Here is a 44379-nt window from a genome sequence, read left to right as displayed (position 1 = left end):
CGGGGGAGGCAGGCTTGCCGGGTTCCGCCATCGGTAAAATTGATCTGTTTGATTTTCAGTGCTTTGTCGCCGTTGAAGCCGGGGTGGCCGGAAAGGCTCTGGCGCGGTTGGAAAAAGGCCGGATCAAAGGCCGAAAATTCCGTGTGCGCATGGTGTGAGTGGATATCGATATTCGGTTTTTATCTATAGACTTGCGCAAACAATCGTTTCGATTAGGTTGCTCCATAAATCAGAAACCGGTAAATTACGCAGGATTTTGCCTCCCCGAAATGTGTGGCTGCGCCTTGCTGCCGGTCGTATTCGGGATAAACAAACGATTAATAACAGGTAGCTGTTCGGTATGAATGAGCTAATGACACAGGCCGTAGATCTGATGATTGCCGGCATGGGCTTTGTGTTTGCCTTCCTGGTTATTCTGGTGATTGCAACCACGCTCATGTCCAAGGTAATCGTCCGGTTTGCGCCGCCAGAACCGGCCACCCCGGTACGTACACCCCGTGCAAAATCCTCAGCGCCAGAATCAGTTGACCCTGATACCGTTGAAGCCATCAAAAAGGCGATTGCACAATTCCGGGCGCGCCACAAGAAGTGATCCGGTAACCGAATTAGAACCTTTAAACAGAAGGCTTACACGATGACAGACATAAAAAAGCCACTAGGGATCACTGACGTCGTCTTGCGCGACGCGCACCAATCTCTATTCGCAACCCGCATGCGTCTTGATGACATGCTGCCAATCGCAGAAAAGCTCGATAAAGTGGGTTTTTGGTCGCTCGAATCCTGGGGCGGTGCGACGTTCGATTCCTGCATCCGCTACCTGGGCGAGGATCCCTGGGAGCGAATCCGCGAGCTCAAGAAAGCCATGCCCAATACGCCCCAGCAGATGTTGCTGCGCGGGCAGAATCTGCTGGGCTACCGCCATTATGCGGACGACGTGGTCGAACGGTTTGTTGATCGGGCCGCTGCCAACGGGGTGGACGTATTCCGTATTTTTGATGCGATGAACGATCCGCGCAATCTGGAAACGGCGATCAAAGCCGTGCGTAAATCCGGCAAGCACGCGCAGGGCACGATTTCCTACACCGTGAGCCCGGTGCACACCATTGACATGTGGGTTGAACTGGCGAAAGAAATCGAAGCCATGGGTGCGGAATCCATCTGTATCAAAGACATGGCCGGGTTGCTGAAGCCCTATGTGGCATTTGATCTTGTCAGTCGTCTGAAGCAAGAGCTGGCGGTGCCCATCCATATGCAGTGTCACGCGACGACCGGGCTGTCCACCGCCACGGCCGTGAAGGCAGCCGAAGCGGGTATCGATAACGTTGACACGGCTATTTCCTCAATGAGCATGACCTACGGTCACTCGCCCACCGAGGCGGTCGTTGCGATTCTGGAAGGCACGGACCGGGACACCGGGCTGGATCTGAACCTGCTGGAAGAAATCGCCGGTTACTTCCGGGAAGTCCGCAAGAAGTATGCGAAGTTCGAAGGCAGCCTCAAGGGGGTTGATTCTCGCATCCTGATTGCCCAGGTACCGGGTGGCATGTTGACCAACATGGAAAGCCAGCTGCGCGAGCAGAACGCCGCCGACAAGTTCGACGACGTGTTGGCCGAAATTCCCCGGGTCCGCGAAGACCTGGGTTTTATTCCCCTGGTTACCCCCACGTCCCAGATCGTGGGTACCCAGGCGGTGCTCAATATCCTGACCGGTGAGCGGTACAAATCCATCTCCAAGGAAACCGCCGCCGTGTTGAAAGGCGAGTACGGTGCAGCGCCCGCGCCCTTTAACAAGGAATTGCAGGAGCGAGTACTGGATGGCAAAGAGGCGATTACCTGTCGTCCCGCAGATTTGCTTGAGCCGGAAATGGACAAACTGACCGCGGAGCTCAAGGAGCTGGCGGCCGAGAAAAACATCAAACTGGCCGGTCAGGAAGTGGATGATGTGCTGACTTACGCACTCTTCCCGCAAATCGGTCTCAAGTTTCTTGAGAATCGCGGCAATCCCGATGCGTTTGAGCCGGTCCCTACCGCTGAAGACGCGCTGCCCGCCAAGAAACCCAGCGGTCCCGAGACCTATACCGTGGATGTGAACGGTAAACAGTACGTGGTCGCGGTATCGGAAGGTGGCGAAATCACCCAGATTCAGGGGGATGGCAGTGCTGCAGCTGCAGCACCGGCGGCCTCTGCGGCGCCGGCTCCGGCTGCCGGTGGCGGCGAGCCGGTCATTGCCCCGCTGGGGGGCAACATCTTCAAGGTGTTGGTGACCCCGGGCGACACCGTCGAAGAAGGCGAAGTGCTGATTATTCTCGAGGCCATGAAAATGGAAACCGAGATTCGCGCACCCAAGGCCGGTACCGTCGGCGAAGTCTTCATCAAGGTCGGTGATGCCGTCTCTCCTGATGATGAAATGCTGACAATCGCATAAAGGGCCAGCATTCCATGGAAAAATTACTGACGTTATGGACAGGCAGTGGCCTGTTCAACATCGAACTCGGGCAGGCGGTGATGATTGTCGTCTGTCTGGGACTGCTGTTCCTTGCCATCCGCAAGGGGTTCGAGCCATTGCTGCTGGTGCCGATCGGCTTCGGCGGTATTCTGGCGAATATTCCGGAGGCAGGGCTGGCCCTGTCGGCGGCGGAAAACGCCATGCATGTGGCCAAACCGGAAGTGCTGGCGGCGCTGGCCGGCGTGCTGGATGTGGCCTACCAGGCCGGGCAGGCGGTCACGCCCGACGTGTTGGCGGCACTCAAATCCGCCTATAACACCGGCAGCTCGGCGGAAGTGGCCATGGCCAACAGCGTGGCTTCCGATTACGGCTACGGCAACGGCATGCTGCACAACTTCTATCTGGTCATTATCGGCAGCACCATCGGGCCGCTGTTGATCTTTATGGGGGTGGGGGCCATGACGGATTTCGGTCCGCTGCTGGCCAACCCAAGAACCCTGCTGCTGGGGGCTGCGGCGCAATTCGGTATCTTCGGTACCGTGCTGGGTGCGGCGTTGCTGGACTGGCTGGGCATTCTGGAATTTACCATCCTGGAAGCCGCAGCCATTGGTATCATCGGCGGTGCGGACGGTCCCACGTCGATCTACGTGTCCAGTGTGCTGGCTCCCCATCTGCTCGGTGCCATTGCGGTCTCGGCCTACGCGTACATGGCGCTGGTGCCGATGATTCAGCCGCCCATCATGAAGGTGCTGACCACTCAGAAAGAGCGGGCCATCAAGATGTCCCAGTTACGGCCGGTGAGCCGGCGCGAGAAGATCATCTTCCCGCTGGTGGTGCTGATCGCTGTGGTGCTGTTCCTGCCGGATGCTGCGCCGCTGCTGGGGATGTTCTGCTTCGGTAATCTGATGCGCGAGTGTGGGGTGGTGGAGCGTCTGAGCGATACCGCCCAGAATGCACTGATCAACATCGTCACCATTTTCCTGGGCCTGTCGGTGGGCTCCAAACTGATGGCGGACAAATTTCTGGACGGTCAGACCCTGGGGATTCTGGCGCTGGGCATCGTGGCGTTCGGAGTGGGCACCGCGGCTGGAGTGTTGATGGCCAAGTTGATGAATAAATTCATCAAAGATCCGATCAACCCGTTGATCGGGTCTGCGGGCGTTTCGGCCGTACCAATGGCCGCGCGCGTCTCCAACAAGGTCGGGCTTGAGGCCAACCCTCACAACTTCCTGTTGATGCACGCCATGGGGCCGAACGTTGCCGGGGTTATTGGCTCCGCCGTGGCGGCCGGTGTGATGATCAAACTGCTGGGGTAATCAGTCTGGCAGCAGGCACCCCGTCCGGCGGCAACGCCTGGCGGGGTTTTTTGTTGATATCAGTCCGGGTTATCGCCATCCTCAGTAAAAGTCCCAGGCACGGCACCAAGCGGTGCCGTGGGTGAACGGAGGAAACTGCTATGACCAAGTTGGCCGAACAAGCGTGTGAGGCATGCAGCAGCGATGCGCCTAAAGTCACTGCCGACGAACAACAGGCGCTGCTGGCGCAGCTGCCGGAATGGAGCCTGATCGAGCGCGAGGGTGAGCAGCAGCTGCAACGGGTTTATAAGCTGAAAACTTTCGCTGAGGCTCAGGCGTTTACCAACCAGGTGGGCGATCTGGCGGAATCAGAGAATCATCACCCGGCCATTTTACTGGAGTATGGCAAGGTCACCGTGCGCTGGTGGACCCACAAGATTGGGGGCTTGCACCGCAATGATTTCATCATGGCGAGTCGTACCGAGGAGCTTTTCCAACAGCGGTAGCCCGTTGAGCAGCTGGTCACAGGGGAGCGACACCCGGGTCCCCGGCAGACGGCCCCGGCTCGAGGATATGGTTGTGGGACTTTTCGAAATCCCGGAACTGGTAGCCGTGCTGCTCTGACCACTGTTTCAGGTAGGCGTCGCTGTTTTCCACCATCAGTACCGGGCGGTGTTTCCTGATGAGCTCATCCATCGAGTCGATGATGGTCGGCTCATGACCCTCCACGTCTAGCTTGATGAACGCGATGCGGGCGTTAAAGCCAAGCGCGGAGGGGCTCACGGTGGCGACCTTTTCTGAGGATTGAAGGTCGATGGCCGCCTGGTAGGGGTTGCCGTCCGGTATGCTGAACCCGACTTCGTCGAAGGTGTCGGAAAGGGCTGCGTTGATAAGGGTGACATTGTGCAAATCAGCCACGTTTGAGGCCAGCAAGGCAAACGTTTGCGGGTGGGGCTCGAGTGCGATCACGCGACCGTGTTTGACCAGCGCAGAGAAGCGCCGGGTGTAGTGGCCAACATTGGCGCCAACGTCAATCACCCAGTCTCCCGGCTTGATAAAGGCATCAAGCTCGCGGAACTCGATTTCCGGGGAAACGAATGTGCCTTGCTTAATCTGGCGCCGATAGTACAACCGTTTCAGATCATTCCTGGCCCAGTTGGGCAGTTTTTTGGTCAGGTTTCTGAGCATGTTGGTCTCCTTTATGGAGCAATAGTAGTTTACAAATCAGAAACCTTGTACTGCAATCCTGAAAATGTTCTACCAAAAACAGGTGTCTCCTCCGGGGACCTTGGCGGGCACCAAGGGGCCGGCGTTAACGCTCGCTGCGGGCATTTTCACGAATGTATTGAATGCCATTCAAAAGGTGCTTGAACTCTCCGGACAGAGGCGCCTTCTTGTCAGCTTTGGGAGTTTTTAAATCAATACTGTTGGGGGCCTCCACCCGGATCTTCGTGGCGTCCTCCCCGCAGGGCTCATCCGCAAAGACAGTCTGCCCGTCAATCCTGCATTGATACACCGCGCCGCAGGCCAACGCGGGAGTGGCGATAGCCATCAAAAACATTGTCTTTTTGAGCATGTTGCCTCCTGAAACCTCAACCATAGCCGATAGTTTTCTGCGGGTGTGTAAAACACTGTCAAACCAGGGTCGCCGGATGCACATCCCGTGGGTGTGCAGGCGCTTCGGAAGTCGCAGGGCGTCGGGGAGGCGGTAGGTCACCGCGCCCGTTTCCGGGCGCGTGAGTGGACGGTTGTTGCTGGGGTGGTGCGTTATTGCGGGCCAACAGGATTCAGATCCCGGCGCCTTTGCGGGCGAATCATATTGCTGGGTTTGAGCACCTCGTTCAGGGCTTCTTCGCTCATCAGATTCTCTTCGCGGATCAGCTCGAGCACGCCACGGCCATTCTCCAGCGCCGCCTTGGCAATGCGGGTCGCGTTATCGTAGCCGATGTAGGGAACGACGGCGGTGATGATGCCAATGCTGTGATTGATGAGCTCCTGGCAACGGTCCACGTTGGCGGTGATACCGTGCACACAACGGTTGGTCAGCATGTCCATGGCCCGGGTCAGCATGCGCATGGATTCCAGAATGTTGAACGCGATCAGCGGCTCCATGGCGTTCAGTTGGAGCTGGCCCGCCTCGGCGCCCATGGTAAGCGCCAGATCGTATCCGATCACCTGGTAGGCTACCTGGCTGACCGCTTCGGGGATCACCGGGTTGACCTTGCCCGGCATGATGGAGCTGCCCGGTTGTTGCGCGGGCAGATTGATTTCGGCCAGTCCGCAGCGCGGTCCCATGCTGAGCACCCGTAAGTCGTTAGAGATCTTCGAGAGTTTGACCGCCAGACGTTTGAGCTTGCCGGAGAAAGACACGAAGGCCCCCATGTCGGAGCTGGCTTCCACCAGATCAGGTGCCGTGTTGAATTCGAAGCCACTGAGCTCGGACAGATAGCGGGCCGCAAGTTGCGCGTATTCCGGGTCGGTGTTGATGCCGGTGCCAATGGCCGTGCCGCCAAGATTGATTTCTTTCAGCAGCTCAGAACCATCGGCGATGCGCTCAATGTCATCCCCCAGCGTGGTGGCGAACGATTGAAACTCCTGCCCGAGGGTCATGGGTACCGCGTCCTGCAATTGGGTGCGGCCCATCTTGATGATGTCGGAAAACTCTTCGCCCTTTGCAGCGAAGGCATCACGTAACCCGGCGAGGGCTTCGACCAGACCGCTTTGCTTCAACAGGATCGACAAGCGTACCGCGGTGGGATAGGCGTCGTTGGTCGACTGGGACATATTAACGTCGTTGTTCGGGTGCAGGTTGCTGTACTCGCCTTTGGCGTATCCCAGCTGCTCCAGGCCGATGTTGGCGATCACCTCGTTGGCGTTCATGTTGGTGGAGGTGCCGGCGCCGCCCTGGATCATATCGACCACGAATTGGTCATGGTACTGCCCGTCGACAATCTTCTGGACCGCACTTTCAATGGCCCCGGTCTTGGTGTCGTCCAGAAACCCCAGGCGGTGGTTGGCCTTGGCGCACGCCAGCTTGACCAGCGCCAGCGCCTGCACCAGTTCAGGGAAGTGATTCAACGGGATGCCGCTCAGGTCGAAATTGTCCCGCGCACGCTGGGTCTGAATGCCGTAATACGCATCCGCGGGGACCCAGGCTTCACCCAGTAGGTCTTTTTCACGGCGACCGTTGTCGTGTTGAAGTATCCGTGCGGTATCACCCATGTTGATTTCCTTGCTGTTCCGTTGTCTGGGGAGCGTCTGTTACCGCTGATTCCCGCCGGGCACCGTGTGGCTCGGCCGATAGCGGGGTGGTGCGACACTAACTTCCCGTCATGTAAATCTTTTTACCAGTTTCCCGACTTTTTGGCGGAAAATAGCCGCATTGTACGTCAGAACATACGTATTACCCAGTAAATCTGCCGTCGAAAAGCCATCAAACCGCTTTTTTTCAGAAACTTCCGGGAGCCACGAAGGTCACCCGCTCCACTGTCTTCCCGTAAAGGGAGCGCGTTTGGTGGCCGGTGGCGGAATAGATCGGAGGGGTGGTGACCAAAGCCGGTGTGCTTCCCGTGGGTGGCCGTGGCGGTGGGGGAGGGACGCTATGCCGGGAAACAAAAAAAGCCAGTTCTCACGATCTCCGTAAGTAACTGACTTTCTTTGCAGAATTGGTAGGACCACCCAGATTCGAACTGGGGACCTCTACCATGTCAAGGTAGCGCTCTAACCAACTGAGCTATGGTCCTGTGTTCTGCAACGGGGACGAAATATACTGATCCCTCCGGGGTTAGTCAACCACTTTTTCAGCTTTATGCGTTTTAATCAGGCGTTTAACAAAATTTCGAAAAATTGCCCAGCGGTTGACCATTAACGCCGCGAAGATCAGTCCGCACCCGATAACCTGAAGTGTCGTCATGGCCTCAAAGAACCATACCGCAGCAAACAGGGCGACCCAGACCGGCTCGAGTGTCAAAATGACCACGCCGTTCGAATTCGCCGCAAGACTCTGGGCATAGGTCTGCAATAAAAACCGTCCGGCGGTGGCGACGACGGCGCTGGCCAGAATCCACACGGGCAGCATGGGATTCAGGTCGATAAACACGGGGCGCCAGTCTTCGAGCAACACCGATTCCAACAGGGTGATCAGACCCACCGATAGCAGCGCCAGGGCGGTCAGCGGCAGAGCCGGGATTTTGGCGGTCTGGACGGTCTGGCCGGAAGGCAGCACCAGGTCACGCTGGTTGGCCGCGCGGGTGTTGAGGATGAAATACAGGGCAAAGGTGAGTGCTGAGCCGATAAAAAACAACTGCCCCGGGTCCGGGCGGAAGCCGTTTTCGAGGGACAGCAGGGCCAGGCCGGAAATGGCGATGGGTAACGCCACCCAGGTACTGGTCGGTTGCGGTTCAGCAAAGAAGCATCGGGCAATGATCGGTACGAACACCACCCCGAGGCTGGTGAGGAACGCGCCTTCCCCGAGACTTTCGTTGTGGAACAGGCCCATGACCCACAAACTCATGCCGACGCTGAAAACCGCACCCACGGTGACTCCCCGGCGCAGTTGTTCACGGGTCAGAGCGAGCAACTGACGGTGGGCGATGAGGGCCAGCAGAAGACCAGCCGCCAGGAAGCGGGCGGCCATAAACAACAGGGGCGGCATCAAAAGGACCGCCTCCTTGGAAAACATCCAGCCAATGGCCGCCATCAAGGTGACAGCGATCATCAGCAGGTCAGACTTGCGGGCGGCGGTCATTCCTCTTTCTTATAGATGTTCTCGTAGACATAGTTGGTTGCTTCCACGAATCCATCGATACTGCCGCAATCAAACCGGCGTCCCTTGAACTGATAGGCCAGCACGCAGCCGTTTTGAGCTTGTTCCAACAGCGCGTCGGTGATCTGAACTTCGCCATTTTTTCCGGGAGGGGTGCGTTCAATGATGTCGAAGATGTCCGGCGTGAGAATGTAGCGACCAATGATGGCCAGGTTGCTGGGGGCATCTTCGGGGTTGGGCTTTTCAACCATGTCGGTGACCCGGTAGAGCCCGTCTTTCATCGCTTCGCCTGCGATCACCCCGTATTTGTGGGTTTCGTCGGCGGGCACTTCTTCAATGGCAACAATCGAGCAGCGGAACTGGGTGTAGAGTTTGACCATCTGTGCCAGCACACCGTCACCGTTTTCTGAGCCGAGGCAGAAGTCATCCGCCAGAATCACCGCAAAAGGGTTGTCGCCTATGAGGTTGCGGCCACTGAGAATGGCGTGCCCCAAGCCCTTCATTTCATTCTGGCGGGTGAACGCAAAGGTGTTGTGATCGATCAGGTCGCGGATGGAGGTTAACAGGTCTTCTTTGCCAGTACCGGCAATCTGGTGCTCCAGCTCATAGCTGATGTCAAAGTGGTCTTCAATGGCGCGCTTGCCGCGACCGGTCACAAAGCCGAATTCGTTAATGCCCGCTTCGGACGCTTCTTCTACCCCGTATTGCACCAAAGGTTTGTTAACAATCGGCAAAATTTCCTTGGGCATGGCCTTGGTAGCGGGTAGAAAGCGGGTGCCGTAACCGGCTACGGGGAACAGGCATTTCCTGATCATGGGGTCGTCCTTAAGTCCTGAGAATATCGGGGTTGGTACGAAAAGTGTGCCAAGTGTAACCAAGTTAATCTGGAAATGGAGTACAACGGCTTCAAAAATTACCGAACAGAGGGCCTACATGCCGACTTTTATTACAGAAACAGTCTTTGGAAACAAGTGTAACTGAATGTATTCAATAAAAATTAAAACTTGCTTTTCGCCAATTTTAACTGGCAACCCGCAGCGGTATTTCATATAGTCAGCGCCTAAATTTTAAGCAATGTTTTAAGGTGGCGCGGCATCTAAATCGCGCCGCCGGGGATGGAATGGGTGCGATTTGGATCCTGGCTGGTGCTGCTGTTTGGCGTAACCAGTTGCAGTCTGTGGGCAGAACCGGGCGCTGACGAGATGGTGATGCAGTGTGCACCAGCGCACCCCGAACAGGACGCCGGGGCCGGCGATGGTGCGCCCGCGCTGGAAGACCGGTGGTCCGCCCCGTCCCTCCTGCTGGCGGACATAGGGCGCTGGGTCGCGCGGATCAACCCGAAAATCCCGCCGCCGGCGGACAGCTTCAGCCCTGAGATGCCTGGGCGCCCTGACGCCCCGGGGTGGCTGAAAGGCAGCGAATTACACCGCCATTGGCGCAACCCCCGATTTGAGTTGCTGGGTGACAGCCAGCACACCAGTGAACGTGGCCGTGAACATATCGGCCTCGCCGCCAACAATCTCCTTCATGCCAGGCACTCTTTAAACCTGGAATACCGCGCAGTTGATGCGTTACGGGTGCAGGACCATTCCAAGGCCTATGGTTTCAACTACGCGTTCCCGGTAGCCAGCAACTGGTTTGAGCTGGGGCTGCAACGGACGGAGTACCAGAACACCGCCGTCAGCTCGGCAGGCAAGCACGATGTCAGTGGTGATTCCAGGGTGGTGAGCTTTTCTGGTCGCCGCGCCATGCACCGGTGGCGTTACCTGCGCCTCGATGGCCGGTTTGCATTTTCGGAAAGGGAAACCCGGGTGTTTGAGGCAGGGCGTTGGGTGAAGGATTCGTTACATCAGATTTCGCGTGTTCAGTTTGACGGTTATGCCACGCATGAGCTGGGTTTTGAGGTGCAGGCAAGCACCCGGTTCTCGGTCATCGGTGGTGTGGATGTGAATGGTGCCGAGTACCGGGACGAGGAAGGCTATCGTGTGGACAACCCCTTTCACAAATACGTGATCGCGGGGAGCTTGCGCCGCCAGTTGTGGTTGTGGAGTCTGGGCGTCAGTGGCCGCTATCAGTTTTCGCCCGATGACATGCCCGCCTCCGAATACATGAAGGTAGCGGGCCCCGGGCTTATCTCAGGGTTTGCTGGCCGGTCCCTGCGGTCACCGGTGGGAGGCTGGTTACGGGTGGACGCTGCCAGCCCGCCGTTCCTGGTGCCGTTTACGTCACACCTGCTTTCGGGGGTTCGCTTGTCGGTGCTGCAAGGGTGGATGCCCGACAATCCTGCTGCGCGTGACCACTATCAAAGTGCCAGTGCTGCAGAGCTCTCTGTGGGGCTGCAAACCCGGGGGCTCCACGCCGACATCAGTGTCGGGAGCATGCTTGAGGAGTCGCCGCTTACCTCGTTATCGCCGCACCGTCCGGATGTTTCTGTGTCTCTGTTCCTTGAGATCTGACTTTTCCGGCAGTCTTTCCAAATACTCCGCTTTCACAATTCTTGCCGTAGGCACCCAGGTTCCGCGGTCTGCGGCAGCCTTTGCCCTGTGGCTGTAAACAATATTCAAGGATTCTTGTCGTGGATTGTTGACAATGTGGGGTGTGATGCGTAGTTTTGCACACATTACACCATGGATTGTTAACAAAGACATGAGCCAAGCATCCGTACAGAGTCAAACCCGCGCCGATGAGGCGTTCGATTGTCTACAAACTGCTATTGTAAAGGGTGAGCTTGCACCGGGCGAAAGAATTGGTGAAGTGGAATTGTGCGCACGGTTTGACCTGACCCGCGGGCCCTTGCGTGAGGCGTTGGGCCGCCTTGAATCCCGAGGTCTGCTGGTGCGCAGGCCCCATGCGGGCGTGAAGGTTGTTTCGGTGAGTGCGGATGAGTTGGTGGAGTTGTACCGGATCCGGGAGCTTATGGAAGGTCTGGCGGCGCGCCAGGCGGCGGAACGAATGACGGACGAGGAAATTGCCGATCTGCAGGCCACACTCGACAGCCATGAGGCGATGATTAACCAGGCGCACGGCCAGGCCTATTATCAGGAGGAGGGTGATTACGATTTCCACCACCGTATTGCCACCGGCAGCCGTAACGCCAAACTTGCACAAATGCTGCTCGGTGATCTGTATTACATGGTGCGTATGTACCGCTACCGCCTGAGTACGTCGGTGGGTCGCCCCCACAAAGCATTGAATGAGCATCGCCGCATCGTGGAAGCCATCGCCCAGCGGGATGGCGAGCTCGCAGAGTTTTTAATGAAACGTCATATCAGCGCGGCCCGCAGGAATGTGGAAAAAAACATTGCCGACGGGCTTATGTCCTTTTGAGTCTTTTGATACCCCAATAGCCAGCCGCAAGGCCAAGGAGTCAGATCATGGTTAACGCACAATCCCCTGGTGCCCGCTTTCGCAAGGCGCTGAAAGACAACAACCCACTCCAGATTGTAGGCACCATCAACGCCTATGCGGCCATGATGGCTGAACGGGTCGGCCACCAGGCTATTTACCTCTCTGGCGGGGGCGTGGCGAATGCCTCGTACGGATTGCCCGATCTTGGCATGACCAGCCTGAACGACGTGATTGAAGACGTCCGTCGCATCACCTCGGCGTCCGCGCTGCCGTTGCTGGTGGATATCGATACGGGGTGGGGCGGGGCGTTCAACATCAACCGCACCATCAAGCAAATGGAGCGTGCCGGTGCTGCGGCTGTCCACATTGAAGATCAGGTCGCCCAGAAACGCTGTGGTCATCGCCCCAACAAAGAGATTGTTTCCAAGCAGGAAATGGTCGATCGCATCAAGGCTTGTGTGGACGCCCGTGAAGACGACGATTTTTTCATCATGGCGCGCACCGATGCGTTCCAGCAGGAAGGTCTGGAAGCCGCCATTGATCGGGCTCAGGCCTGTATCGAAGCCGGGGCCGATGGCATTTTTGCGGAAGCCGTGACCGAACTGGAACACTACCGGGCCTTCTCTTCTGCGATCGATGCGCCTTTGCTGGCAAACATCACCGAATTTGGTGCCACCCCCCTGTATAACCGCAGCGAGCTTGCCGAAGCCGGTGCCGATATGGTGTTGTACCCGTTGAGCGCCTTCCGTGCGATGAATAAAGCCGCGGTGGCGGTGTACCAGAATATTCTGGAAAAAGGCGATCAGAAAGACGTCGTCGATATGATGCAAACGCGCATGGAGCTTTATGATTTTCTGAATTACCACGACTTTGAGCAGAAGCTGGATCAGTTGTTCCAGCAGCAAAAAGGGTAATCGCAGAGTACCTTCTGAAATCAAGACAGAACTGAAAGTCGGGCGGGGTTCACCCCTGGCTCCGACAGCTCAACAACAAGAGGGAGTGTAGCAATGGCTGAAGCAAAAAAACTGGGAGGCGCTGGTCTCCGTGGTCAGGTGGCGGGTGAGACGGCTCTGTGCACCGTGGGTAAAACCGGTACCGGTCTGGCGTATCGGGGCTACGACGTCAGCGATCTGGCCAAACATGCGCAGTTTGAAGAGGTGGCCTATTTGCTGTTGCGCGGCAAACTGCCCAATCAGCAAGAACTGGATGCGTACAAGAAAAAACTGATCAGCCTGCGCGCCTTACCGGATGCGCTGAAAACCGTACTTGAGCAAATCCCCAAGGACGCCCACCCGATGGACGTCATGCGCACCGGTTGCTCCATGTTGGGTAATCTGGAAACCGAAGCCGACTTCTCCGAGCAGGACGATAAGATCGACCGGATGCTTGCAGTTTTCCCGTCCATCATTACCTACTGGTACCGGTTTGCCCACGAAGGCGTGCGCATCGACACCGCCGGCGAAAGCGATACCATCGGTGGCCATTTCCTCGAGCTGCTCCACGGCAAGAAGCCCAGCGAGCTGCACGAACGGGTCATGAATGTGTCATTGATCCTCTATGCGGAACACGAGTTCAACGCGTCAACCTTCACCGCGCGGGTGTGTGCGTCGACCTTGTCGGACATTCACAGTTGCGTGACCGGCGCGATTGGGACCCTGCGGGGGCCGCTGCATGGCGGTGCCAACGAAGCCGCGATGGAACTGATCCAGAAGTTCAGCAGCCCCGACGAGGCCGAAGCGGGCCTGCTGGGTATGCTGGAGCGCAAAGAAAAAATCATGGGCTTCGGCCACGCGATTTACCGCGAGTCCGATCCGCGTAACGTGATCATCAAAGAGTGGTCGAAGAAACTGGCGGATGAAGCGGGCGACACCGTGCTCTACCCCGTATCGGTCCGGTGCGAGGAAGTCATGTGGCGTGAGAAGAAGCTGTTCTGTAACGCTGACTTTTTCCACGCGTCCACCTATCACTTCATGGGCATCCCGACCGAACTGTTCACCCCGATTTTTGTCATGTCGCGGGTTTCCGGCTGGACCGCCCACGTAAAAGAACAGCGCGCCAACAACCGCATCATCCGTCCAAGTGCGGAATACACGGGGCCCGATCAGAACGAGTTTGTGCCCATTGAAGAGCGGGCCTGACGGGCTTGAGTGCCAGTTGATTTGCCCCTCACCCCCCCAGCCCCTGTCCCTTCGCGGGAGAGGGGTGGGGAGAGGGCGCAAATGAACCAACCAACACACGCCAGAACGGTCAACTCCGGTCTGGCCTGACCGTAAAATAAGGGTAGCGCCCATGAACACCGATTATCGCAAGCCGCTTCCGGGCACCGACCTGGAATACTTTGATACCCGCCAGGCGGTCGAAGACATTCAGCCCGGCGCCTACGACACACTGCCATACACCTCCCGCATTCTGGCCGAAAACCTGGTGCGTCGGTGTGAGCCGGAAGTGCTGACGGACGCACTGCAACAAATCATCGGGCGCAAGCGGGAGCTGGACTTCCCCTGGTACCCGGCGCGAGTGGTGTGCCACGACATTCTTGGTCAGACCGCACTGGTGGATCTGGCCGGCCTGAGGGACGCCATCGCGGAAAAAGGCGGAGATCCCTCCAAGGTCAACCCGGTCGTGCCGACTCAGTTGATCGTGGACCACTCCCTCGCCGTGGAGCACGCGGGTTTCGAAAAGGATGCGTTCGAGAAGAACCGCGCCATTGAAGACCGTCGCAACGACGACCGCTTCCACTTCATCAACTGGACCAAAAAGGCGTTTAAAAACGTCGATGTGATCCCGCCGGGCAATGGCATCATGCACCAGATCAACCTGGAAAAAATGTCGCCGGTGGTGCAGGTGTACGACCGGGTGGCTTTTCCGGACACCTGTGTGGGTACCGACAGCCACACCCCCATGGTGGACGCGCTGGGCGTTATCTCCATTGGCGTGGGTGGCCTGGAAGCCGAAACCGTGATGCTGGGCCGACCGTCATACATGCGGCTGCCGGATATCGTAGGTGTTGAGTTGACCGGCAAGCTGCAGCCGGGCATTACCAGTACCGATATGGTGCTGGCGCTGACCAAGTTCCTGCGCACCGAGCGGGTAGTGGGCGCCTACCTGGAGTTCTTTGGCGAGGGCGCCGATGCCCTGACCATTGGCGACCGGGCCACAATCTCCAACATGACCCCGGAGTATGGGGCCACCGCAGCCATGTTCTACATTGATGGTCAGACCATTGATTACCTCAAGCTGACCGGCCGTGAAGACGACCAGATCGCGTTGGTGGAGCAGTACGCCAAGGTGTCGGGGCTGTGGGCCGACAGCCTGAAAACGGCCGAATACGAGCGGGTGCTGACCTTTGATCTGTCCTCGGTGACCCGCACCCTGGCGGGCCCCTCCAATCCGCACGCCCATCTGCCGACCTCCGAGCTGGCCGCGCGTGGCATCGCCGGAGTCTGGGAAAAGGAAGAGGGCAAAATGCCGGATGGCGCGGTGATCATCGCGGCCATCACCAGCTGTACCAACACCAGTAACCCCCGCAACATGATTGCGGCGGGGCTGATTGCACGTAACGCCAATAAGTTGGGGCTGACCCGCAAACCCTGGGTCAAAAGCTCGCTGGCACCGGGTTCCAAAACGGTTGAGATGTATCTGGACGATGCCCAGCTGTTGCCGGAGCTTGAGACTCTGGGTTTCGGGGTGGTGGGTTTCGCCTGTACCACCTGTAACGGCATGAGTGGCGCTCTGGATCCGGAGATTCAGCAAGAAGTGGTTGAGCGTGATTTGTACGCCACCGCGGTGTTGTCGGGCAACCGCAACTTTGATGGCCGGATTCACCCGTTTGCGAAACAGGCCTTTCTGGCGTCGCCGCCGTTGGTGGTCGCCTACGCCATCGCCGGCACCATCCGCTTTGACATCGAAAAAGACCCCTTGGGTCACGACCAGAACGGCAATCCGGTCACCCTGAGCGACATCTGGCCAGCGGATGAAGAAATCGATGCAATCGTGGCGGCGAGCGTCAAACCGGAACAATTCCGCGAAGTCTACATCCCGATGTTTGACGTCACCCGGGAATCCCAGGCTCAGGTCAACCCGCTGTATGACTGGCGCCCGCAAAGCACCTACATCCGCCGCCCGCCGTATTGGGAAGGGGCTCTGGCCGGTGAGCGTACCTTGAAGGGCATGCGTCCGCTGGCGGTGCTGCCCGATAACATCACCACCGACCACCTCTCGCCGTCGAATGCCATCATGCGGGATTCGGCGGCTGGTGAATACCTGCACAAGATGGGCGTGCCCGAGGAAGACTTCAACTCCTACGCCACTCACCGTGGGGATCACCTGACGGCCCAGCGCGCTACCTTCGCCAACCCGAAACTGTTCAACGAAATGGTGTTGGATGAGAACGGCAAGGTGAAACAGGGCTCGCTGGCGCGTATTGAGCCCGAGGGTAAGGTCACGCGTATGTGGGAAGCCATTGAAACCTACATGGAGCGCAAACAGCCGCTGATCATCATCGCCGGGGCGGATTATGGACAGGGTTCGTCCCGTGACTGGGCTGCCAAAGGCGTGCGCCTGGCCGGGGTGGAGGCGATTGTGGCAGAAGGCTTCGAACGCATTCACCGCACCAACCTGATTGGCATGGGCGTGTTGCCGCTGGAGTTCCAGCCGGGTACCACCCGTAAGACCCTGGAAATTGACGGTACCGAGACCTACGACGTGGTGGGCGACTTCACGCCGGGAGCCATTCTTACCCTGATCATCCATCGCAACAATGGCGATCGGGTGGAGGTGCCGGTGCGCTGCCGCCTGGACACCCAGGAAGAAGTGTCTATCTACGAAGCTGGCGGTGTACTGCAACGCTTTGCTCAGGATTTCCTGGAAGCGGAAGGAGCGGTTTAAGCCCTGCCCCCTCTCCCCACCCCCTCGCCCCTGGCGGGAGAGGGGGTGGGAGAGAGGAAATCACCAACCGCCATCAGCCCATCCACCGCCGGATTGATGCAGTTGCAATCCGGCGCCTGCACTTAAGGGGTAACCCATGCCTAGCAACCCACAAATCAAAATCCCCGCCACTTACATGCGTGGTGGCACCAGCAAGGGGGTGTTTTTCAGCCTGAAGGATTTGCCCTATGAGGCGCAGGTTCCGGGCGCGGCCCGGGACAAGCTGTTGCTGCGGGTAATCGGCAGCCCCGATCCGTATGGCAAACAAACCGACGGTATGGGCGGCGCCACTTCGAGCACCAGCAAGACGGTGATTCTGTCGAAAAGCGAACAGCCCGACCATGATGTGGATTACCTGTTCGGCCAGGTGTCGATTGACAAGCCGTTTGTCGACTGGAGTGGCAACTGCGGTAATCTGACGGCCGCGGTGGGCTCCTTCGCCATCAGCAACGGTCTGATTGCCGCCGACCGCATTCCCGAAAACGGGGTGGCAGTGGTGCGTATCTGGCAGGTGAACATCAGTAAAACCATCATCGCCCATGTCCCGATCACCAACGGGGAGGTGCAGGAAACCGGTGATTTCGAACTGGATGGGGTCACCTTTCCGGCGGCCGAAGTGCAGGTGGACTTCATGGACCCGGCCGACGGCGACGGCGCCATGTTCCCCACCGGCAATCTGGTGGACGAGCTGGAGGTGCCCGGCGTCGGTAAACTCGAGGCGACCCTGATCAACGCGGGCATACCCACCATTTTCGTTAACGCTGACAGCATCGGGTATACCGGCACGGAGTTGCAGGAGGCAATTAACGGGGATGACAAGGCCCTGGCGATGTTTGAAACCATCCGCGCCCATGGGGCGGTGCGCATGGGGCTGATTCAATCGGTCGAAGAAGCCGCGGCGCGTCAGCACACCCCCAAGGTCGCGTTTGTGGCCAGGCCGGCGGATTATGTCGCCTCCAGTGGCAAGCCGATCACCACGGGCGACATTGATTTGCTGGTACGGGCCCTGTCCATGGGCAAATTGCACCACGCCATGATGGGCACCGCGGCGGTGGCTATTGGCACGGCCGCAGCGATTCCCGGCACTCTGGTGAATCTGGCCGCCGGTGGTGGCGAGCGCACCGCGGTGCGTTTCGGTCACCCCTCCGGCACCTTGCGGGTGGGCGCTGAAGCCCGCCAGGTGGACGGAGAGTGGACGGCGATCAAAGCGTCCATGAGTCGCAGCGCACGAGTGCTGATGGAAGGCTGGGTGCGTATCCCCGGCGACTCGTTTTAAGCGTCCCCCCTGCCAGTGAACGTGCCGAGGGGCCTGTTCACTGGTTTCTCCGGCGCACCTGAACGATACTGACGGTTCACATCAGGGTGTGCCGGTGCTCCTGCACCGCCACGGGTAAAGGCCATCCGGCACCCAGCGCGAAGAAGGAGACACCGCATGTCTGCTACTTACGACCTCAACGAACGCCCCGATTACGACGACGTCCTCCAATCCATCGCCGACTACGTTTTAACATTCTCCCCCGGCAGCGCGGAGGCGCTCGACACCGCCCGCTATTGTCTGATGGATACCCTGGGGTGCGGGTTGCTGGCGTTACGCTTTCCTGAATGCACCAAACACCTTGGTCCGCTGGTTGAGGGTACCACCGTTCCCCACGGGGCGCGGGTCCCCGGTACGTCGTTTCGCCTGGATCCGGTTAAAGCCGCCTGGGACATTGGCTGCATCATCCGCTGGCTGGACTACAACGACACCTGGCTGGCGGCAGAATGGGGCCATCCATCCGATAATCTGGGGGGCATACTCGCCGTCGCCGATCACCTGTCCCAACAGCGCGTCGCGCGGGGGCAAGCCCCCATCACCATGCGTACCCTGCTGGAAGCCATGATCATGGCCCATGAAATCCAGGGGGTTCTGGCCCTCGAGAATTCGTTTAACCGGGTCGGTCTGGATCACGTGGTGCTCGTTAAGGTGGCGTCAACCGCCGTTACCGCCAAACTGATGGGCGCCAATCGTGATCAGCTGCTGTCCGCGTTGTCCCACGCCTGGGTCGACGGACAGGCGTTGCGCACCTATCGGCATGCTCCGAATGCGGGTTCACGCAAATCCTGGGCGGCCGGCGACGCCACCTCGCGGGGGGTGAGGCTGGCGGATATTGCCATGCGCGGTGAAATGGGGATTCCCGGTGTGTTGACAGCCACCCAATGGGGTTTTTATGAGGTGTCATTCAGCAAAACCAATCAGGATCAAACGGTAAAACCAGTGGCGCAGCGCCGGTTTTCTCTGCCGCAACCGTTTGGCACCTACGTGATGGAAAACGTGTTGTTCAAAATCTCGTTCCCGGCGGAGTTCCACGCCCAGACCGCCGCCGAAGCTGCGGTTACGCTGCACCCGCAGGTCAAAGACCGTCTGCAGGAAATCGACAAAATCGTCATCAGCACCCACGAATCGGCCATTCGCATCATCTCCAAGGTCGGCAAACTCGCCAACGCTGCTGACCGGGACCATTGCCTGCAATACATGACCGCAGTGCCGCTGATTTTCGGTGACCTGGTGGCCGAGCACTATGAAGATGACTTTCACCAGGCGAATCCGCTGATCGATAACCTCCGTGACAAAATGGAAGTTATCGAGGACAAAGCTTTCACCCGCCAATACCTGGAGGCGGACAAGCGCTCGATCGCCAATGCGCTGCAGGTATTTTTCCAGGACGGCAGTCACACGGAAAAAATCACCGTGGAGTACCCCATCGGTCACCGTCGCCGCCGCAAAGAAGGCATGCCGCTGCTGGTTGAGAAGTTCCGGAATAATCTGGCCACCCGTTTTCCACCAGCCCGGTGCGCGCGTATTCTCCAGTTGTGTGAGTCTCCGGACGAACTGGAAGGTACTTCCGTGCACGAGTTCGTAGAGTTGTTCGTTATATAGTGGGGGGTAGGCGGCGTCCAGACCTGTTAACCTGTGTAACTGAGCGGTTACACTTGATTGCAGTTTGAGGAAAATAACGTACACTTTTAAACAGGTTAATGGTGTCAGTATCCGTTGCAGTGGACGCGCGGATGAAGCTCTGTACGCACAGACAAGGAGTTGACGTGGGCCACGTCAGAGTGTTCAAGCATTACATTCATTTGCCCTATCTCATACTCGGGTTGGTTGACTTCGTGGTTTTGAAGGCAGCCTTCTGTGTCACGGTGTTCTTCAAATACTTCGGCGACCCTGATTTTTTTATCGCCAACCTGGGTTTTGTGCTTCCTTCCGGGATCGTGTTTGCAGCTCTGGCGCTGCTGGTGATGATTGCCATCGGTGTTTATCCGTCCCGGTTGCACGAGGGCATGTCGGGCATGATGCTGCGGTCGATCCTGGCGTTGTTCATCAGCCTGCCATTGTCAGGCATGGCGTATTTGTTGGCGGACGAATGGCTTTGGTATCTGGGCGGCGGCGGGGTACTGACGACGTCGTCCGTGTTGGGGGTGTTTTTTCTCGGGATCGCCCGGGTGTTGTTTTATGCCCTGGTGAATAAAGACAACTTCAAACGTAATGTGCTGATTCTTGGGGCGGGGTTACGTGCCCGGCAATTGTTTGAAGATTTTCAGACACCGTTCAACCGCAAAGGGTTCGTACTCGCCGGCTTTGTACCTCTGGTCGGTGAACCTCCACAGATCGCGACTGAAAAACTGATTTCCCCTCACACCAGTTTGCAACACTACACCCTGACGAATGACATCAGCGAGATTGTCGTTGCGGTAGATGACCGTCGTAAGGGGTTGCCCATGGAAGATCTGCTCGAATGCAAGATGGACGGGGTCCGGGTCGTCGAAGGCACCACGTTTTATGAGCGCGAGTCCCGCAAGGTGGCGCTCGAAATGGTCAGCCACAGTTGGCTGGTGTTTTCGGATGGATTTGCTGTCTCCACGGTCTCAGGCGCTGGCAAGCGGGCACTGGATATTGTTGCCTCGGGCGTACTCTTGCTCGTCGGTTTCCCGTTGATGCTGTTAACCGCAGTGGCCATCAAAATCGAAGACGGCTGGCGTGCCCCGGTGTTCTACAGTCAGGAACGGGTCGGCCTCAACGGTAAAATATTCAAGGTGTACAAATTCCGCTCTATGGACATCAACGCCGAAAAAAACGGTGCGGTCTGGGCGCAAAAAAATGACACTCGGGTAACCAAAGTAGGGGCGTTTATCCGCAAGATGCGGATCGATGAATTACCGCAGATATTCAACGTATTCAACGGTTCCATGGCCTTCGTCGGGCCCCGGCCTGAGCGTCCCGTTTTTGTTGAGCAGCTCGCCAAAAGCATTCCGTTTTACAACGAACGCCATCGGGTCAAACCGGGAATCACTGGTTGGGCGCAACTGTGTTTTGCCTATGCCGATAACGAAGAGGACACTCGCGAGAAACTACGCTACGACTTGTACTATATTAAAAATCACAGTCTGCTTCTGGACTTGCTAATCATAATTCAAACCGTGGAAGTGGTGCTGTTCAAAAAAGGATCGCGGTAAATCCGCTGATTGAACCCGGAAGAGGAATAAAAATGTCACGGATAGTTACTCTCAAATCGTTGGTTCTGGCACTGGTTTCGGTGGTGCTGTTAAGCGCTTGCGCGATAGGCTCTTCTCCGTCATCCCCGGAGAAAATCCAGAACGCCTTGAATTATGACAGCACCAACAGTGTTGACGATTATGTGATCGGGGTCACCGATGTGCTCGCCATATCGGTATGGCGCAATAACGATCTGAGTATCACCGTACCTGTGCGCCCGGATGGAAAAATTTCAGTGCCATTGATTGGCGATGTAGCTGCCAGTGGCCAAACCCCCGAAGACCTGTCCGCCGACCTCGAGCGCAAGCTGGCGCGGTACGTGCGTGAGCCAAAGGTCAGTGTAGTGGTCACCTCCATGGGCAGTCATGAGTTCAGCGACCGGGTGCGGGTTACGGGTGCGGTACGCCAGCCCATGTCTGTACCCCACCGGGCCGGTATGACCGTGCTCGATATTTTTCTGAGTGCCGGGGGCGCGAATCCCTTTGCCGCCTTGAACAACACCATGCTGTATCGCTCGGTGGACGGTGAAGTCGTTGCCATTCCCGTCAGGCTGGATGACATTCTCAACAAAGGCAGAGTACAGACCAATTACGCAATCCGTCCGGGGGATATCCTCGCAGTGCCCGAACGCAGTTTCTGAGACTCACCGGTTTCGATCACCAGAGCAAATGCACAGCATCAGGCGGGACAGTTATGGCACTTCCGTTAACACAGTTACCAGCAGAAATCGTTCGCGAGCTCCGTGCGCGGAAGTGGCTCGTGTTTGTTGTATTTGCGCTCATCAGTTTTGCGGTTCTTATCACAGGGCTGATGTGGCCATACAAATACCGGTCGGAAGTTATCATTTACATCGATGACAGCAACATTATCCAGCCGCTGATGGAAGGCAGCGCGGTTGCCACCAAAATCAGTGAGCGGACATCTGAGGCCCGGCAAACCCTGTGGACCCGCGCGTTGCTGGAGCAGGCGGCGACCGATACCTCCCTGTTTCCTGCCGGGAGCGGCGGCGATTCCTCTGAGAACCTGGAGCGGCTGATTGCCAAGTTGCGCGCGGGGGTGCAGGTGCAACCGCGCGGTAAAAACTACTTCAGCATCGGGTTCCAGTCGACGTCGCAAGTGGAAGCACTGCGCGTGGCTCAGAAACTGGCCCAGTTATTCATCGAAAACAGCAATAAACGCAAACGCACAGAGAGTCGCAGTGCCTACGAGTTCATCGACAAGCAGGTGAAGAGCTACGAGGTGCAACTCGCCAGCGTGGAGCAAAATTTGCAGGAATTCCTATCGGAAAACGTCGACGGAACCGAAGAAGAGGCGACCGCCCGCATGGCGAACCTGCGGCGAGAGCTGGAGGTGGCGCAACTGTTTCGGGAGCAGTTTATTACCAAAGCAAAATCGTTGGAACTTCAGCTGAGTGGCATTCAGCCAAACATCTATAACGAGCGCACGGAAGACAGTTACCGGGCCCGTATCAATGCCATGCAGGAACAACTGGACTCGCTCCGGCTACGTTACCTGGACAGCTACCCCGACATCATCATCGTTCAGGAGCAACTGGCGCAGTTAAAAAGACAACGCCAGCGTGCGCTGGAACGTGGCGACACCTCGGCCCAAACGGTTATCGGTGAGAGCGTGGCCAACCCCTTGTATCAGGAACTCAGAGCACAACTGGTGACCGCCAATACCGAAATTGAAACGATTGAAACGCGCATCCGCTCGCTGAACCAGTTGCTGGACCAACAAAAAGAACGGATGGAACGCATTCAGGAAAACAAGGCCCAATACGCCGAACTGACCCGAGACATGCAGGTGAACAAGCAGATCTACGATGACCTGCTGAAGCGACGGGAACGCGCCCGGGTGTCCATGCGCCTGGATGTGGAGGGGCAGGGATTGAATTTCCGCATCGTGGAGGCCGCCCGTTACCCGTTGGCTCCGACCGGTATGCAATTCAACATGTTTGCCCTTGGGGGGTTGCTCCTCGGGGCCCTGGCGCCGATTGGGGCGATCGCCGGGTATCTGCAAATTGACCCCCGGGTGCGCTCCCGGCGCCAACTGGAAGACGAAGTTGGGTTGCCGGTATTGGTTGAACTGCCGCAGGTCAGAACGCCCTTCGAAAGACGGCGAAACCGCCGCCTCACTATTGCCGTGATTGCTTGTGCCGCGATCACCGCAATCGCATACATTGCCATTGTAGCCGCATCATTAGCAGGGGTGTTGTGATGGGAGATTCCAAGAACCATCTTACGGACGGAGACGTCAGTGAGGCCGAAGCCAAGCAGCGTAACGCGCGTAATGACGAACACACGAGCGCGGCCAAGTGGGCCGGGACACCTCCTCCGGGGGCGTCTGACAAGGAAGTCAGTTCGGATTGGGAAGATTCCAAACTGCTGGTGCCCAGTTCGTTTGAACTGGGTCAGGGCGCGGTGGACAAGCACGTCATCAGCCGGCAAATCCCGCGAATGCAGGAACCCCGCCGCCTGACCAAAGACGACCTCGACGAGCGACGGATCATTTATCCGGATTCCCCGAATCGGGACCTGGTAAACCGGTTTCGCAGTTTGCGGACCAAACTGCTGGAGGCCTCGGGCGGCAACAACTTTACCCTGGTGGTGACCGGAGCAACCGCGGGGGCGGGGTCCTCCTTTGTGGCGTTGAACCTGGCGGCGGCGTTTGCGTTTGATCAGGCCAAGACGGCGCTGATTATTGACTGTAATCTGCGAGAACCGTCGCTGCATTCCGTATTGGACATAACGCCTGAAAATGGCCTGACGGACTTTCTGGAAGATTTTGATTACGACATCGCCCGGGTACTTTACCCCACCGGCATACCCAGACTGAGGCTGATTCCCGCCGGCAGCCAGCGGGAGAGTGCGGCCGAATTCTTCACCTCGTTTCGCATGAAGCAGTTTTTACAGGCGGTCAGACGCCGCTACCCCGACCGGTTTATTGTGCTGGATACGGTTTCCATCAGTGATTCGCCGGACGCCCGGATCCTGACCGATCTGGCGGATTACGCCCTGCTGGTGGTGCCCCACGGACGAATTACCGCAGGTGCCGCCGAGCAAGCGGCGTTGGCATTTGATCCGCAGAAATTTCTTGGAGCAGTAGTCAATGGCTAAACTGGGCCCGTTATGGACGACAATTCTGTTAGTAAGCGCGATTGGTACCGCGCAGGCAAGGCCGGTAGAGATCAGTGGCGGTCTGGAATCCCGTTTCAGTGATAACGTCAGGCAATCGCATCGCAGCCCCAAGAGTGATCTGGAAAACCGGGTCAATGTGCAGGTCAGTCACCAAGCGGATCCGGGCAGGTGCAACTCATCATTGGCGGCGCGACTGGGGTGGGGACACTGGCTTGACAGCTCCTACGATCCGGAACTCTATACCAACATCAGCTTCCTGGGTGATTGCCAGCTGACCCAACGGTTGTACTGGGACCTGTCCAACGACACCCGCGATGTGGTGCAGGACTCCCGGGGTGGCGATAACCCGGATAATTCCACCCGCAAAAACGTGTTCCGGACGGGGCCGCGTTACCAGGTGCAATTGAGTCCCATCGATTTGCTCACCTTGTCCGCCCAATTCGAAAATACCGAGTTTGATGATCCCGCGGAACGGGACAGCAACAGGGTTATTGGCAGTGCCGGTTGGAATCATTTGTTTACCGAAAGCTTCAGTGGCGGCATAAGACTGTCAATGAGCAAGGCCGAACTGGATAGCGGCGAAGAAATTGATAAAAGCACCGCCAGCTTGACGTTCAACAAACAGTGGGCGGCCACGAGCTTGAGTGGCTCAGTCGGCGCAAGCAAGATCGAAACCGAATTTCGAAGCAATACCTCGTCCAGCGATGCGCTGGTTGGCGATCTCATGTTGAACCGGGATATCAATGCCTCCACCAGCATTTATTTACAGGCGAGCCGTCAATTAACCGACCGGTCCTCGGATTTTGACATTATCTTTCAGGGCTTCGTATTCAGTTTTCGGCAATCAAACGCTGTAGAAGTCACCAGCATCCGCAGCGGTTTAAACAAAATCTTCAGTAACGGCAGTGTACTGACCGTCTCGCCATTCGCAGACCGGTCGGATTACCTGGGTACCAACGAGCAGGACGATGCCGTCGGTATCAGCGCACGCTATTCACGCCCTGTCAATCAATGGCTTACCGCCTATCTGAGCGGGCAGTATGTGGCCCGCTCCTATGCCAGCGATGACACTGACGACCGGATCGCGTCCATCAATGCGGGCCTGGGCTATGAACTGACCCGAAAAGCCAGCCTGCGGGCGAGCATCGGGCGCACCCAAAAGTCCAGCGACGTCGCCAGCCGTGAGTACAACGAAAACACAGTTGTTGTGGGCATCAGTTACAAGTTCCGTTAAGCCACCCATCCGGTAAGTGTCATGACCGATCTTTTAAATGCATTGACGGTGGATGTTGAAGACTATTTTCAGGTAGCGGCACTGGCCGAAGCCGTTGATCGTAACGACTGGGACGCCATGGAATACCGGGTGGAAGCCAACACCGATCGGTTGCTGGCGTTGTTTGACCGCCATCGGATCAAAGCAACCTTTTTTACTCTGGGGTGGGTGGCGGAACGATCGAAAGCGCTGGTTCGCCGTATCGACAGCGCCGGTCACGAGCTTGCCAGTCATGGGTACAGCCATCAACTGATCTATAAGCAGACGCCGGCTGTTTTTCGCGAAGAAACCCGTCGGGCAAAGCACATCCTGGAAGATATCACCGGCAAAGCCATCACCGGCTACCGGGCGGCCAGCTACTCCATCACGCAACAGTCGCGCTGGGCCCTGGATATCTTGTGTGAAGAGGGGTTTACCTGGGATTCGTCGATCTTTCCGGTCCATCACGATCGTTACGGCATGCCGGGCACGCCGCGCTGGCCCCACCGGCTCCGCACCGACAAAGGCTATGAGCTGGCGGAGTTTCCACTCAGCACCTTGAAATTCCCGGGGTATACCCTGCCGATTGCGGGTGGCGGTTACTTTCGCCTGTACCCCTATTGGTTCAGTCAGTGGGGGCTGGCGAGCCTCAATCGGCAGGGCCGGCCTTTTGTGTTTTACCTGCACCCCTGGGAAATCGATCCCCAGCAACCCCGGCTCAGGGTCAAGTGGCTTTCCCGGTTTCGTCACTACAACAATCTGGACGTCTGTGAGCAGCGTCTGGAGCGGCTATTAACCCGGTTTCAGTTCACTACGGTGACCCAGGTCTTGCGGGCGCAGGGGGTGTTGGACACGCCTCCGCTCCTGCCAGACGGAACAGAGGACATAAAGCCAGTGGTCAGCCACGGCTGAGCGGCCAAACGCACTCAAGGACGAGGAGCCCATGCTGTACATAATTTTCTGGTTATCACTGCTGGTCTTGCTCTACGTCTACATCGGCTATCCCTTGCTGGTGTGGGCCATCGCGCAGACTTCCCGAAAGCCCTTCCACAGTGGGGTGGAACCCGCAGCGACGCCGCCATTTGTGTCCATACTCATCGCCGCCCACAACGAAGCCCGTGATATAGAGGCAACGCTCACCAATAAAATGGCATTGGATTACCCCACGGACAGACTCGAGGTGTTGGTGATTTCCGACGACTCTGATGATGGCACCGATGATTTGATCGAGGGGCTGGCAAAAACCTCTCCTGTTCCCATCCGCCTCTACCGGCAAACCCCCCGGCAGGGCAAAACCGCCGGCCTTAACACCCTGGTGTCGGAAGCCGAGGGAGACATTCTGCTGTTCTCCGATGCCAACTCCCGGTGGGACGCGCAGGTCGTACGCCATTTGGTCAAGCGTTTTGCAGACCCTGCGGTCGGCTACGTCACCGGCACAATGGTTTACGTGAATAAAGACGGATCTCTGGTGGGTGACGGCTGCAGTGCCTACATGAAATACGAAAACTGGTTAAGGACCCAGGAGTCAGCGATCGGGTCCGTCGTTGGCGTGGACGGCGGCATCGATGCCATGCGCAAGAGCCTGTATCAACCCATGGGCGCCGATCAACTGCCCGATTTCGTGCAGCCCTTAAAAGTGGTCGAGCAGGGCGCCCGGGTAGTGTACGAGCCAGCGGCGCTGCTGAAAGAAGACACCCTTACCGACGGAGGCAGCGAGTTCAGCATGCGGGTGCGGGTCAGTCTGCGGGCGCTGTGGGCGTTGTGGGATATGAAACACCTGATGAATCCGCTGAGCTATAACCTGTTCGCGGTTCAGCTGATCTCTCACAAATTGCTGCGTTACTCCGCCTTTATTCCCTTGCTCGTTTTTTCGCTGGCGGCGTTGCTGCTGGCGGGGCGGGGGGGCATCTACACGCTGAGCTTTTTAGGGGTTGTTGCGCTGTACGCGCTGGGATGGATGGGCAAAGTTAAGCAACAGGAAGGCAAAAAGTCGTCTATATTTTTCTCGGTACCCTATTATTTTCTGCTGCTTAACCTGGCTTCACTCAAGGCGGCGGTAGCGTTCCTGAAAGGGGAGAAAAGAGTGGTGTGGAATCCAAGGAAAGGATGAAACCTGTGACCATCAAAGTGCTGCATTTGATTGATAGCGGCGGGCTTTATGGAGCCGAAAAAATGCTCTTGACGCTGGTGGCGGAACAGCGCAGGCAGGGGCTGGCACCGATGATACTCAGTGCCGGAAAGCCCGGTCAGGCGGACAAACCCATTGAAACCGAAGCGCGGCGCCTCGGATTACCCGTGACACCGTGGCGCATGAAGCCCGGCTTCAATCTGACCGGCGCGCGAAACATCATTCGCTGGGCCCAGGAGCACGGCTATCAACTGCTGCACTCTCACGGTTATAAGTTCAATGTTTTGATGGGCTTATGGCCGGAATTTGTCCGCACCATTCCACTGATCACCACGCTGCATGGTTACGTCAAAGCCCCCCGATTCAGCAAGTCGTGGCTGTACGAAAGTCTGGACCGATTGGGGCTCAGCCAGATGAGAACCGTGGTACTGGTGTCCGAAGCCATGAAGCAGCAAATACCGCGGACCATCGCCCATTCAGCCAGGGTTACGGTCATTCCGAACGGGCTGGATGTGGAGGTGGTACGTGCCAAGGCTCAACGACCCGTTAATGATGCCTGTAGGCGGTTTATAAACCACCATTCGCCTGTGCTCCTTGGAGTAGGGCGGCTGTCGCCTGAAAAAGGCTTTGCCTGCCTGATCCAGACACTGGCAGAAGTGCGACACACCTACCCGGACGCTGGCTTGATTATTGTGGGACAGGGTGGCCAGCGAGAGCGTTTGGCATTTCTGATCGGGCAGCATGGCTTGCAAGAGCACGTATTGCTGCCGGGTTATGTCGACAATGTACCCGCCCTTATGTCGAGGGCGAGTCTGTTGTGCATGCCGTCCACAACGGAAGGGTTGCCGATAACCCTGCTTGAAGCCATGGCCGTGGGTGTTCCAGTCGTGGCAACCGATGTCGGACAGATTGGCGAGGTATTGGGGGGCGGCCAGGGCGGGTGGATCGTCTCACCCGATAAGGTTTCTCAACTGGGCACCGACGTCGTAACAATACTGGCCCATCCGCCGCGCACCCAGGCGGCTGCCAGATGGGCCGGGATGCGGGTCGCCAGAGACTTTTCGGCGACAACCATGGCCAGGCGGTACGAGGAAGTCTATCGGCAGTGTTTGGCGTTGTGCAGAAGGGAGGCGGATAGCACTGTATGAGCACGGAAAGCACTTTGACACTAGGCCGGCATGACCAACCTTAGGGTACAGGGCCGTGCCGGAGGCTTCACTTCGGAGCTGTTGCATTGGTGCAGTGATAACGCATCCGCGATGGTCTCGCCCAGCGTATTCTGCACCGGAGCTTGGTTGGAATCTGCGTTTCTGCAGGAAAAACAAACTTACATTCTCACTGTGTTGAACACCCGCGACGAAATTGTCGCCGTGCTGCCGCTCGCGTTGAGCAGGAATCGGCTGGGCGGAACCGTCGGGCGATTTTTGGGCAGTCGCTTTAACCCGGATCCGCTGGGGTTGATCTGCAAAGCGGAGCACCTGACCGCGGCGGCGGCAGCTATCAGACGCTATTTCAAGGAAGAAGTGTCCTGGGACCAGATCCTGATCGACTGGGTCACCCGTGAGGAATGCGTTGCCTGGGAGGCAGGCAGAGTACAGCAGAGCGTTGCTCCCTATCTTCCCTTAAACGAAGGAATTGACGGGCTTGTTGGCGGCTTTAAACGGCAAAAAAAGATACAACCTGAAAGCCGACGTAAAACGGCTGATGGAAGAGCACAACGCGGAATTTGTGTGGTGTGAGACAGTCGGGGAAAAACTGACCTGTTTTGAAGAGTTTTTAATTCTCAATGAAAAAAGAGCCACCGAGCGCGGTATCCAAAGCAGCGTCGCGAGGGACAGTTTCCGGCAACACCACAGACGTGTAATCGAAAATTTACCCAATGCCAGAATCTACTGTTTACGACTCGATGGCGACACAATCGCGGTTGTATACGGATTTTTGTTTGCCGCCCGTTTTTTTTATTACCAGGTGGCCCATGACCCGGCGTATGGGCATTTGAGTCCCGGCAAGGTGTTGTTGTTTCGCGTCATGACCGTCTGCGCAGAGCAGGGGTGTAAAGAGTTCAATTTTCTGCAGGGCAACGAAGCCTACAAAAGTTTCTGGGCGGATCAGTCCCGTCCACTTTTTCAGCTAAAGTTAGAGAAGGACAACTGGAGGGTGTGGCTGCTGCGTCGCTTCAACAGAACAAAAAACTGGCTAAAAACTATCAGGGATCGATCACACCATGGGCATTAAGAGTCGTTTGAGTCGTGTGTACTTCCCCGAAGCCGGTGTCTCGGACCACGCCAAACGCTTGGGTGGTGACCGCGGCTTTATCCTGATGTACCACGAGGTGTTACCTGCTGAAAGTTCGACGGTTCCCGCGTGGACAGTAGTCAGGGCAGAGGAGTTCGAGCAGCAGATGCAGTTGCTGAAACGGCACTTCGACGTAGTAACACTGAATGAAGCCAGAGAGCGGCTGACGGGGACGGAAAAAGCGGAGCGGCCTTTCGTCGTGATTACCTTTGATGATGGCTATTCCGGCAATTTACACACTGTCCTGCCGATCATGCAGGCGTATAACTTGCCGTTTACCGTGTATGTCGCCACCAAGGCCATCAAAGACGGGTCGCTGTATTGGTACGACCAGCTGATTAACCTGATGACCCTTCCGACCGACACCGCCATTCCTCTGCGGGTTCAAAATCGGGAGCGAGTCGTTCGAATCAAATCCCGTGGGCCCGATAACCAGCGCTGGCGACACATGCAAGACCTCCTGGCGTCATTGAAAACACTGGGGGAAAAGGAACGTGATGAAGCCGTGGAGAAGATTTTGTCCGGCCATCGAGAGCTAACCTCCGAATTGCGCATGTTGACGCCCGGAGAACTGCGCGAGCTAGCCGCTGATCCCCTGGTGAGCATTGAATGCCATACTCACGCTCATGAATTACTGGACGAATTGAGCGACGAACGGATCCTGAGCAGCGTGTCGACGGCTAATGAACTGATCGAAGGATGGACCGGGCGTGCTCCCTCCCACTTTGCCTACCCAAATGGAAATACCGACCAACGGGTTGCCAGTTTGATAAGCGCCGCGGGCTTCGAGACCGCCGTAACCACCGTACACCGCCATTGTGCAAAGGGTGATGATTTGCTGGCCCTTCCTAGAATCGGGGTAGGCCGGTTTGACAACCACAATGTGTTCAAAGCGAAACTGGCGGGTTTTTTATGATGCCGGTAAAGCCTCTGCGCATTGCTTATGTGATCGACTACTTATACAGCGTGAATGGTGGCACCGAACGCCAACTTCACCAGTTGATCAAAGGTATGGCGGAACGGGGACACTGCGTGCGGCTTTATGTATACCGGGATACGGAGTTCACACGAAACCTGAAGGAATTTGACTGTCCGGTGGAATGTCTGGGCATCCACACGCTCGGATCGTTAACCACAGTGGCGAAATTGTGGTCGTTCAGGCGCCGGCTTGTCCGCGACAAGGTTGATGTGGTTCACGGTTTTTTCAACGATGTGGCTCTGACGCTCCCGCTCTTTTTTTACAGAAGCGGTCTGCGGGTGTTTACCTCCCGACGGGACATGGGGCTGTGGTATACACCTAAAAACCTCCTGATTCTCCGCGGCTTGTCCCGATTGCGGACCGAGATACTCTGCAACTGCCAGGCAGTCGCTGAGTGGACCAGAGAGAAGGAACAGGTAAGCCCCCAAAACACCCATGTGATATTCAATGGCATTGATCCCTACCAGCCAGATGGCGAATCCACCGGTGCTCCAGTCCAGACACCTGATGTGAAGGGCGGCTTGAGAGTTGTGGTAGTCGCCAACGTACGACCAGTCAAAAGAATTGAAGATCTCATCGCAGCGGCGGCAGAGCTAAAGAACGAGCCGATCAATTATTCAATTATTGGCCACCTGTCAGACAAAAAGTATTACCAAACGCTTGTTCAAACGATCGAAGCCGCGGGGCTAACGGACAGATTTGTATTTTTAGGTCCTGTGGCGGAACCCAGAAAACACCTGCCCCATTACCAGGTTGGCGTGATCTGCTCGGACTCTGAAGGGCTGTCCAACACCTTGTTAGAGTATTTGGACGCGGGGTTAATTGCGGTCGCAACGAATGTTGGCGGCAATCCGGAAATTATAACCAATGGTGTTAACGGTTTTTTATATGATAAAGGGGTTGTGTCAGCTCTGGCATCGATACTGAGCAATATAGGGAACACTCAGGAGAAACACCACGCTATGTTGGTTAATGCAAAAACAACATTTCGATTATTTTCCATGGAAAACATGATACTTGACCACGAAAGAATATACTGCAGTGGGTTAATTCAGCGGGTTGGGGGTGGTTACAATGATCTCGGCAGTATATCAGAAGAAAAAGCAAGTGGGGGTGTTAGGTCTGCTGTTAATAGCCGTCAGAAGGATGAGGTTGTTCAAATATCTGATTATTTATATTTATTATAGGACCCCCATGGCTGGCTTGATTATCCGTGCCCGTGAGTCCGAGAGTATAACGACCACGGTAATAACAGCCGGCGATGAGTTAACGATGTTGAATGAAATTAAAAACAGCCCTGAGGTGTTCGGCAATAGACTCAAAACCGGTGACAAATTTGCGATCGTTGTGTGCGTCGATGGCGTCCCCGCCGGCTATGCGTGGGGTGATCTAGCGGCAGTTCATATAGAAGAGCGATTCGGGTTTCATATACCAGTGAATCCGGACGAAGTGTATTATTTTGATAGCTTTATCAAGCCTGAGTATAGGGGCAAGGGGTTGCTTAATAATTTACTTTGTGCATTTGTCGACTACGCCCAGGACAGGAAACAGCGAAAGCACATCACAGCTATCATAGAAAAGGAAAATAAAAGGTCTGTCGCCGTGCACGAGGCAAAGGGGTATCTAAGGCACAGTTTACATCTGGCCGGAAATTGTGCGAATAAAAAGATACGTTACTGTATCAAAAACTATTGCTGATTCTGGTGGAGAACTCCATTAACATGTTTAACCTTGCTGAGTTTATGTCGAAACATGTTTTTTATAAGGCGTGGGACATAAAAGAAAGATCCCATCGATTGAGCGAATGGAAGCAGCTCGAAGCGCAGCAATGGTGGACAAGAGAGCAATTAGAAAACCTTCAGAACGAGCGTCTCAAGTGTATTCTGACACACGCATACCACAATAGTGATTACTACAAACAGTTATGCGACGACCAGGGTGTTAATCCTGCGCAGGAATTTTCTTTGGACATCTTCAGCAGGATACCTGTAACAACCAAGCTGGACATACGAAATAAAAATACGGCCTTCATTTCAAAAGGAGCCGATAGAGGTCAACTTGTTACAGCTAAAACGGGTGGCTCTACAGGGGTTTCTCTGGAATTACATTTTGACAGGCACTGCCAGCAGAAGCGGAATGCAGCCCAACTGATGGCGGATCGCTGGGCGGGCTGGGATCTTGGTGTTAAAAGAGCCGCGGTCTGGGGAAATCCGGTACACCCGGTAACCATTAAACAGAAAATACGTCATCACCTGATGGACCGCATTATCTACCTGGACACCATGAACCTCAATGATGCCTCCATGGGGGATTTTGTGGATCGATGGCAGGTGGAAAAACCCGGGGTGATCTTCGGTCACGCCCATTCCATCTTTATATTCGCCAGGTATCTGATAAAGGAAGGTATTACAAATATAAGACCACGAGGTGTTATCGCTACGTCCATGATGTTGTTGGATCATGAGCGGGCAATCATTGAACAAGCGTTTGGGCGGAAGGTGACAAACCGTTACGGTTGTGAGGAGGTTGGCCTGATTGCGTCGGAATGTAACGAACACAACGGCATGCACCTTAATCTGCCCCATGTGTATGTCGAATTCCTGGATGCCAACGACCAACCAGTTCAAGAGGGTGAGCCCGGTAAGATAGTCGTAACGGATCTGAATAATTACGCCATGCCGTTGATACGTTATCGGGTAGAGGATGTGGGTGTTTACACCGAGCGAGCCTGCCCATGTGGTAGGGGATTTCCGTTATTAGAACGCCTGGAAGGGCGGTTGGCAGATTTTTTAAAGCTACCCGACGGGGGAGAGGTCGCAGGAATTTCCCTGGTCGAACGCACCCTTACCAATGTGCCAGGAATAGAACAAATGCAATTAATACAAGAGTCCACAAACCTGATTGTGGTTAACAGAGTAAAGGGTCGGGATTATACAACCAATACCGATGACTGTTTGACAGAGAGTTTGCGCGAGGTGTTTGGTGACAGGTTACGTGTAAGTATCAATGAGGTCGAGCATATCCCGCAAGAAAAATCCGGAAAATACAGATTCTCGATATGCAAAATATAAAAGCATTACGTTCACGACTGTCCAGTAAATACGGCGTTGGATCTATGGTAGAGAAGCTGCTCAACAGATACAAAAGTGATGGGCTCAGGGGCGTTTTTTGGGTGAGCTTGAGAAAGCTGTTGGGCGACGTTGTGGTCTTTTATAATATTTACCAGATCGACACTGAAAAGATCACTCGGCCGAACGCTAACTACTTCACTTACACGGTGTGCAACGAATTGCCAGAGCCCAAGGTGTATGGCGATCTGGAACGAACGAAAAAAACCTTCGCAACGCGTTTGCATAAAAACCATATATACGTGCTTGCGAAAGATAACGACGAATCCATAGCGATGTTGTGGGCCCATACAGAACCTGAGCATCGGGAAGATCAATACGGCTTCTTGGTCCCCGTAAAGGATAATCAGGTTTATTATTATGACAGTGTCACCCGAGAACCGTGGCAGAAAAAAGGCGTTCTCAGAGGAATGTTGTATGCTTTAGCTGAATGTAAGGCAAAACAACGGAATATTTCCAAAATTGTCGCTGTAATAGAAACGACAAACTTTATTTCCCAAATGGCGCACGAAAAGATTGGTTTCAAAAAGGTTAAATTGAAAATGCATGTGAGAGTTATGAAAGTATCGAGAAGCATTACCTTAAACGGATTCTTCAGGTAATCGGTAAAGTCAGACAGAGGGCGGTTATGCGATTAAGTTCATTGATCTATAAAATAGCACGTCCTTTAGGTGGCTTACAGCTGGCGCGGGTGTTAACACGATCCCACGTCCGCATTTTCATGTACCACCGGATTAGTGATAACCATATTGATGAGGGGTTGAACGCTGAAAATTTTAAACGTCAGATTCAATTGGTAAAGATGAATTTCAATACAATATCGCTAAGTGATCTGTTATCAGACCGCTCGTCAGCTCAACGTTACACAAATTGTGCGGTGATCACATTTGATGACGGTTATCAGGACTTTTATAAAACCGCGTACCCCATCCTACGGGCAGAGGGGGTGCCCGTTACAATCTTCGTGACGACGGGGTTCATTGATCAAGAACAGTGGTTGTGGCCGGACCAAATCAAGTATTTGTTAGGTAACACCGACGTGAAAAAGTTCAACCTCGACGCGCTCGGTGAACTGTGTATGGCAGAGGGGCGCGATCGCGCCTGGCACAAGATATCGGATCATTGTCTGACGCTGCCGAACAAAGAAAAACTGAAGTTTATAGTGAATTTGGCAAAAAAGCTGGACACACCGTTGCCCAAAACGGCCCCCCCTGAATATGAGGGGCTGACCTGGGGCCACCTGCGGGAAATGAAGGAAACCGGTCTGGATGTACAGAGCCACTCTTACTCCCACCCCATCATGTCCAATTTGGATGATCGTGAGCTGAAGTTCGAGCTGGAAGAACCTATAAAAAGGATTCATGAAGAATTAGGGCATAAACCCAACATCTTCTGTTATCCAAACGGTCAGAAAATCGATTTTAATGACAGAGTGAAAGCGGCGATTAAAATGGCGGGATACGAGTACGCAGTCGCTGCCTTCCCAGGCAGGCATACCTTGAAAGACCTCTATGAGATAAAAAGATACCCAACCAGTGACAATATGGAAGTATTCAATAAGGCACTTTTTGGGCTGACCAGACTGGCCGCCCGGTAATTTGATTTTAGAACAAATGGATTTTTGACAACAGGGTACGGGTGTATGAGCAATCAACCGTTAGTCAGTGTGATCATTGCCACATACAATATGGGTGAGTATGTCGCTGACGCAGTCAGATCGGTATTGGCGCAAACGTGGCAGAATATTGAAGTGATCGTGATCGATGACGGGTCCACCGACGGTACTGCTGCCAGGTTAAGTGAATTTAAGGGCAACAGCAGGGTGCGCGTTGTCGTTACCGCCAATCGGGGCCAGCCCAAAGCAAAAAACCTCGGCATTACCGAGGCCAAAGGTGAATTTTTGGCTTTTTGCGACGCAGATGACGTGTGGTCGCCTGATAAGCTCGAGCTCCAGATGCCCAAATTCAGCGACCCCAAGGTTGGAGTGGTATACAGCGATGTGGCGTTTATGGACGGGCATGACCAACCACTCTTCTATCGGCGTAGCCACACCGCCGGGCATACGGGCTTTATTACCGACCATTTGGTTATCAGAAATTCCATTCCATTTGGTACGGCCGTGATCAGGCGGGAGTGTGTCGAGTGGGACGGTAGCTTTGACGAAAGCCTGCCGATGGGGATCGACTGGGATTTATGGTTGAGGTACTCGATAAACTGGAAGTTCGAATTTTGCCCCGAACAAACCTATACGTATCGAATCTGGCCCGGCCAGATGTCCAAAAACTATCGGGGACGGTATGAAAACGGGTTCCGAATTCTGGATAAATTTCTGAAAAACAACCCCAACCGAATTACACGTACCCTGAAAGCGCGGGCCAGAGCGGACATGTACATCAGCCGGGGCATGGCCATCGCCAGCGCAGAAAAATCCTTTTCAGAACCTTTTTCAGACATCATGAAAGCCATTAAGCATGATGCCTCTTACACTCGGGGATGGAGGAGCCTGGTGAAATTATTGGTGCGGCGAGTATGAGGAATAAAACATTGGTGAAGCTGCGTAACCTAACTGTTAGGGATGTCTTGGGCTGGAATATTTCGCACGGGATTATTAACTATCGACCATCAACGTTCTTTTCTGACCGGAGGTGGCAGTGAGTCCATGGCTCTCAAGGCTGTATCTAGCTTCCCCAGTAATGGTGCAAAATATTCTTGTATCAGTTTATGGCCTCTCCTTGTATATCGAGCGATATGGCCCAGGCACTCAACGCTATGAAAGTTTATTATCCAAAACGCAAAATTATAACACAGATGAAATGGACGCATATCAAGAACGGGAGTTGATCCCTATCCTGCGGCATGCGATCAATACAGTCCCTTTCTACCAAACCTGGGCTGAACAAGAGAAAATCACAGCAAACGACATCAAAGGAATCAGTGATCTGTCACACTTTCCCATCCTTGAAAAGGATGAAATAAGAGATAACCCAGGACAGTTCATCTCCACCCGTTTCAAAAAAAACGTCTCCACTCCTACAGTACTAGTGGTAGTACAGGGACGCCTTTAACCATCTATTGCGAAAAAAGCACCAGAAGGAAACACTATGCATTCTTTTCCAGGTTAAGAGGGTGGTACGGTGTTGGAAAAAGGAGTGGTCGAGTCACTTTTTTGGGCCGGGTGGTCGTTCCAGGATCGCAGAAAAAACCTCCATATTGGAGATACGATATTATTCAAAATAATCTGTTGATGTCTGGTTATCACCTCTCAGATGACAATGTTGGATATTACGTAGATAAAATCGTTGATTTTAAACCTAGAGAAATTTTTGGGCATCCGTCAAGTATAGCCAGAGTTTCTAAATATATTGTTGACAATAATTTATCGATCCTTAAGCCAAACGTTATTATAACAACGGCGGAAACACTGCTCCCTTACCAGAGACAAGTAATTCAAAAGGCATTTAGTTGTCCGGTAGTTGATCAATACGGCTGTACTGAAATGGCGTTTTTTGCCTCACAATGTCCAAATGGCATTATGCACTTTCATCCGGAGCACGCCGTAGTTGAGGTATTGCCAAATGCCGGAAGGAGAAATGGAAAGGAGGGTGAATTAGTCACCACAAGTTTATTAAGTCAGGCTATGCCCCTTATCCGTTACAGAGTCGGCGACAGTGTGAACCTTGGGGATCAGAGCGCTGACTGTCACTCCTCATTCCCCGTTATATCGCACCTAGAAGGGCGTATAGACGATTATATATATACAAAGGACGGAAGGGCTATAAGCAGATTGGCCTCTATTTTCAGTGGTGATAAACATATCAAGTTGGCCCAGTTGACCCAGTCATCAGGTGGAGATGTTCAAATACTAGTGGTTCCGACAACAGAATATAGTAGCGTGTATCGTCAAATGATCTACAATGAGGCGAGAGAAAGACTAGGGTATGATATCGAAATAAAAATAAAAGAAGTATTTGATATACCGCGAGAGGCTAATGGTAAGTTTCGGCCAATTCAAAGCTTTTACAGACCCGAAAATTAAAGGAGCGTCGATTTAACCAGTCTAAACTATGGAAGAGGGCGGTTCCCAGATATCAAAATCTTGGAATATCTATTACCGATCGGCAACGCCACCGATGCATCAGTGTTGAGTACACTTGATTTTCAGACGGTTAACCTAGCTTCTTGATTTTATTGAACACAAAGTCGCATGTTCAACTGATTTACAGCCTTTTAACCAAATACGTTGTTAAGTGACCTGTCTTTTTGTTTCACAAATTACTCTAAAAGACAAGCTATAACAAGGTGGTGAACAATTAGTAATTATCTAGCGTAATCGGTATGAAAATAAAATAATAAAAAAAACAGCGAGTTATGCATATGGATACTATTAAGCACAAATGGTTTGTGTCCTCCGGTCTTGTTTTAAAGCGTCTCGATATGTAAAAATGGCACGATATTAACTCTCAGAGGTGACCTGGCAATGCGTTTTAGAAAGTTGATTATTTTAGTTTTTACGTCATTCATTACACCCATTACCTACGCTTCCCCCGAAATTTCAGTTATTAAAGGTAATCCTCAGAAAGGAACTGTTATTCGCGTATTGGGGAGTGGTTTTGGGAATCCCCGGTTTGATTTTATCCTACGTGACAGTGCTGACGCTTCTTTTCTGATGGAGCGCTTGTCTGCGCCTGTGTTACTTGACCAAAACGAGGTATGGAGTCAAAAATTCAGTAAAGGTGGTTTACAAACTAATTATAGCGGTCGGGACTTAAAAAGAGGGGAAGATGAAGTTGTGTATAGAGGAACTGGATCAACCACGTTAGGTTGGCCGACGGATCTAAAAGGTCGTAGCAATGAAACTTTGTTTGTCTCTTGGTGGTTCAAGCCTTTGAGCGACCCCAATGAGTTTGGTGGTTCGAATAAATTTTTGAGAGTATGGGACGACTCTAACGGAAAACACACCCGAATGGCCTGGACGCAGATGCACGCAGTATATTGGAGGAAGGATATCGATCCTCAAGGCTTTGTAAAATGGGGGAAGTGGCAAGGAGAGGTTGGAACTTGGAATAAGTTTGACGCTTGGTTTAATTCTAATACTAATAAAATGGTAATAAAGGTAAACGGCAAAACAGTTATTGCTGTAGACGATTTTAAAAAATCAAATGTAACAAAAGGATTAACGGTTGGACAAATTGGTTTTGCGGCAAATATTTCCGGACGTTATGACCACATGGTTTTTGGTTTTGATGACATCTACATATCTGAAAGCCAGGCAAGGGTTGAACTATCCAATTCTAGCGAATGGAAAGAAGGAATAGTATCGGAAATTGTTTCACCCAGAAGCTGGAATGATAATGAAATAAGCTTCGAGTACAAAACTGATTATTTATCTGACTCCCAGCCTATATATTTATATGTTATCAACGAAAACGGCCAAGTCAACCAGAAAGGATTTCCCCTTTTATCTAAAGCCCCTGAAAAAATTGCTGTTTTTAAAGTAGAGTAAAGTGTAATAGCGACCCGATAGTTGATTGTTAATGGACGGTAACCTAAGGAGTAACTATAATTCAATTATGTATTGTTATGGGGTAGTGCTGTGACGCATAATAATTTGGAGAGGGCTTACGATAAAGTGAAAAGCTTGGGTGATTTGGCGTTAATGCATATTAATCCAATTTTTCGACGTATTATTCGCTTCTTTGCACTTCCGTATTGTTTTTGGAACGTCAATTGGAAAGAGTGTCGAAGACCTAAGCATTTGGTGATCTACGATTTCTTATATATCCACTTTATATTGAAGTACTATCCCGCTAATTACAGCAGTTGTCGACTTTGGGAAAAACCTAAATCCGATTGGCACTATTATTACGGATCTAACTATGATCCGTATCAAAGAAAAGCTTTAAGAAAGATGTTACAACCGAAAGAATACGAAATAGTTTTTAGAGACAAGTCGATTAATTACTCATTATGCCAGGCAAAAGGCATCGAAACCCCTGAAATCATCAGTATTATCCCGAAGGGACAGGCTTTACTAGAACATGTGTTGGATGTCATGTGTAAGCGAGCATTAACAGATAAACTGATCGTTAAGCCAGTGGACGGTAAAGGTGGCGCGGGTATCATTTACATAGAATTTGATAGCAATAATGAAGTTCTCGCCTTAAAAGGTCAGAGTTCGATAAATATCAGTACAGAAAGTTCCGAAAGTAAATTGATCGTACAAAAGTTCCTAAATCAAGATGATAAACTAAATTTTATTTCTCACTCTGTCAACACTGTTAGAGTTGTCACATTATTATTACCAAACCAGGAGGTACTTATTATTGGGGCATATATAAGGTTTGGAACTGGCAAGAGCAAAATAGACAACTTAAGCCAAGGTGGTATTTGTGTGTGTGTTTTAATTGAGGAAGGTGTGCTCGCAAAGATAGGGTACGACCGTAATGGTACTAAATACACAAATCATCCCACCTCTAATTTTACGTTTAGTGGATACAATGTTCCACAATGGGACGAGGTAATACAGTTGGCAAGAAGGGTGCAGACTGAATTTGATTTTTATAAGTTGTTAGGGATGGATATTGCCATTACCGTCGAAGGCCCGGTAATCGTCGAAATTAATTCAAACTATGACAATGTCGACCTCGAACAGGCATGTGGTCCCATACTTAAGAATAAGAAAGTTCTCGAAGCATTTAGTCAGTATGGATTGTTGATCAACAAGAAACAAAAAGGGTTGGCTGGCGATGGCAAAACTAAATATGGATAAAGAAATATGCTGGATCACTTGGGAAGATCACCGGCGTTCAAAAGAATTGGCTAAGGCATTATGTGCACAGTACTTTTATATCAAATCAACTAACAAGTTCGTTTTAAGACATTTAGTCAACTCAATCAAAACTGTCAAGGTGCTTTATATAAAGCGAAGTTCAATAATTATTGTCCAGAACCCTTCTCGAATTCTTGCATGCCTTGCGGCTTTGCTTAAATTTGTGTTCGGGTACAAGTTGGTTGTAGATCGCCATACTAATTTTCGACTGGGCAAGAGATTTTCTATAAATCCTGCTATTTGGTTTGTTGTAGCTTGTAGTGAAATTAGTATTAAACTTGCAGATTTGACCATAGTTACTAATAATTATCTGAAGGAGCATGTTGAAAAGAAAGGCGGGCGAAGCTTTATTCTTGCAGATAAAATTCCAGAGTTTAATAGTGTTCAATATCCCGGTTATGCCTTTAAAAAGGGCAGAATAAATATTCTCTATATATGTACGTACTCTAACGACGAGCCTTATCGCGAAGTAATTGAATGCGGGCGCCTTCTGGAGAAAGATTGTAAAGTTTTTATTACCGGTAATTACAATAAAGCTGGTCTTGATAAAGATGCTATCCCAGGTAACGTAATTTTAACTGGGTTTGTAAATGATGATGCATACATAAACTTGTTAAATAGTGTGGATATCATTATGGTCTTAACTTCGGCAGAGTGGTGTCTTGTATGTGGTGGGTATGAAGCTATGAGTGTGGGAAAACCACTAATTACCTCTAACACCATAGCGCTTAGAGAGTTTTATGGTACGTCAGTCGTTATTACCGATCACGATCCAGGAGCAATAAAGAAGGCAATAGAATACTCAATAGGTAACTTAGAAATGTTGAGACAAAAGATACAGAGATTAAAGTTGAATAAAGAGAATGAGTGGCAACGATCTCGAAAAAAGTTGATTAGGCTACTGTCGTCAATTTAAGTGGTTAGTCCTTAAGATAGTTAATTGGTGGCTAAGATTTTTTAAATTTAGTCTCGAATAACGAATGAATTACTTGTCAATCTTGTTGTTGAGGTCATTTATCTGTAAAGATTTATTAAATCTCCATGCTGGGATTGTCATTTAATAGGGTTTATACGCACAGTAGCGTGGTCATGACATCGGAGTCTCGCTGCTCATACTGTGCTCATAAAACAGTTCCGGCACTGGAACACCGCTCTCCGCTTTCTTCAGGATTTGGCTGTCGGAAATACGAGATTTTTTCATACAGAATCTTTCTGCGTGCAGCTTACGGAAAATTCTACTTCTTAGCTCCCTGTTTTTCGGGGGATTGCAATGCCACTTGCTATCAAAAAATCTACTATTTGTCCGATCGATGATAGGCTAATAATTTGTCCAAACTATCGTACGCAGATCAAGATTGCGCGGTCTGGCGTCACGAATTATTATGGATTATGCGTTGACTCCTTATAGAAAGCCAAACATAATTTACTGAATGGTTTAAATTAATTTCGAGTATTAGAAGTGCCCACTAAAAATATATCGGTCGGTTTATCGATATAATTGATGCAAAAAAAGGATTTCTGCAGTGATTATTAGCGACATCAGTCAAGACCATTGTAAAAGTGTATTGTTAGTGGTCAGGTGGCCGGTAGGTGGTATCAGGACATTCTTGGAATACTTTATTAAAGCATTTCCTGATGATAATTACCGGTTCTTTGTGGTTGGTCCGGACGTGGGCGGCTTAGAGAGTCTTAAAAGTCAGATAGGGCCTTTAATAGTCGAATGGTTTTTGTTTTCTAGCGAAGGAAACGCGGCCCTCTCTTGTTATAAAACCGTTAGAAGGGCGCTAAATAAACGAAGGATTGACTTAATACACGCACATGGGTTTACATCGGCATTATCAACCTGGATCCCAGGCAAGTTCTCCAAAATACCTATCTTGATGACTTCACATGATATTCTAAAAGATAATCAGTTTCTGGGGATAGCAGGTTTTTTAAAAAAACATCTCTTGACGTTTGTTCTAAATCGATATGATGTTGTTCACTCAGTATCAATAGATGCCCAGAAAAACCTTTACGCAATGCTACCTAATTTAAATGTTAGGCAGCATGTTGTAATTGTTAACGGCGTAAATGCAGAACGTTTTTACAAGGCGGAACCTAGTAATCTAAAATCAGAGTTAAATTTATCTGAAACGGATGTTTTACTGGGATTTTTTGGCAGGTTTATGAACCAGAAAGGTTTCAGGTATTTAGTTGACGCAATCTCTATATTAAAGCATTGTCATGGGTTGGATAATATTCACGTCGCTTGTTTTGGTTCAGGTGCCTTTATTAGAGAAGAAATGGCTGAAGTTGAAAGGCAATGTCTTACAAATAATTTCAATTTTATTCCATTCATTTCTGACGTATCCGGCGCAATGAAGGGGTGTGACGGAGTCGTAATGCCATCGCTCTGGGAGGCATGCGGGTTAGTAGCGATGGAGGCGTTGTGCGCGGGCGTGCCTTTGATTGCTAGTGATTGTATGGGCTTGCGAGAGGTTATTCAAGACACACCTGCAATACGCGTTAAAAAAGAAGATGCGGCAAGTCTAGCAAACGGAATAAAAAAGTGTATAAGTGGAAGTAAACAGGAATTTGTGGATTTTATGCCTATGGCAGTAGAGCGTTTCGATGTAAGGCATACGGCCACTCAAATCCAACAGATGTATGAGCAAGTACTACGATGACTAATGTTACCGCTACAAAATCACAGAGGCCGTTAAACAACCCTTTTCCCCAAAATGCTGCTTTGACGGATAGTCATTTAGCCTTTACCCTTTTCATGATTTATCTTGTCAGTTTCTTTCTGCATCTTCCCGCTCGTTTTCCGCCCCTAGGGGTTATTAGGTTTGATTTGATACTGGTTGGGCTTATAACTTTTTTAATACTATCATCTAAGTTCACCAACATTTTCAGATTGGATGATGCGTCTAAGTACCTGTTAGCTATATTCATATACGCAATAGTTTCCCTTCCACTCGTTCAATGGCCAGGGTCAGTTATTAATACCGGTCTAATCGCATTTATTAAGGGAGCAATTTTTTACTTTTTCACCGTCAACCTGGTAATTGGCGAACGGCGGTTGAAGTTAACAATCATTGTGTTTGTGGTGTGCAACTTAATAAGAGTTATTGAACCACTTATGCTTCATCTCACCACCGGCTATCTTGGATCTAAAACTCACTTGGGTGGGGGAGAGTTTGCGTCTCGGCTCTCCGGAGCTCCATCGGATATCATCAATCCTAATGGATTAGCATTTGTAATTGCGACAGTTATACCCTTTTTACATTACGTCTTTTCACAAATTAATAAAAAAGCATTTTTTTTATATC

At 53.0% G+C, this 44379-nt stretch carries 41 protein-coding genes and 1 tRNA gene (1 of these 42 only partly in view); 36 read left to right on the top strand and 6 right to left on the bottom strand.

All coding sequences use genetic code 11. The features are described 5' to 3' along the window. The 5 genes from BG841_RS17495 to BG841_RS15955 all read left to right on the top strand — a co-directional run. The coding region (locus tag BG841_RS17495; RefSeq protein WP_228141742.1) for a DbpA RNA binding domain-containing protein at positions 1-158 on the top strand (158 nt) is incomplete at its 5' end. Between the two features lie 182 nt (positions 159-340). Further along, the gene (locus BG841_RS15970) at positions 341-592 is read left to right on the top strand and encodes an OadG family protein (protein ID WP_070058550.1); all 252 of its coding nucleotides are present in this window, start codon (positions 341-343) and stop codon (positions 590-592) included. A 42-nt stretch (positions 593-634) separates the two neighbouring features. Next, the gene (gene oadA / locus BG841_RS15965; protein ID WP_070058549.1) at positions 635-2425 is read left to right on the top strand and encodes a sodium-extruding oxaloacetate decarboxylase subunit alpha; all 1791 of its coding nucleotides are present in this window, start codon (positions 635-637) and stop codon (positions 2423-2425) included. 14 nt (positions 2426-2439) lie between these two features. Next, complete coding sequence (locus BG841_RS15960) at positions 2440-3762, top strand: sodium ion-translocating decarboxylase subunit beta (protein ID WP_070058548.1); 1323 nt, start codon at positions 2440-2442, stop codon at positions 3760-3762. A 140-nt stretch (positions 3763-3902) separates the two neighbouring features. Then, positions 3903-4247 (top strand): 4a-hydroxytetrahydrobiopterin dehydratase, encoded by a 345-nt coding sequence (locus BG841_RS15955; RefSeq protein ID WP_070058547.1) that lies wholly within the window; start codon positions 3903-3905, stop codon positions 4245-4247. A gap of 16 nt (positions 4248-4263) precedes the next feature. On the opposite strand, the gene BG841_RS15950 is transcribed toward BG841_RS15955, so the two are convergent. The 6 genes from BG841_RS15950 to galU all read right to left on the bottom strand — a co-directional run bounded on the left by BG841_RS15950 (position 4264) and on the right by galU (position 9321). Continuing rightward, on the bottom strand, positions 4264-4929 hold the full coding sequence (locus tag BG841_RS15950; RefSeq protein ID WP_070058546.1) for an FkbM family methyltransferase: 666 nt from the start codon (positions 4927-4929) through the stop codon (positions 4264-4266). Between the two features lie 124 nt (positions 4930-5053). Continuing rightward, a complete protein-coding gene (locus BG841_RS15945; RefSeq protein WP_070058545.1) occupies positions 5054-5317 on the bottom strand; it encodes a DUF4124 domain-containing protein in 264 nt (87 codons plus the stop codon). Between the two features lie 191 nt (positions 5318-5508). Then, on the bottom strand, positions 5509-6963 hold the full coding sequence (locus BG841_RS15940; protein ID WP_070058544.1) for an aspartate ammonia-lyase: 1455 nt from the start codon (positions 6961-6963) through the stop codon (positions 5509-5511). Between the two features lie 444 nt (positions 6964-7407). Further along, positions 7408-7484, bottom strand: a tRNA-Val gene (locus tag BG841_RS15935). 41 nt (positions 7485-7525) lie between these two features. Next, the gene (locus BG841_RS15930; RefSeq protein WP_070058543.1) at positions 7526-8488 is read right to left on the bottom strand and encodes a DMT family transporter; all 963 of its coding nucleotides are present in this window, start codon (positions 8486-8488) and stop codon (positions 7526-7528) included. Then, positions 8485-9321 (bottom strand): UTP--glucose-1-phosphate uridylyltransferase GalU, encoded by an 837-nt coding sequence (gene galU, locus BG841_RS15925; RefSeq protein ID WP_070058542.1) that lies wholly within the window; start codon positions 9319-9321, stop codon positions 8485-8487. The genes BG841_RS15930 and galU overlap by 4 nt, the downstream gene beginning before the upstream one ends. 309 nt (positions 9322-9630) lie before the next feature. Here galU and BG841_RS15920 point away from each other — a divergent pair, with 309 nt between their 5' ends. The 31 genes from BG841_RS15920 to BG841_RS15780 all read left to right on the top strand — a co-directional run. After that, positions 9631-10962: a ShlB/FhaC/HecB family hemolysin secretion/activation protein gene (locus BG841_RS15920; protein WP_141737124.1), complete on the top strand. Its 1332-nt coding sequence runs from the start codon at positions 9631-9633 to the stop codon at positions 10960-10962. Positions 10963-11152: 190 nt separating this feature from the next. After that, entirely contained in the window at positions 11153-11833 is a 681-nt protein-coding gene (locus tag BG841_RS15915) for a GntR family transcriptional regulator (protein WP_070058885.1), read from the top strand. Positions 11834-11880: 47 nt separating this feature from the next. After that, positions 11881-12768 carry a methylisocitrate lyase gene (gene prpB / locus BG841_RS15910; RefSeq protein ID WP_070058540.1) on the top strand — a complete coding sequence of 296 codons (888 nt, stop codon included), beginning with the start codon at positions 11881-11883 and terminating at the stop codon, positions 12766-12768. A 93-nt stretch (positions 12769-12861) separates the two neighbouring features. Then, positions 12862-13992, top strand: a complete 1131-nt coding sequence (gene prpC / locus BG841_RS15905; protein ID WP_070058539.1) for a 2-methylcitrate synthase — start codon at positions 12862-12864, stop codon at positions 13990-13992. 151 nt (positions 13993-14143) lie between these two features. Beyond that, positions 14144-16741 (top strand): Fe/S-dependent 2-methylisocitrate dehydratase AcnD, encoded by a 2598-nt coding sequence (gene acnD, locus BG841_RS15900; RefSeq protein ID WP_070058538.1) that lies wholly within the window; start codon positions 14144-14146, stop codon positions 16739-16741. Between the two features lie 136 nt (positions 16742-16877). Further along, positions 16878-18056, top strand: a complete 1179-nt coding sequence (gene prpF / locus BG841_RS15895) for a 2-methylaconitate cis-trans isomerase PrpF (protein WP_070058537.1) — start codon at positions 16878-16880, stop codon at positions 18054-18056. A 156-nt stretch (positions 18057-18212) separates the two neighbouring features. Beyond that, the gene (gene prpD, locus BG841_RS15890; RefSeq protein WP_070058536.1) at positions 18213-19697 is read left to right on the top strand and encodes a 2-methylcitrate dehydratase; all 1485 of its coding nucleotides are present in this window, start codon (positions 18213-18215) and stop codon (positions 19695-19697) included. A gap of 164 nt (positions 19698-19861) precedes the next feature. Beyond that, on the top strand, positions 19862-21274 hold the full coding sequence (locus BG841_RS15885) for a TIGR03013 family XrtA/PEP-CTERM system glycosyltransferase (protein ID WP_083260296.1): 1413 nt from the start codon (positions 19862-19864) through the stop codon (positions 21272-21274). A 32-nt stretch (positions 21275-21306) separates the two neighbouring features. Next, a complete protein-coding gene (locus BG841_RS15880; protein WP_070058534.1) occupies positions 21307-21954 on the top strand; it encodes an XrtA/PEP-CTERM system exopolysaccharide export protein in 648 nt (215 codons plus the stop codon). 53 nt (positions 21955-22007) lie between these two features. Continuing rightward, the gene (locus BG841_RS15875; RefSeq protein ID WP_070058533.1) at positions 22008-23534 is read left to right on the top strand and encodes an XrtA system polysaccharide chain length determinant; all 1527 of its coding nucleotides are present in this window, start codon (positions 22008-22010) and stop codon (positions 23532-23534) included. After that, complete coding sequence (locus BG841_RS15870) at positions 23534-24433, top strand: polysaccharide biosynthesis protein (RefSeq protein WP_228141687.1); 900 nt, start codon at positions 23534-23536, stop codon at positions 24431-24433. Before BG841_RS15875 ends, BG841_RS15870 begins: the two co-directional genes overlap by 1 nt. Then, positions 24426-25688, top strand: coding sequence for an outer membrane beta-barrel protein (locus BG841_RS15865; RefSeq protein WP_070058532.1), 1263 nt, complete (start codon positions 24426-24428; stop codon positions 25686-25688). The genes BG841_RS15870 and BG841_RS15865 overlap by 8 nt, the downstream gene beginning before the upstream one ends. A gap of 21 nt (positions 25689-25709) precedes the next feature. After that, positions 25710-26618 carry an XrtA system polysaccharide deacetylase gene (locus BG841_RS15860; RefSeq protein ID WP_070058531.1) on the top strand — a complete coding sequence of 303 codons (909 nt, stop codon included), beginning with the start codon at positions 25710-25712 and terminating at the stop codon, positions 26616-26618. Between the two features lie 31 nt (positions 26619-26649). Next, complete coding sequence (locus BG841_RS15855) at positions 26650-27816, top strand: glycosyltransferase family 2 protein (RefSeq protein WP_070058530.1); 1167 nt, start codon at positions 26650-26652, stop codon at positions 27814-27816. 5 nt (positions 27817-27821) lie between these two features. Beyond that, positions 27822-28982, top strand: coding sequence for a glycosyltransferase (locus BG841_RS15850; protein WP_228141686.1), 1161 nt, complete (start codon positions 27822-27824; stop codon positions 28980-28982). A gap of 147 nt (positions 28983-29129) precedes the next feature. Next, the gene (locus tag BG841_RS16760) at positions 29130-29573 is read left to right on the top strand and encodes a hypothetical protein (RefSeq protein WP_070058529.1); all 444 of its coding nucleotides are present in this window, start codon (positions 29130-29132) and stop codon (positions 29571-29573) included. Further along, complete coding sequence (locus tag BG841_RS15840; RefSeq protein WP_074454388.1) at positions 29479-30069, top strand: GNAT family N-acetyltransferase; 591 nt, start codon at positions 29479-29481, stop codon at positions 30067-30069. The genes BG841_RS16760 and BG841_RS15840 overlap by 95 nt, the downstream gene beginning before the upstream one ends. Then, positions 30059-31045, top strand: coding sequence for a polysaccharide deacetylase family protein (locus tag BG841_RS15835; protein ID WP_070058527.1), 987 nt, complete (start codon positions 30059-30061; stop codon positions 31043-31045). The genes BG841_RS15840 and BG841_RS15835 overlap by 11 nt, the downstream gene beginning before the upstream one ends. Next, positions 31042-32295, top strand: a complete 1254-nt coding sequence (locus BG841_RS15830; protein ID WP_070058526.1) for a glycosyltransferase — start codon at positions 31042-31044, stop codon at positions 32293-32295. Before BG841_RS15835 ends, BG841_RS15830 begins: the two co-directional genes overlap by 4 nt. Before the next feature lie 7 nt (positions 32296-32302). Beyond that, positions 32303-32806, top strand: coding sequence for a GNAT family N-acetyltransferase (locus BG841_RS15825; protein WP_070058525.1), 504 nt, complete (start codon positions 32303-32305; stop codon positions 32804-32806). Between the two features lie 23 nt (positions 32807-32829). Beyond that, on the top strand, positions 32830-34179 hold the full coding sequence (locus BG841_RS15820; RefSeq protein WP_070058882.1) for a phenylacetate--CoA ligase family protein: 1350 nt from the start codon (positions 32830-32832) through the stop codon (positions 34177-34179). A gap of 44 nt (positions 34180-34223) precedes the next feature. After that, complete coding sequence (locus tag BG841_RS15815; RefSeq protein WP_070058524.1) at positions 34224-34838, top strand: GNAT family N-acetyltransferase; 615 nt, start codon at positions 34224-34226, stop codon at positions 34836-34838. 26 nt (positions 34839-34864) lie between these two features. Further along, a complete protein-coding gene (locus BG841_RS15810; RefSeq protein WP_083260293.1) occupies positions 34865-35833 on the top strand; it encodes a polysaccharide deacetylase family protein in 969 nt (322 codons plus the stop codon). 45 nt (positions 35834-35878) lie between these two features. Next, positions 35879-36769 (top strand): glycosyltransferase family 2 protein, encoded by an 891-nt coding sequence (locus BG841_RS15805; RefSeq protein ID WP_070058522.1) that lies wholly within the window; start codon positions 35879-35881, stop codon positions 36767-36769. 118 nt (positions 36770-36887) lie between these two features. Beyond that, positions 36888-37301: a hypothetical protein gene (locus BG841_RS16985; protein WP_141737122.1), complete on the top strand. Its 414-nt coding sequence runs from the start codon at positions 36888-36890 to the stop codon at positions 37299-37301. A 101-nt stretch (positions 37302-37402) separates the two neighbouring features. Then, the gene (locus BG841_RS16980; RefSeq protein WP_141737121.1) at positions 37403-38272 is read left to right on the top strand and encodes a phenylacetate--CoA ligase family protein; all 870 of its coding nucleotides are present in this window, start codon (positions 37403-37405) and stop codon (positions 38270-38272) included. Positions 38273-38713: 441 nt separating this feature from the next. Continuing rightward, a complete protein-coding gene (locus BG841_RS16975) occupies positions 38714-39739 on the top strand; it encodes a hypothetical protein (protein WP_141737120.1) in 1026 nt (341 codons plus the stop codon). 90 nt (positions 39740-39829) lie between these two features. Beyond that, positions 39830-41005, top strand: a complete 1176-nt coding sequence (locus tag BG841_RS15790; RefSeq protein WP_141737119.1) for a sugar-transfer associated ATP-grasp domain-containing protein — start codon at positions 39830-39832, stop codon at positions 41003-41005. After that, positions 40983-41981 carry a glycosyltransferase gene (locus tag BG841_RS16665; RefSeq protein WP_083260291.1) on the top strand — a complete coding sequence of 333 codons (999 nt, stop codon included), beginning with the start codon at positions 40983-40985 and terminating at the stop codon, positions 41979-41981. The genes BG841_RS15790 and BG841_RS16665 overlap by 23 nt, the downstream gene beginning before the upstream one ends. Before the next feature lie 607 nt (positions 41982-42588). Beyond that, positions 42589-43734, top strand: coding sequence for a glycosyltransferase family 4 protein (locus tag BG841_RS16660; protein WP_074454385.1), 1146 nt, complete (start codon positions 42589-42591; stop codon positions 43732-43734). Then, positions 43731-44379: the start of an O-antigen ligase family protein gene (locus BG841_RS15780; protein WP_083260290.1), read on the top strand. Its footprint extends 722 nt past the window's final position; only the first 649 of its 1371 coding nucleotides appear in the window; it begins with the start codon at positions 43731-43733; its stop codon lies off the right edge, out of view. Before BG841_RS16660 ends, BG841_RS15780 begins: the two co-directional genes overlap by 4 nt.

Origin of the sequence: Marinobacter sp. X15-166B (assembly GCF_001752365.1) — a bacterium.
In the GTDB taxonomy this organism is placed as follows: domain Bacteria; phylum Pseudomonadota; class Gammaproteobacteria; order Pseudomonadales; family Oleiphilaceae; genus Marinobacter.
This window is presented reverse-complemented; position numbering and strand designations above follow the sequence as displayed.

What these genes read in the sequence shown, in the direction of transcription:
- galU (WP_070058542.1), bottom strand. Translation starts at nt 9,321, where the DNA reads ATGATCAGGAAATGCCTGTTCCCCGTAGCCGGTTACGGCACCCGCTTT.
- BG841_RS15870 (WP_228141687.1), top strand. Translation starts at nt 23,534, where the DNA reads ATGGGAGATTCCAAGAACCATCTTACGGACGGAGACGTCAGTGAGGCC.
- prpF (WP_070058537.1), top strand. Translation starts at nt 16,878, where the DNA reads ATGCCTAGCAACCCACAAATCAAAATCCCCGCCACTTACATGCGTGGT.
- BG841_RS15860 (WP_070058531.1), top strand. Translation starts at nt 25,710, where the DNA reads ATGACCGATCTTTTAAATGCATTGACGGTGGATGTTGAAGACTATTTT.
- BG841_RS15915 (WP_070058885.1), top strand. Translation starts at nt 11,153, where the DNA reads ATGAGCCAAGCATCCGTACAGAGTCAAACCCGCGCCGATGAGGCGTTC.
- prpC (WP_070058539.1), top strand. Translation starts at nt 12,862, where the DNA reads ATGGCTGAAGCAAAAAAACTGGGAGGCGCTGGTCTCCGTGGTCAGGTG.
- BG841_RS16665 (WP_083260291.1), top strand. Translation starts at nt 40,983, where the DNA reads ATGGCAAAACTAAATATGGATAAAGAAATATGCTGGATCACTTGGGAA.
- BG841_RS15950 (WP_070058546.1), bottom strand. Translation starts at nt 4,929, where the DNA reads ATGCTCAGAAACCTGACCAAAAAACTGCCCAACTGGGCCAGGAATGAT.
- acnD (WP_070058538.1), top strand. Translation starts at nt 14,144, where the DNA reads ATGAACACCGATTATCGCAAGCCGCTTCCGGGCACCGACCTGGAATAC.
- BG841_RS15940 (WP_070058544.1), bottom strand. Translation starts at nt 6,963, where the DNA reads ATGGGTGATACCGCACGGATACTTCAACACGACAACGGTCGCCGTGAA.
- BG841_RS15930 (WP_070058543.1), bottom strand. Translation starts at nt 8,488, where the DNA reads ATGACCGCCGCCCGCAAGTCTGACCTGCTGATGATCGCTGTCACCTTG.
- BG841_RS15875 (WP_070058533.1), top strand. Translation starts at nt 22,008, where the DNA reads ATGGCACTTCCGTTAACACAGTTACCAGCAGAAATCGTTCGCGAGCTC.
- BG841_RS15945 (WP_070058545.1), bottom strand. Translation starts at nt 5,317, where the DNA reads ATGCTCAAAAAGACAATGTTTTTGATGGCTATCGCCACTCCCGCGTTG.
- BG841_RS16975 (WP_141737120.1), top strand. Translation starts at nt 38,714, where the DNA reads ATGCGTTTTAGAAAGTTGATTATTTTAGTTTTTACGTCATTCATTACA.
- BG841_RS15825 (WP_070058525.1), top strand. Translation starts at nt 32,303, where the DNA reads ATGGCTGGCTTGATTATCCGTGCCCGTGAGTCCGAGAGTATAACGACC.
- BG841_RS15830 (WP_070058526.1), top strand. Translation starts at nt 31,042, where the DNA reads ATGATGCCGGTAAAGCCTCTGCGCATTGCTTATGTGATCGACTACTTA.
- prpB (WP_070058540.1), top strand. Translation starts at nt 11,881, where the DNA reads ATGGTTAACGCACAATCCCCTGGTGCCCGCTTTCGCAAGGCGCTGAAA.
- BG841_RS15955 (WP_070058547.1), top strand. Translation starts at nt 3,903, where the DNA reads ATGACCAAGTTGGCCGAACAAGCGTGTGAGGCATGCAGCAGCGATGCG.
- BG841_RS15805 (WP_070058522.1), top strand. Translation starts at nt 35,879, where the DNA reads ATGAGCAATCAACCGTTAGTCAGTGTGATCATTGCCACATACAATATG.
- BG841_RS15855 (WP_070058530.1), top strand. Translation starts at nt 26,650, where the DNA reads ATGCTGTACATAATTTTCTGGTTATCACTGCTGGTCTTGCTCTACGTC.
- BG841_RS15815 (WP_070058524.1), top strand. Translation starts at nt 34,224, where the DNA reads ATGGTAGAGAAGCTGCTCAACAGATACAAAAGTGATGGGCTCAGGGGC.
- BG841_RS15970 (WP_070058550.1), top strand. Translation starts at nt 341, where the DNA reads ATGAATGAGCTAATGACACAGGCCGTAGATCTGATGATTGCCGGCATG.
- BG841_RS15880 (WP_070058534.1), top strand. Translation starts at nt 21,307, where the DNA reads ATGTCACGGATAGTTACTCTCAAATCGTTGGTTCTGGCACTGGTTTCG.
- BG841_RS15865 (WP_070058532.1), top strand. Translation starts at nt 24,426, where the DNA reads ATGGCTAAACTGGGCCCGTTATGGACGACAATTCTGTTAGTAAGCGCG.
- BG841_RS15835 (WP_070058527.1), top strand. Translation starts at nt 30,059, where the DNA reads ATGGGCATTAAGAGTCGTTTGAGTCGTGTGTACTTCCCCGAAGCCGGT.
- BG841_RS15810 (WP_083260293.1), top strand. Translation starts at nt 34,865, where the DNA reads ATGCGATTAAGTTCATTGATCTATAAAATAGCACGTCCTTTAGGTGGC.
- BG841_RS15820 (WP_070058882.1), top strand. Translation starts at nt 32,830, where the DNA reads ATGTTTAACCTTGCTGAGTTTATGTCGAAACATGTTTTTTATAAGGCG.
- prpD (WP_070058536.1), top strand. Translation starts at nt 18,213, where the DNA reads ATGTCTGCTACTTACGACCTCAACGAACGCCCCGATTACGACGACGTC.
- BG841_RS15960 (WP_070058548.1), top strand. Translation starts at nt 2,440, where the DNA reads ATGGAAAAATTACTGACGTTATGGACAGGCAGTGGCCTGTTCAACATC.
- oadA (WP_070058549.1), top strand. Translation starts at nt 635, where the DNA reads ATGACAGACATAAAAAAGCCACTAGGGATCACTGACGTCGTCTTGCGC.